The following is a 57,316-nucleotide window of genomic DNA, read 5'->3' on the forward strand; positions in this document are numbered from 1 at the left end:
CGCCGTCACCCCCGCCACCGTCCACGTCCGGGACTCCAAGGACCAGACCGGCCCACAACTCGCCTTCTCCCCCACCGCCTGGGCCGACTTCATCGACTTCACCGCCCAGCACCAGCAGTAACCTCCAGGCCCACACAAACTCACGCCCCCTCCGAGGAACTGGCACGGTTCATCAACACGTAGGTGGAGGATCAATGAGCACCGAACTGACCTGGTTCAAGTCCAGCCACAGCAGCACCGGCGGTGGCGAGTGCATCGAGGTCGCCGTCACCCCCGCCACCGTCCACGTCCGGGACTCCAAGGACCAGACCGGCCCACAACTCGCCTTCTCCCCCACCGCCTGGGCCGACTTCATCGCCTTCACCACGCGGAAAGGATGGTGACGACGGCGGCAGTGCTCTCGGCGGGCTCCTGGGGCACCGTGTTCGCGTCCGTGCTCGCCGACGCCGGCACCGACGTGACCCTCCACGCCCGGCGCGCCGAGATCGCCGACGCGATCAACGAACGCCACCAGAACCCCGTCTACCTGCCGGGCATCGACCTGCCCAAACAGTTGAGGGCCACCACCGACGTCGAGCACGCCCTGGCCGGCGCCGACTACGTGGTCGTGTCGGTGCCGGCGCAGGCCATGCGCGCCAACCTCGCCACCTGGGTGCCGCTGCTCGGCCCGGGCACCGTGCTGGTCAGCCTCATGAAGGGCATCGAGCTCGACTCCGGGATGCGGATGAGCGAGGTCATCGCCGAGGTCGCCGGCGTCGGCCCGGAGCGCGTCGCGGTGGTCAGCGGGCCCAACCTGGCCCGGGAGATCGCCAACCGGCAGCCCGCCGCGAGCGTGGTCGCCTGCGCCGACGAACCGGTTGCCAAGCGCCTCCAGGCGGCCTGCCGCACCCCGTACTTCCGCCCCTACACCAACCCCGACGTCATCGGCTGCGAGTTCGGCGGCGCGGCGAAGAACGTCATCGCCCTCGCGGTCGGCATCGCGGTCGGCATGGGGCTCGGTGACAACGCGCAGTCCCTGCTCATCACCCGGGGCCTGGCGGAGACCTCCCGGCTCGGCGCCACGCTCGGCGCCGACCCGCGCACCTTCTCCGGTCTGGCCGGCATGGGCGATCTGGTCGCCACCTGCTCCTCCCCGCTGTCGCGCAACCGCTCCTTCGGCGAACACCTCGGCCGCGGACAGTCCGTCACCGGGGCGGCTGCCGCGATCAGCCAGACCTCCGAGGGCGTCAAAACGTCCGAGGCGATCCTCCGCCTCGCCCGCCGCCACGGCGTGGAGATGCCCATCACCGAGGCCGTCGTCCAGTTCCTCCGGGGCGAGGTCAGCCTCACCGAGGCCACCGCCCTGCTGATGGAGCGGCCCACCAAGCCGGAACGGCACGCCCGCGCTGTGTTGCGTAACGTCACGGAGACTCCGGAGAGCTACTTGTCTTTGCCGTAGCTATGCGAGCGCGGGGCCGGCACCAGCAGTAGCCTCCGGGGCGGACTGGCTGGCGACCAGGTCCCGATACGGGGTGCAGCGGGCCAGGAGGGTGGCGTGGCCGCCGGCGTCGATCACGGTGCCGCGGCTCATCATGATCACGTGGTGGGCGTGCTGGACGGTGGAGAGGCGGTGGGCGACCACGATCACCGCGCGGGTCTTCGCCAGTTCCGCCACGATGGCGCGGAAGCGCTGCTCGTTGAGCCCGTCCAGCTGGCTGGTGGGCTCGTCCAGCAGGACGATGTCGGCCTCGGAGAGCAGCGCGCGGGCCAGCGCCATCCGCTGGCGCTGACCCCCCGACAGATCCGACCCGCGGCCCAGCAGGGTGTCGAGGCCCTGCGGGAGGCGGGCGATGTCCTCGGTGAGCCCGACGGCGTCCAGTGCGGCCACCAGGTCGCCCTCGTCGACGGGCCGGGCCCGGCCGAGTTGCAGGTTCTCCCGGACGGTGGCCTCCAGCAGGGTGAACGCCTGGTCGACGTAGGCGATGCGGGCGCGCAGCGCGTCCAGCGGCCAGTGCCGGGCGTCGTGGCCCAGGACGGTGATCGAGCCCGCGGAGGGCCGGATGAAACGGTCGATGAGTGAGAGCGTGGTGCTCTTGCCGGCTCCCGAGGGGCCCACGACGGCGGTCAGTCCGGTCCGGGCGGTGGTGAAGGAGATCCCGCGCAGCGCGGCGTCACCCGACCCGGTGTGGGTGTAGGAGACGGCACGGAAGACCACGGACGGCGCGTCCGGCAGCGGGGTGGGGGCGGCCGGTCCGGGGTCCCGGGGATCGGTCTCCGGGGCGAGGCACAGCAGTTCGTTGCAGCGGTCCCGGGCGGCCAGCCCGGCCTGGAGCCGGCCGAAGCCGGTGGCCAGGGTGCTCACCGAGGGGACGGTCTGGAGGAGGTAGAGCAGGAACGCGGCGAACGCCGCCACCTGGAGGTCCCCGGCCGCCAGCCGGGCGCCGCCGGTGAGGATCACGGCGATCATCGCCAGCTGGTTGCCGAGCGTCAGCACCGCCGGGATCAGGGCGCCGAGGCGGGCGCCCTCCAGGGAGACGGCCCGCAGCCGCTCGGCGTCCGCCGCCAGGGCCCTGGCTGCCACCGGTTCGGCCCGGTACGCCTTGATGGTGGTGAGCGCCTCCAGGTCGGCCGTGAAGCGCTGGGCGATCCGGCCGACCGCGTCCTGCTGACCGGTCACGTTGGCCTTCATCCGGCGCAGGATCAGCAGGACCAGGACGGTCAGCACGGCGAGGGCGACGACCGTGGCCAAGGTGAGGACCCAGTCGATCCAGACCATCACGAGCAGCGTCGAGGCGACGGTCAGTGCGGCCAGCGGAAGCTGGGTGGCCACCTCGACCACCTGGCGCAGCAGCAGCGCGTCCGAGGTGATCCGGGCGGCGAGCTCCCCGGTGCCCTGGGCCCGGACCACGGCCAGCGGCAGCCGCAGCGTGTGCTCCATGAGGCGGATCCGCAGGCGGTACGTCATCCGCTCGCCGATCCGGGCCAGCAGGAAGCCCGACAGCGCCTGGGTGAGGGCTCCGGCGACGGCGGCCACGCACATCATCAGCACGTCGGTGCCGAGCGGCCGGTGGTCGGAGAAGTCGGTGATGATCTTCCGGACCAGCAGCGGGAGGGCCAGGGCGGCGGCGGTGGCGGCCAGGGCGAGCAGGAGTGCGCAGACGAGTCGGCCGGGCTCGGCGGTGAGTTCGCGGCGCAGCCGTACCCGGCCCGGCGCGCGGCGGTCGGTGCGGGGGGTCCGGTCGGCCACGGGCAACCTCTCTGCTGGTTCGGCGGTGTCGCGCGGGCGGACGGGCGGCGGTACCGGCACCGGCTGTGCACGAACAGACAAGCGGCGGCACCGACGACCGCGCGGACCGGGCCGGAACGGCTGGGTGCCGCTCCGGCCCGGTGGCCGGCCGGGCCCGTGGTGACGGCCCGGCCGGCTCCGCCGTGCTGCCCGCCCTACCGGGCGGCGGTACGACTCAGAGACAGAGCAGGGTGCTGACGGTGCTGGCACCGCAGTTGAGCACGCTCAGCGAGCTGGTGTTCGCGAGGGCGTCGTCGATCGGGGCCGCCTCGGTCTCGGGCAGTTCCATGGTCTGGAGGTCGAGGATCGCCATGACTGGTCTCCTTCACTTCGGGGTTGATCGCCCGGCCGGCGGCCGGGAGTCGGTGGGGGCGCGGGGCCCGCGCCCGGGGCGGACAGGCCGCGAGGGGCCCGTCAGCCGGGGGTGGTGGTGGTCGGCGGGGTGGCGCCGGGCCCGCCGGTCCAGGGGAGGAAGGGCGTCCCGGCCAGCGCCGTGCCCAGGGCCAGCAGCACCCCGGCGGAGCCGGTGGCGAGGTCCGCCGAGAGCCGCAGCAGCTGGTCGCCGGGGAAGGCGAGCCGGCCCCGATAGGGGACCTGATGCAGGGTCAGCAGCGCCCGCTGGCGGTCCAGCAGGGCTGTCGCCTCCGCTTCGTCGGCGCGCTGCCGGGTGACGGCCAGGTAGCCGAGCAGCCCCGACCGCCCGTTGAACAGGCCCGGCTGGATGACGAATTCGGGTTCGGCGGCCCGGCGGATCGGCCGTTCCCGGTCGGCCGAGGGGCTGTCGGGGCGGTGGGCCAGCAGGGCGTCCAGCGCGAGGCCGATGCCGGCGCTGCCGGTCTCGAGGTACGGCAGCACCCGGCGGCCGTCGACGACCTGGAGGGTGCCGTCGGCGATGCTCGCGCACCGGTCGAGGTCGAGCTCCAGCAGGGTCTCGGCCTGGTCGAGCAGGGCGGTCTCACCGGTCCGCTCGTACAGGCGGACCAGGGCGAGCGCGGTGCCGGAGGCGCCGGCCAGCAGGCCCGCCCGGCGGCGGGGGTCGCCGCGGCCGGTCTTCTCCAGGGCGTCGGCCGAGGCCCTGGCGAGGGCCAGCGCCTCGTCCAGCAGCCGCGGTTCACCGGTGGCACCGGCGAAGTGCAGGAGCGTCAGGGCGATGCCGGGCGCCCCGCCGGCCAGGCCGGGGCCGGGTTCGTCCGCCGAGGCCTCGGCGAGGCGCCGCAGCAGCCCGAGGGCCGCTTCCCGCTCGCCGAGCAGGTCCAGGACGTAGGCCACACCGTGGGTGCCGGAGTACAGGCCGGCCGTGGCCGGGCGGGTCCGGGCGGCGCGGGCCAGCCACCGGACGTGCTCGGGGTCGGCCCCGGCACCGGTGGCGTGCAGGGCGTAGAGGACACCGGCCGCGCCGTGGGCGAGGCCCAGGCCGCCGTGGGTGAACTGGGCGACGTCGCCGGGGAACAGCCGGTCCGCGCGCTCGGGGGTGGCCATCGCCGCGATACCGGCGGCCAGCGAGTCCCTGATCCCCGGCCAGTCGGCCTCCGGCGCGGCGAGCAGCGCCCTGGCCTCGGCCCGGTGCCCGCCCAGCTCGGGCCGGCCGGTGCGGCCGTCGGACGGGGCGGAGCCGAGCAGCCGGCGGATCTCGTCGGTGTAGCCGGGGGGCACCGGGAAGCGGCGCTCGATGGCGTCGGCGAGTTCGCCGGCCTTGCCCGGGTCGAGGGCGAGCAGCTGCGCCAGCGGCAGGAAGAGCCAGAGCCGGATCGCGGCCAGCCCGTACCGGTCGATCTGCGTCCCGGTGTGTCCCGGCGGCGCGGTGAAGCCGGCCGCGCCCAGCGCCGGGCGGACGAAGTCCTCGACGGTGCTGGCGAGTTCGAAGTCGATGAAGCAGAGGTCGCCGTCCGGCCGGATGATCAGGTTGCGCGGGTGGAGGTCGCCGAAGACCACCCCGCGGGCGTGGATCGCCGCCAGGGCCTCTTCGATCCGGTCCACGATCCCGAGCGCCTCGCGGGTGTACTCGGCGACCGAGGCCTCGTCGGCGTCCGGGTGGATCAGCGGGTAGCGGGCGGTCAGCCACTCGCTGAGGGACCGGCCCTCGACGAACTCCTGGACCAGGAACTCGTGTTCCCAGGCCGTCAGCAGCCCGTGCTGCGCGGGGACACCGGGGACGCCCGCCAGCCGGAGCAGGATGTCGTGCTCGTTGCGCAGCCTGGTCACGGCGTCGACCCCGCGCTGGTCCAGGCCGGCGTACGGCCGGGCCTCCTTCAGCACCACCTGCGGCCCGTCGGCCCCGTCCCGGGCCAGGTAGACGCCCCCCGCGTTGGAGAAGTGCAGGACGCGCTCCACGGTGTACGGGAGCCCGGTGTCCTGCTGCGCCGCCCGTTCCGCCACGGCCGGTGCGATGCAGGCGGGCACCGGAGCCCAGGCGGGGACGGCGAACCCGGCGCCGCGGACGTCGGGCACCAGCCGTCCGTCCGGGCCGGCGAGGGCGAGCACCCGTTCCCCGGTGTCGTTGCGGCAGTAGCGCTCCGCGAACCCGCCGTACCTCAGGTAGAGCGGCCCCTCACCCCAGCGGAGGTCGCTGAGGATGTACGGCCCCCGGCGTCCGGCCAGCAGCCGGCCGAGGCCGTCGAGACATCGCTCCAGCTCGGCGTCGTCCACCGGGTAGAGCGTGCAGAACTTCCCGCTGGCGCCGCGCGCCGCGTATTTGGAGTTCTGCACCTGGAGGATGGGCAGGCCGCGCAGGAACTTGAACGTGATGCGCTCCCGCAGGCAGTACGCGTGGACCTCCTCCAGCACCTCCTCGGCGGTTTCGAGGCACGACGACACATGGATCTTCCAGCCCTGGAAGGGCAGTTGGACGTCCACCGGCCGCACCACGGTCCAGAGCTCCAGATCGCCGCGTTCCCACCCGGTGGGCAGCGGCCGTCCGACGGCGGCGAACTCCTCGTGCGCGCCCCAGCGCCGGGGCGAGTCGTAGAAGAGCGGGTCGGCAAAGGCGTAGGCCTCGTACCGGTTGTCCAACGGAAACCCTCCTCGGAGCGGGGTGCGCGAGTGGGTCGGCAGCGGAGCCGACATCCGTCACGGCCCGGGATGGCAGGGGTCGTCGGCGGATCAGTGACAGTGAGCCGGAGAAACCCGGCTGCAATGTGACTATCCGAATATGGGGGTGCTGGAGTTTACGCGCAACGGCGCGGACCCGGCCATTCCAACGGCCCGCACGCCCCCCGCTCAGCCGTGCGCCCATGAGTACGCCGGGGAGCGGACGTGTGCGCCGCCCCGGCCGCAAGGGCCCGCTCCGAGGGGGCGACGCGGGCGGGCGGCCGTCCGGCGAGGGTGCGGAGCGCCGGCCGGGAACCGTCATTGACCTGGACGGAAGCGGCGACCGGCGCGGTGCGCGAAGCCACCGTCGACAACAACCCTGACGCCGGGTCACACCGGCGCGCGCACGGTGGCGTTCACGCTTCCGTCAACGACCGCTCATGGGAGATCGCGGGGAAATTCAGCAGGAATGGACGGAACCATTCCCCCAGATCGATTTCCTGTTCCATTGAGGGCGCATTTCGGGGTGCCCGAAGGCCGCTCGAAAACCGTTCGGAGTGCTGACCTCTCCGCGCGACGACATCACGAAAGGGGCGGGTGGCGGCGGCCACCCGCCCCTCAGGGGCGTCCCCTCAGGCCGGTGTCACCGGCCATCCGTAGAAAACGGTCAGTACCAGAGGTCGGGGCTGAGCTGGTAGTCGTAGCCCGAGCCGCCCTGCCAGTAGAGGCGAACCTCGGCCTTGTAGTCGTGGCCCGGGGTCGGGTTGGAGAGGGTGTAGCTGTAGCTGTACTGGCCGGAGCGGCAGGGGAACGAGGTGGAGAGGGCCTGGCTCTGGGTGGTGTAGTCCCAGAGGATGATCTGCTCGGTGCAGCTGTTGCTGCCGAGGTTGGTGACCGCCGTCGCGGTGACCTGGCCGCCGCCCGCGCTGATGCACGCCTGCTCCCAGGCGGGGCCGCCGCAGCCGCCGCCCGATGACGCCGCGGCGGTGCCCGCGCCCGCGAGGGCGATGCCGCCGAACAGCGCCGTGCCGGCCAGCACCATGGCGGCCTTCCTGATTCCCTGAACGACCATGATCGGTCCCTTCCTGTGCCTGCCCCGTCCGGGTGACCGGGCAACCGCGAGAAGCCTCGACGACGGTGATGGACATTCGATGAGCACGCCGGCGGAGGCCCTTCACCCCAGGCCGCGCAGGATCTCCCGGACCTCGGCCGCGTCCGAGGCGAGGCCCAGCCGCTCGAAGTGGCCCAGGGCCTGGGTGAGGCAGGCCCTGGCCCGGTCGGTGTGGTGCAGCCCGGCCAGCGCCCGCCCGAGGACCCGCAGCAGGGTGCCCTCCAGCATGCCGCCGACCTGGCGGGCCTGCGGGAGCGCCTCCTCCGCGGCCCGGACGGTGGCCCGTTCCCGGCCGGCCGCGAGGTGGATGTGGGCGATCAGGCTGCCGGTGGCGGCCTGGAAGCCGATCATGCCGAAGGAGCGGAACCGCTCCAGCCCGTGCTCCGCCGCGTCGAGGGCGGGCGCCAGGTCGCCGCACAGGTGCAGCACCCGGGCGAGGTAGTACCGGCCGACCGCTTCGGAGATGGAGACCTGCGCGCCCGTCAGTTCGGCACAGCGTTCGGCGGCGGCCCTCGCCTCGGCCAGGTGCCCGCACTGGGCCCGGTTGAAGGCGAGTTCGCCGAGCGCGAGCCCCTCGGCGGTGCCGTCGTCCAGCCGCTGGAAGACCGCCGCGGCCTCCTCCAGCGGGCCGATGGCCGCGCCGAACTCCCGCAGGGCGCGGGCGTTCGCGCCGAGCAGCTGGAGGACGTTGGCCCGCAGCCGCAGCCGGTCCGGCCCGTCGCACAGCTCCAGGCAGCGGCGGAGTTCCGCGCCCGCCCGCGCATAGGAGTTGGCGTGCCAGAGCATGCTGCCCCGGACCGAGCGGGCCAGTGCCTCGGCCGCGCGGTCGCCGCGGGCCAGGGCGGCGGCGGCGACCTGGCCGGCGAGGTCGGCGACCGTCGCGATGTAGCCGCGGCCGAAGAGGACGGAGCCCATCTTGTCCAGCAGGTCGGCGGTCTCGGCCAGCGGCAGGCCGGGGTCCTGGCAGGCGCGGTCGATCACCGCGCGATGGAGGGCGGTCCTGGACCGCATCCAGGCGGTGGCGGACTCCACCGTGCCGAACTCCTGCCCCGGCACGGTGGTCGTGGCCTCGATGAGACTGCGCCGGGCGCGGTCGACCCGGTGCGCGGTCTCCTCGGCGTTGCGGGCGCTGGCCAGGGCGAAGTCCAGCAGCCGGGCGAACGCCGCCGTCACCGAGGCGGGAGTGTCCTCATGGCCGCTCCGCTGCCGGGCGAACACCCTCAGCAGGTCGTGGAAGCCGTACCGGTCGGCGGCGGGCGACTGCAGCAGGTTGAGGTCGACCAGCGTCTCCAGGAGGTCGCGGGTCTCCTCGGGGCCGCTGCCGAGCAGCGCCCCGGCGGCGGCGACGCAGAGCTCGGGGGCGTCCGGCAGCGCGAGCAGCCGCATGGCGCGCGCCTGCGGTGCGCTGAGCCGGGCGCAGGAGAGCGCGAGAACGGACTCCACGGCGGTTTGGTGGCAGGCGAGTCGGGCGAGCCGGGTCTGCTCGTCGGCGAGGCTCGCGGCCAGCACGCCCAGGGTCTGCGCGGGGTCGGCCGCCAGCCGGGAGCCGGCCACCCGGACGGCCAGGGGCAACAGGCCGCAGGCGGTGACGATCGCCAGTGCTGCCTCGGGCTCGGCCTCGGTCCTGGCCCGGCCGGCGATGCCGGCGAGCAGGTCGAGCGCCTCGGCCGGCTCCATCGCGTCGAGGTGGAGGTGGCGGGCGCCCGGCAGCGCGGTCAGCCAGGCGCGGCTGGTGACCAGCACCGCGCAGGTCCGCGAGCCCGGGAGCAGCGGCGCGATCTGCTCGGCGGTGGCCGCGTTGTCGAGCAGGAGCAGCAGCCGGCGGCCGGTGACCGTCGTGCGGTAGAGCGCGGCGCGCTCGACCGGGTCGGCGGGGATCTCGCGGTCCTCCACGCCCAGGGCGGTCAGGAAGGCGCCGAGCGCCTCGGCGGGGTCGAGCGGATCGGCCTGGGCGCCGCGCAGGTCGATGTGGAGCCGGCCGTCGGGGAAGCGGTCGCCCAGGGCCTGCGCGACGTGCACGGCCAGGCTGGTCTTGCCGACCCCACCTATCCCGTTGACCGCCGAGATGACGACGGCGCCCGGGTCCGGGCCGGCGAGCACCTCGGTCAGTTCCGCGACGGCGGCCTGTCGGCCGGTGAAGTCCGCTACGGCAGCGGGCAGTTGGTCGGGTACCGGCGGCCGCGCCGAACCGGTCGGCTGGCCAGGGGAGTCGGGCCTCGCGTGGACTCCGGGCCGGCCCGGGGTGCCGAGGGCGGGGTCGGCGCGGAGGACGCGGGCGTGCAGCGCGTCCAGTTCCGGACAGCCCAGCCCTTCGGCGCGGTAGAAGCGCCGGGCGTCGGCGTACACGGCGTGGGCCTCGGCCGGCCGGCCCGACAGGTGGTACTCCCGCATCAGCAGGGCCCGGAACCGTTCCCGGAAGGGGTGGGCGAAGACGGCCTGGTCGAGGTCGACGAGGCAGGACGGGCTGTCCCCGAGGTCGACGTCGAGGCCGAGCCTCGACTCCAGCGCGTCCACCCGGCGCTCGGCCAGATGGCGGCGCAGCTCGGCGGCGTGCCGGCCGGGCAGCCCGGCGAGCGGCTCCCCCTCGTGCAGGGCGAGCGCGCGGGTGAGCAGTTCGCGGGCGCGCGGCCGCTCACCGGCGGCGAGGGCGTCGTCGGCGCCGGCGACGAGGAGGTCGAACGTGCCGGTGTCGAGTGCCTCGGCTGGCACGTCGAGGCGGTAGCCGCCGTCGACCGTCACCAGCAGGTGCTCGGCGCCGTGGTTCCTGAGCTCCCTGCGCAACCGGTAGGCGTGGGTGGCCAGGACGGACCTGGGCCGGTTCGGCGGGCTGTCCTCGTCGAAGATGCCGTCGCCGAGCCGGGCGGACGTGAGCACCCGGCCCGGCTGGCCGAGCAGCATGGCCAGAAAGGCCTGTTGCTGCCGGCGTCCGAGCGCCAGGCGCCGGTCGCCGTGCCAGGCGGCCAGCGGGCCCAGGAGGCGGAAGCGAAGGCCGGCTCCGGCCGCTCGCTCGACTGCGGTGGTCTCCATGTCGGGTCTCCCTGTGGACTCGGAGGTCCCGGGCCGGCGCGGGGAGACGGCGGGCGCACGTCTTCGGCCCGGCCGGCCCGAGGACCGGTCAGGCCGCCGAGCAGCCGGTGGGCGGGGGCAGGACCACGTAGGGGCTCTCGGTGGAGGCGGGGCCGGCGAGCGGGCCCCGGGTCTGGCCCGGCACATAGGTGATCCCGGGCTGCCGTTCCCAGAGGGTGCGGTTGCAGGTGTCGGTGATCAGGAGGTCGCCGTTGCGCCAGAGGGTCAGCCGGGCGTGCGGGTGCCCGCCGGTGCCGCTCTCCCAGCAGAGGCCGCCGGACGCGTTGAGGACGACCAGGTTGCCGTCGGCGCGCATGACCGCCTTGGCGCCGCAGCCGACGGTGCCGGACGCCCAGGTCGCGGACTGGCGTGACCAGTCGTGGCCGGGCGCGTAGTAGGTGACGAGGTTCCCGTCGGACTGCATGATGAGGCGCGCGGTGCCGTACTGGCCCCGGTTGTCGATGTGCCGGCCGTCGTTCGGGAGCTGTTCGTCGTCCCAGATACTGGCGGTCGGCGCGTCGTAGGCGGCGTGGGCGGTGCCCTGGGCGGCCAGGACGCTCGCCGCGGCCAGGGCCGTGGCGGCGGCGACGCCGGCGAGCCTGCGGGTGATTCGTGCGACGGTGCTGCTCAACTGCTTGTCCCTCTTCCCTCGCCCGGTGCTGGTACGGCGGCCGGCCTGGTCGGGCGGGTGACGGCGGCCGCTGAGGGGATTGTGTGACCCGCCGATTGACGGATGATCAACGCGTTCGTTTACGTCCCGCCGGGCCCGCCGGTCCGCGGGACCAGCGCGGCGACCGGCCAGGCGGGGCGGCGCACCAGCCGGTCCGCCGCGGCCCGCAGCGGACCCGGCAGATGGTCGCAGGCGGCGGCCAGCGTCCGGGCGGCCGTCGGTTCGCGGGCCAGCCGGTCGGTGCCGAGCACCCGGCCGAGCAGCGCCTGTGCCTCACCGGGGGTCATCCGGCCGAGGCTGACGGCGTGACATGCGACGCGCCCGCCCGGGGCGCCGAGCGGCAGCGGGCCGGGGCCGTCGGCGGTGACGAGGGCGGCGCAGCCGGGCGCCACGGGCAGCAGCGGGCCCGCGCGGTCGGCGGTGGCGGCCCCGTCGAGGACGACCAGGACCCTCCGGTCGGCCAGCAGCCGGTGGTACAGCGTGCGGCGGTCGGCCGGGTCCGGCGGCACGGCCCGCTCCTCGACGCCCAGCGCGCGGACGAACGCCGCCAGGACGGCGGGCACCGTCGGGGCGTCCCGGCCGTGGAGATCCGCGTACAACTGGCCGTCCGGGTAGGCGGCGCCGGCCAGGTGGGCGGCGTGGACGGCGAACGCGCTCTTGCCGGCTCCCCGGGGGCCGGTCACCGTGACGAGCGGTGGGCCGGTCCGGTCCGGTGCGGTCAGGGTCTCCGCGACCGCGGCCAGTTCCTCCCCGCGCCCGGTGAAGTCACCCAGGTCGGGCGGCAGTTGGAAGGGGCGCAGCACCGGGCGGACGGGGGTGCGGGCCGGCGCGGGCGTCCAGGTGTCCGCCCGCAGTTCCAGGTCGAGTTCGAGGCGGGAGCGCCGCGCCTCGTCCCGCCGGGCGGCCAGCAGGCGGCGTTCGTGTGCGGCGAAGGGCCCCGGCACGTCGTCCAGGGCCCGGCCCGTCCAGAGGTCCAGGGCGTCGGACAGCAGGGTGCGGGCGCGTTCCGGCTGCCAGTTGCGGCGGGCGGTGGCGGCGTCGGCGAGCGCGGTCAGGAAGGCCGTGCGGTCGATGCCCGCCGGGTCGGCGTCCAGCCGGTAGCCCTTGGCCTCGTGCCGCAGGATGCTCGGGCCGCCCGCGTCCAGCGCGCTGCGGAGCCGGTACACGTTGCCGGGCAGGGCGCCGGCGCGGTCCGGGGCCTCGTCGCCCTCCTCGCCCCAGACCCCGTCGATGATCTCGCCGACCGGAACGGGGCGGCCGGCCTGGGCGAGCAGGACGGCGAGGACGGCCCGGTCCTGGGCCCGGTTGATCCGCAGCTCGCGGCCGGCCCGCCAGGCCTTCAGCGGTCCGAGGGTGGTGAAGTGGAGCTCCAGCGCGTTCCTCCTGCGCTTCGACGAACGGATCGACGGTTCGTCATGCTACAGACCAACGGGTACGGGGCTCTCGGGGCCGGGGTACGGGACTCCGCCGGCCCGGACTCCGTCTCAGATCCACCCCTCGCGGGCCGCGTGGAGGCCCAGCTGGATCCGGGTGCTCACCCCCGCCCGGTCCAGGAGCCGTCGCACCCGCCGCTCCACCGTCCGCTTGCTGACCCCGAGGTGGGTGGCCACCGCGCGGTCGGGGAGACCGGCCACCAGCAGCGACAGCAGCCGCAGATCACTCGGCGAAGGTCTGGCCGACACCGTCCCGGCGCCCACGCTCTCCGGGGTTCCGTCCGGCCGGGGGAGCACCGGTGTCGCGGACTCCCAGACGCTCTCGAACAGCGCCTCCACCACGGCGATCAGGCTGGGGTGTCGGATCAGGAGGCCGAAGCGCTCCTCCCCGCCGCCCGGGTCCAGGGGGATCAGGGCCCGGCCGGCGTCGGACAGCAAGAGCTTGACCGGCACGGCCGGCGCCGTCCGCATCAACTCGCCACTGCACAGGGACGACTCGATCAGGTTCTCGTCCGGTGCCTGGGACAGGGCCGACTGCTCGTACACCACCCGGTAGCTCAGCCCCTCGGCCATCCGGGCGAGCTGGGTGGGCAGGTTGTCCGCCGCGGACAGCGCGAAGACCGGCGGCTTGACCAGGGCGCGCACCTCCTTGCGGGCACTCTCCTGGACGTCCTGGACGGCGGCCGCCAGGGCCTGGTGTCCGGCGACCACCTGGACGATCTCCGTGGTGTCGCGGGCCGGCGCGGACCGGCGGTAGACGTCGGCCAGCCGCTGGACGCTGGTCCGGGCCTCCTCCAGTTCCCGCTGGCGCCTGGCCAGGAGATTGCGGAAGGCCAGCTCCGGCTCGCGCGCGCGGTAGCGGCCGCCCACCGGCTGGACGAGCCCCTGCTCCGCCAGGGCCGCCAGCCCCACCCGCACCTGGTGCTGCGGACGGCCGGTCGCGGCGGCCAGTTCCGCGAGCTGGGCGGCGGGGCGGGTGACCAGTGCCAGGTAGACGTGCTCCGCCTCGGCTCCCAGGCCGAAACCGTCGAGCAGCCGCCCTTGTTCTTCCAGCGCCTCCAGCAACCGACTTCGCCCCTTCGTGACGATCGGCTCGTACCCCATCGGCTCGCCGGCCGGTACGGGCCGGGTCGGATCGGCCTCCGAATGACGTGGCCATGATCACCGTAAAGAGAAGCCCTACGGCAGTCAATGGGCACTCATGAAGATTGCGTGGCGAAGTACCGTACGGGCGGCCCGAAGTGAGCATCCGTACCGCCCAGGGGGATCCGGGCTGTCGGGGGCACGCCGTTGACGGGCAACCGCCACCGCCGAGAGGGATGTCCGGGCACGGAGCGCACCAGAATCTCACCAGCCCTGCCACCCCCGGAAGTTCCCCAGAGGAGACCTGTGCGATCCCCCACTCCACGGCTCCGGCGCCTGATAGCCGTCGGCGCCGCTCTCGCCGCTCTCGCCGCGACGCCCGCCGGCCCCTTCAGCGCGGTCGCGGCCCCCGCACCCGCGAACGGCCCCGCCGTCGCCCCCGGCACGAGTTCACGCACCATCACCCTGCTCACGGGTGACAGGGTCACCCTGACCACCCTGGCGACCGGGCAGGTCATCACCTCGGTGACACCGGCCCGGGACAGCACCGGTGTGGTGCACACCCTGACCGTCGGCGACGACACCTACGTCTACCCGGACAGCGTCCTCCCCTATGTCGCCGCCGGAATCCTCGACAAGCGGCTGTTCGACGTCACCGCGCTGGTGGCGGACGGCTACGACGACGCGCAGGCGTCCGCACTCCCGCTGATCGTCCAGTACGACAGGAGTGCCCGCGGCGCCGCGGACGGCCCGGCCGCCGCGAAGCTGACCACCTCGCGGGATCTCCCGGCGATCAACGCCACGGCCTCGACCGTCAGGCGGGACGACTCCGCCGCCGCCTGGCGGCAGCTGACCGCCGTCACGGCCCGGGGCGCCGCGCCGGCCTTCGCCGGCGGTGTCAGCCACATCTGGCTGGACGGCAGGGCCACGGCGAATCTGGCCGACAGCACCGCGCAGATCGGCGCACCCGAGGTGTGGTCCGGGGGCAACACCGGCGCGGGCATCAAGGTGGCCGTCCTGGACACCGGCATCGACACCGGGCACCCCGACCTCGCCGACCGGGTGGCGGGCAGTCAGAACTTCGTCCCCGGCGAGTCCGTCGAGGACGTCCACGGGCACGGCACCCACGTCGCCTCCACCGTCGCCGGTACCGGCGCGGCCTCCGGCGGCAAGGAGAAGGGCGTCGCGCCGGACGCGCGGCTCGTCGTCGGCAAGGTCCTCGGCGGCCCGGGCGCCACCGGCCTGGACTCCTGGATCATCGCGGGCATGACCTGGGCGGCCGAGACCGAGCACGCCAGGATCGTCAGCATGAGCCTCGGCGACCCCTCCGTCGTCGGCGACGGCAGTGACCCGCTGAGCCAGGCCGTGGACGCCCTGAGCGCCCGGACCGGCGCACTGTTCGTGATCGCCGCGGGCAACTCCGGTGCGGGGGGCGTCTCCTCCCCCGGCTCCGCGACCTCGGCGCTGACCGTCGGCGCGGTCGACTCCGGCGACAACCTCGCCGACTTCTCCAGCACCGGCCCGCGCGCCCTCGACGGCAACCCCAAGCCCGAACTCACCGCTCCCGGTGTGGACATCGTGGCCGCCCGCTCGCAGCACACCGACGGAAGCGGCTACTACACCACCATGAGCGGCACCTCGATGGCGACGCCGCACGTCGCCGGCGCCGCCGCGCTGCTCGCCGCCGCGCACCCGGACTGGACCGGCCGGCAGATCAAGGACGACCTGGTCAGCACCACGCACCTGACGCCCGGCATCACCGTCGGCGACGGCGGCGCCGGCCGGCTGGACGCCAGGGCCGCGGTGCTCGGCAGCGTCCACGCCACCGCGACCGCGTGGTCCGGCTTCTACTCCTGGCCGCACGGCGCCGACCGGCCCCGCACCAGGACCGTGACCTACCGCAACACCGGCAGTGCGGACGTCACCCTCAGGCTGGCGCTGGACACCCCGGCCCCCGCGGGCGTGTTCAAGCTCTCCGCCGACTCGGTGACCGTACCCGCGGGCGGCACCGCCGACGTCACCCTGACCGGCGACCCGGCGAAGGCACCCGCCACCGGCAACCTCGACGGACAGCTGCTGGCCACCGACCCGGCCACCGGCGGCGTCGTGGCGCACACCCTCGTCGGCATCAACGTCGAGAGCGAGCGCTACAACCTGACCGTCAACGCGACCGGCCGCGACGGCGGCCCGCTCCAGGGTCTGGCCGAGGTCTACGACCTGCACACCGGTGACGTCCTCCTCGCCCAGCTGGACGGCACCACCACCCTGCGGCTGGCGCCCGGCACCTACGCGGTCCTGACGACCGCCGACCTCCCGGGTGCCGAGAAGCCGGACGGTCTCGGCCTCGCGGTGCTGTCCGACCCGCAGGTCGAGCTCACCGCCGACCGGACGGTCGCGCTCGACGCCCGCCGGGCGCACCAGGTGCAGGTCCGCACGCCCAGGGAGGCGACCGCCTCCCAGTACCGGATGGAGTGGTACCGGGGCCTGAGGGAGACCGGCGGCCTGGACGAGGTCCTGCTGATCCCGCTGAAGTACACCAGCATCTGGGCCCAGCAGACCACTCCCGTCACCACCGGCGCCTTCCACTTCCTCACCCGCTGGCGGCTCGGCCAGAGCACGCTGGAGGTGAACGGGGCGGGCACGGAGTTCACCGACCTCGTCCAGCAGGTCGGCTCCACGGCACTCGCCCCCGGCCGCAGCCGCCTGCGCGCCGTCCACGCCGGCCAGGGCGCCGCCGCCGACTACGCCCGCATCGACGCCAGGGGCAGGGCCGTCGTGGTGGACGCCAACTCCACCGTCACGCCCACCGCGCAGTCCGCGGCCGCGGTCGCGGCCGGTGCCAGGCTGCTGCTGGTCGTCAACGACACCGAGGGCCGCCTCAGCACCTGGTACGGCAACGCCGACTACACCGACGCACCCATCCAGGTGGCCTCGCTGACCAAGGTCGAGGGCAAGAAGCTGGAAGCCGCGATCGCCAAGGGCGACGACCGCCTGGACGTCACCGCCCGTGACCACCGCGACTACGTCTACGACCTGGTCGACCGCCACGACGGCGCCGTCCCGACCGACCTGCTGTACCAGCCGAAGGAGTCCGGCCTGGCCACCGTCCGGCAGAACTTCACCTCGCCCTCCCGCGTCCTCGGCGGCGAATTCCGTTACGACCTCCAGGACTTCAACAGCCGCGGCTTCGGCTTCGCCGAGTACCAGCCCATGCCGCAGGCCCGCGTCGACTACGTGGGCACCCAGCAGGGCTTCACCTGGTACGAGCAGTCCACCCTCGGCTCGATCGTGGAGGAGCGGGCGGTGCCGCGCACCTACGCGGCCGGCACGACCACCGACCACCGGTGGTTCTCCGCGCCACTGCACCCGCGGCTGAACACCGGCACCTGGCTGCCCAGCCGCACCGGCGACTGGATGGTCGTCAACATCCCCGGCTGGGGCGACGGTGAAGCGGGCCGCTCCGGCTTCGCGCTGAGCGACGACCTCAAGGAGAACCTGGCGCTCTACCGGGGCGGCACCCTGCTGGCCCGGCAGGACGGCCAGGCGCTCTACCTGACCGTCCCCGCCTCGGCGAAGCCCGAGCCGTACCGCCTGGTCGCCACGACCGGCCAGAGCGGGGTCTTCGCCTACGGCACCGGCACCACCACCGAGTGGACGTTCACCTCCGCGACCGCTCCGGACGGCTACGACTGCCTCCCGCTCGTCCAGCTCGACTACAACCTGGGCGCGGACTCCGACGGCGCGATCCACCGCAACGCGCGCATCGGCGTCACCGCCTCGCCGATGGACAACGCCGCCCGGGCCGGGAGGATCACCAGCACCTCCCTGGAGGCCTCCTACGACGGCGGCGCCACCTGGACCAGGCTGAACCCGGACCGCGACGGCACCGCCGAACTGTCCGCGCCGCCGCACAACTCCGGCTTCGTCTCCCTGCGGGCGAAGGCCACGGACAGCAACGGCAACTCCGTCACCCAGACCCTGCTGAACGCGGCGCGGCTGAGGTGAGGCCGGGGCCGTGACGGCGGTTCGCGGGACCGCCGGTCGGGACCGGCCGACGGACCGTGAACGGCGACAGGCATGGGCCCGCCCCGAATCCGGGGGCGAGCCCGCGCCATACGGTTCGGCGGGTCCGGGCCTGCCGCCGCGTGGTGCCGCTCAGTCCAGCGGCGGCGGGCCGGGGGCCTCCTTCGGGAGGCGGGCCGCGACCAGGGCGCCGAGGGCCACGGCCCCGGCGGTGGCCAGCAGCGCCGCCCGGTAGGGGCCGGGCTCGGTGCCGTGGGTGCCGTCGTCGGCGAGGGCGCCGATCAGGGCCGCGGTGACGGCGATGCCGAGGGCGCCGCCGAGGGTGCGGACGATGGTGAACAGGCCCATCGCCTGGCCCATGGCGGGCGGCGGCACCTCGGCGAAGCCGGCGATCTGGACGGTGAGCACCCCGGTGCCGAGAACCAGCCCGATGCCGAACATCAGCGCCCGCACCGCCCAGGCGTTCCCGCCGACGCCCGGGACGGCCAGCGCCGCCAGGACGAGGGCCGCGAGCAGCAGTGCGGGCACGGCGAGACGGCGCGGTCCGACCCGGGGCAGCAGCCGGTCCACCACCTGCGAGGCCGCCATCAGGCCGATCGCCTCCGGGAAGACGCTCAGCCCGGCGTCCAGCGCCGAGGCCCCGAGGGCGGCCTGGTAGAGCAGCGGGAAGACGAACAGCGCGCCCATCAGCCCGGCCGCCGTCAGCAGGGCGAGCCAGGAGGCGGCGCCGAACACCCGGTCGGCGAGCAGCCGAAGGTCCACCAGCGGCTCGTCGGCCCGCAGTTGGTGCCGGACGGCGAGGCCGAGGAGGAGCAGTCCGAGCACCCCGCTGACCGCCACCGCCGGCGAGGCCCAGCCGTGCGCCGGGCCGAAGCCGAGCGCGTAGGTGAGCAGGCCGAGGCCGGGGGTGGCGAGCAGGAAGCCGAGGGTGTCGAAGCGGCCGGCCGGGGGCTCGCCCTCCGAGGCGAGGCCGATGGCGCCGATCAGCACGGCCGCCGCCCCGATCGGCACGTTCACCAGGAACAGCCAGTGCCAGGAGAGGTGTTCGGTGAGGAAGCCGCCGAGCGGCGGACCGAGGGCGGGCATCAGGGCGGTCGGCACGATCAGCACCTTGCCGAGCCCGGCCCGTTCGTGCGGCTCGAAGGCCCGGAAGAGCAGCGTCATGCCGACCGGGGTGAGCAGCCCGCCGGCCACGCCCTGCACCGCCCGGGCGGCGGAGAGCGAGCCCAGATCGGGGGCGGCGGCGCAGACGGCCGAGGCCGCCGTGAACGCCGCCAGCGAGCCCAGGAAGACCCGCTTGACCCCGAACCTGTCGCCCAGCCAGCCCGCCACCGGGAGCCCGACCGCGAGGCCGACCAGGAAGGCGACCTCGACGGCGTTGGCCGCGGAGACGGGGCGGCCGAAGTCCTCGGCGATGGTGAACAGGGCCGGGTTGACGATCGTCGAGTCCAGGCCGTTCATGCACATCGCGGCCGTGTAGACGACGACCACGGCGACGCGCCCCGCGAGGAGGGGGCGCGCCGGGGTCTCGGTTACCGGACCGGGCACAGATCGGTCCAGTTCTCGGTGATCCAGTCCAGGGCGCGGGCGCGCTCGCACGGCCCGTGGGCGACGGTCCAGCCGGCCGGGACGGCGGCGAAGGCCGGCCAGAGCGAGTGCTGGCCCTGGTCGTTGACGAGGGCGAGGAACTCGCCGTCACCGTCGAAGGGGTTGGCGGGGGCGTCACTCATGGGGCTGGTTCTCCAGGTGTTCGGCGACCACGCGCGCGATGTGCGCGATGGGGGCGGGCAGGGTCATGTCCTTGTGCGAGCAGGCGACATCGGTGTTGTCGATCCGGCCGGAGACGTACGGGGTCCAGGTCTCGGGGGTGAGCGTCTCGTCGATGGTGTCGACGGTGGCGCGGAAGAACAGCACGTCGCCGTCGAAGACCCGGTGGTCGTAGCCGCGCACCAGGTGGTTGGTGTTGAGGTAGATGTGGTTGAGCGCTTCCAGCGTGGCCTCGTCGAGCCCGGCCAGCGGGCTGCCCTCGCGGCGCAGCAGCGCGGTCACGGTGGCGAGTCCGAGCGGCTGCCCGTCGAGGTCCTCGGGGCCGTGGCCGCCCATGGTGAGCAGCGCCTCCAGGGCTTCGGCCTGGTCGGGCACGGGCAGGTCGCGGAAGCCCTCGGCGGGGTAGGCGTCCAGGATGGCCAGCAGCTCGACGGCGCAGCCGAGTTCCTGGAGCCGGGTGGCCATGGCGTGCGCGATGATGCCTCCGGTGGACCAGCCGAGCAGCCGGTAGGGGCCGTCGGGCCGGACTTCGCGGAGCCGGTCGACGTAGTGCGCGGCCAGCTCCTCCAGGGTCCGCGGCAGCGGCAGCCCGGCGGTGGCGGCGCCGACGCCCTGGGCCTGGAGGCCGTAGATCGGCACGTCGGCGGGCAGGTGGCGGATCAGACCGGTGTAGCACCAGCTGAGGCCGCCGGCCGGGTGGACGGCGAACAGCGGGGCCTGCTTGCCGGGCCCGGCCGGGCGCAGCGGCAGCAGTACGTCCAGCGCGTCGGCGCCGTGGGCGTCGGAGGAGAGGGCGGACTCCAGGGCGGCCACGGTGGGGGCCTGGAACAGGGTGCCGATGCCGACCTCCAGGCCGAGGACGGCCCGGATCCGGGCGGCGAGGCGGACGACCAGCAGCGAGTGGCCGCCGAGGGCGAAGAAGTCGTCCTCCACGCCGACCGCCGGGACGCCCAGGACTTCGGCGAAGAGTTCGCGGAGCTGCTGCTCGCGCGGGGTGCGCGGTGGGCGGCCGGCACCCGCGGCCGGGGCCTCGGGGGCGGGCAGGGCGCGCCGGTCGAGCTTGCCGTTGGCGGTGAGCGGCAGCCGGTCCAGCAGGACGACGGCGGACGGCACCATGTGCGCGGGCAGGTCGCCGGAGGTGTGGGCGCGCAGGTCCTCGGCGGTGACGGGGCGGGCCGGGACGGCGTAGCCGACCAGGCGCTTGTCGCCGGGCACGTCCTCGCGGACGATCACGGCGGCGTCGGCGACGTCCGGGTGGGCGGCCAGCGCGGCCTCGATCTCGCCGAGTTCGATCCGGAAGCCGCGGATCTTGACCTGCTGGTCGGCCCGGCCGAAGTACTCCAGGACGCCGTCGGCGCGGCGGCGGGCGAGGTCGCCGGAGCGGTACATCCGGGTGCCGCGCTCGCCGAAGAGTTCGGCGTGCGGGTCGGCGACGAACCGTTCGGCGCTGAGCGCGGGGCGGCCGAGGTAGCCGCGGGCGAGGCCGGCGCCGGCCACGTACATCTCGCCGGTGACGCCGGGCGGGACGGGCTGGAGGTGCTGGTCCAGGACGTAGACCCGCAGGTCGGGGATGTTGACGCCGATGGTGCTGCTGGTGCCGGCGGCGGCGCTCGCCCGGTCCAGGGCGATGTACGAGACGTGCACGGTGGTCTCGGTGATGCCGTACATGTTGACCAGCGTCGGGGCGTTGTCGGTGTGCCGCTCGTACCAGTCGTCCAGTCGGCCGAGTTCCAGTGCCTCGCCGCCGAACACCACGTAGCGCAGGGCGAGTTCACTGCCCGGGCGGTCCCGGTCGGCGGCGCTGAGCTGGTAGAAGGCGGACGGGGTCTGGTTGAGGACGGTGACGCGCTCGCGGGCGAGCAGGTCGAGGAAGGCGGCCGGGTCGCGGCTGACCAGGTGCGGGACGACGACCAGCCGGCCGCCGTGCAGCAGGGCTCCCCACAGCTCCCAGACCGAGAAGTCGAAGGCGTAGGAGTGGAAGAGCGTCCAGACGTCCTCGGCGCCGAAGCCGAACCAGTGGTCGGTGGCGCTGAACAGCCGGACGACGTTGTGGTGGGTGACGGGCACGCCCTTGGGCCGGCCGGTGGAGCCCGAGGTGTAGATGACGTAGGCGACGTCGTCCGGGCACAGCGGCCGGGTGCGCTCGTGCTGGGCCAGCGGGGTGGCCGGGTGGGCCGCCGGCTCCGCTCCGTCGACGAGGAGTTGGGGCACCTGGTGGGCGGGCAGCCGGGCGGCCGTGGCGGCGTCGGTGAGCAGCGCGGCGGGTTCGGCGTCGGCCAGCATGTAGGCGAGCCGGTCGGCCGGGTAGTCGGGGTCGAGCGGCAGGTAGGCGGCGCCGGACTTGGCGACGGCCAGCAGGGCGGTGACGAGCTCCGACGAACGCGGCAGCGCGAGCGCGACGATGGTGCCGGGGCCGATCCCCCGGGCGGCCAGCAGCCGGGCCAACCGGTCGGCGCGGGCGCCGAGTTCGCGGTAGTCGAGGGAGTCGTCGCCGCAGCTGACGGCGGTGGCGTCCGGGTGGGCGAGCGCCGCCGCCTCGAACAGCTCGGGCAGGGTGGCGCCGGGGACGGAGGTGACCGGCCGGCCGTTCCACTCGACCAGGGCGCGCAGCCGCTCCTCCTCGCTGGTCAGCGGCAGCAGGCCGATCGTGGTGTCGGGCGTGGTGGCGGCGGCGGTGAGCAGCCGGGCGAGCCTGGCCGACAGGGCCTCGGCGGTGGCCGGGTCGAAGAGGTCGGTGCGGTACTCCAGGAAGCCGGCGATGCCGCCGTCGCGCAGTTCGCCCGCGTTGAGGGTGAGGTCGAACTTGGCCGTGCCGGACGGCACGGCGGCGATCCGGGCGGTGAGGCCGCCGCCGAGGGCGAACTCCTCGTCGGGGACGCTCTGCCAGGCCAGCATGGTCTGGAACAACGGGTGCCGGGCCAGTGAGCGCGGCGGGTTGAGCTCCTCGACCAGCCGGTCGAAGGGCAGGTCGGCGTGGTCGTGGGCGCCGAGGACGGCGGTGCGGGCGCGGTCGAGCAGCTCGCGGAAGGTGGGGTCGCCGGACGTGTCGGTGCGCAGGACCACCGAGTTGACGAAGTAGCCGACGAGGGAGGCGGTTTCGTCGCTGTCCCGGCCGGCGACGGGGGTGCCGATGGGGATGTCGGTGCCGGCGCCGTGCCGGGTGAGCAGGGCGGCGAGGCCGGCCTGGACGGCCATGAAGACGCTGGTGCCGGTGGTGCGGGCGAGCGCGGCCAGGGCGGCGTGGGCGTCGGCGCCGAGGGCGAACGGCACGGTGGCGCCGTGGTGGGCGGCGACGGGCGGCCGGGGGCGGTCGGTGGGCAGTTCGAGCTGGTCGGGCAGGCCGGCCAGGGTCTTGCGCCAGTGGTCGAGCTGGCGGACGGCGAGCGGACTGGGTGCTTCGGCGCTGCCGAGCAGCTGCCGCTGCCAGGCCACGTGGTCGGCGAACTGGACGGCCAGTGGCGGCAGTTCGGGTGCGCGGCCGGCCAGGCGGGCGGTGTAGGCGGCGGCCAGGTCGCGGGCCAGCGGGGTGGTGGAGGCGCCGTCCCCGGCGATGTGGTGGAGCAGCAGGAGCAGCGTGTGCCGGCCGTCGCCGTCCTCGAACAGGCTGACCCGCAGCGGCGGTTCGGCGGCCAGGTCGAAGGCGTACCGGACGGCCTCGGCGAGCGTCGGCCCGGTGTGCAGGGGGACGGTCGCGGGCGGCAGCACCCGCTGGTACGGCTCGTCGGCCCCGGGGTCGCCGGGCCGACGCTCGCCGCTCCCGGGCTCGACGTACACCGTGCGCAGGATCTCGTGCCGGGCCGCGAGGTCGGTGACGGCGAGCGCGAGGGCGTCGCGGTCGAGCGGGCCGGTGAGGGTGAGGACGAGCGGGATGTTGTAGGTGGGGCTGGGGCCTTCGAGCCGGTGCAGGAACCAGAGTCCGCGCTGGGCCGGCGAGAGCGGGGTGTGCTCCGCCCGCTCCACGGCGGTCAGGGCCGGGCGCGGCTCGGGTGCCGAGCGCTCACGCAGCAGGGCGGCGAGCGCGGCCGGGGTGGGGTGGCGGAAGACGTCGGCGAAGCCGACGGCGGCGCCGAGGGTGTCGCGCAGACGGGCGGCGAGGCGGCCGGCGAGCAGCGAGTGACCGCCGAGGTCGAAGAACCCGGCGTCCCGGCCGGGCACTTCGGGCAGGTCGAGCACGGCCGCGAACAGGCCGCAGATGACCTCCTCCTGCGGGGTCGCGGGGGCGGCCCCGGGCGCCGGGCCGTCGGCGGCCGGCTCGGGCAGGGCGCGGTGGTCGAGCTTGTCGTTGGCGGTGCGCGGCAGTTCGTCGAGGACGAGGACGGCGGCGGGCACCATGTGGCCGGGCAGCCGCTCGGCGAGCGCGGAGCGCAGGTGGCCGGCGTCGAGGGCGGCACCGGCGGCGGGGACGGCGTAGCCGAGCAGCCGCTTGCCGTGCGGGCCCGGGCGGGCGATCACCACGGCCTGGGCGACGCCCGGTTCGGCGGCCAGCACGGCGGCGATCTCGCCGGGTTCGATCCGGAAGCCGCGGATCTTCACCTGGTCGTCGGCGCGGCCGAGGAACTCCAGGGTGCCGTCGGGGCGGCGGCGGGCGAGGTCGCCGGTGCGGTACATCCGGCCGCCGGGCGGCCCGAACGGGTCGGCGAGGAAGCGCTCGGCGGTGAGGTCGGGGCGGCCGAGGTAGCCGCGGGCCAGGCAGGCGCCGGCCACGTACAGTTCGCCGGTGGCGCCGTCGGGCGCGGGCCGCAGCGAGCCGTCGAGGACGTAGGCGCGCGAGCCGCGGACCACCCGGCCGACCGGGGTGCCGTCGGGGCCCGGGGTCCAGGAGTAGGCGTCGACGGTGGTCTCGGTGGGGCCGTAGAGGTTGAGCGGGCGCAGGCCCGGCACGGCGGTGAGCCGCTGCCAGAGGGCGTCCGGGGTGGCCTCGCCGCCGACCGCGACGAGCGCGGGGCGGTGCCGGTCGTCGTCCAGCAGGCCCTCGGCGAGCAGGACTTCGAGGTAGGAGGGGGTGACGTCGAGATAGTCGATCCGTTCCCGGTCGACGTATCCGGCGAGGGCGGCCGGGTCGCGGTAGGTCTCGTCGTCGAGCAGGTGCAGCTCGTGGCCGTGGACCATCCAGAGCACCGGGTCCCAGGAGGCGTCGAAGGCGAACGAGGCGCTGTGGGCGACGCGCAGCCGCTCGCGACCGGTGCGCCGGACGGCGGGGGCGATGTGGTCCTCGCCGTGGCCGGCGTGCAGGTTGGCGAGCGAGGCGTGGGTGACGACGACGCCCTTGGGGCGGCCGGTGGAGCCGGAGGTGTGCAGCAGGTAGGCGGTGTGGTCCGGGTCCGGTGCGGGCAGCGGCCCGGCGGGCAGTGCGGCGAGCGCCGCGCGCTCCGCCGGGTCGTCCAGGACGACGGCGGGCAGCGTGCCGTCGCCGGGCAGTGCGGCGAGCGCCGCCGCGGTGCCGACGGCGCAGACCGGGCGGGTGTCGTCGAGGATGCCGGCGATCCGCTGCCGGGGGTGGGCGAGGTCGAGGGAGAGGCAGGCGCCGCCGGCCTTGAGCACGGCGAGCATGGCGACCAGGGTGTCGGCACTGCGGGGCAGGGCGAGCGCGACGGGCGTCCCGGCGCGGACGCCGAGGGCGGCCAGCCGGTGCGCGAGTCGGTTGGCGGCGGCGTCCAGCTCGGCGAAGGTGAGGGCGGTTTCGCCGCTGCGCAGGGCGGTCCCGGCCGGGGTGCGGGCGGCCTGCGCGGCGAAGAGCGCGGGCAGGGTCAGCTCGGCCGGGGGCTCCTCGCGGCCGGCGGTGGCGCGGCGCAGCGTGTCGGCGTCCAGCAGGTCGATCCGGGCGATCGGCGTCTGCGGGTCGGTGAGCAGCAGGTCGGCGAGGCCGTCGAGGTAGCGGAGCAGGCCGTCCTGGTGGGCGGCGAGGGAGTCGGCGTCGTACCGGCCGGGGTGGGCGTCCAGGCCGAGGCGCAGCGCGCCGTCGGGGCCGGGCGAGACGGCGAGCGCGAGGTCGTCGACGGGCCCGGCGGCGAGGTTGCGGACGGCACCGGGCAGGCCGGCCAGGTCGAGGTCGCGTTCGAAGGCCTTGATGTTGACCATCGGGCCGAACAGGGCGCGCCGGTCGCCGGTCCGGGCGAGGTCGCGGCGCAGGTCCTCCAGCGGGTAGCGCTGGTGGCGGCGGACGGCGCGGAGCTCCAGCACGACGCGGCGCAGCAGTTCGGCGGCGGTGTCCCGGGGGCGGACGGCGAGGCGCAGCGGCAGGATGTTGGCGGTGGCGGTGGGGGTGCGCAGGGCGGCGGGGCCGCGGCGGTTGGCGAGCGGCAGGCCGAGGACGACGTCCTCGGTGCCGGCGAGGCGGTGCAGGTATCCGGCGGTGGCGGCGATGACCAGTTCGGCCCAGGTGGCGCGGGCGGCGGTGGCGGCGCGCTCCAGCCGGGCGACGGTGCCGGCGGGCAGTTCGGCGGTGCGGCGCAGCGGCTCGGCGCCGGCGGTGGCTGCTTGGGTGGCGGCTTCGGCGGCTTGGGTGGCGGCTTGGGCGGAGGTGCCGTCCGGTGTGCCGGGCAGGGTGGCCGGGGCCTCGGCGCCGGCCAGTCGCTCGCGCCAGAACTCCCGGTCGGCGGCGTACTCCTGGCCCGACCGGTAGGCGGTCTCCTCGGCGGCGGTGTCGGCGGGGGTGCCGAAGGCGCGGTCGCCGGGCGGGGTGCCGGTGGCGTACGCGGTGTACAGCTCGGCGACCCGGCCGCCGAGGAGGGTGAGCGCGTAGGCGTCCACGACGAGGTGGTGGACGCGCTGGTACCACCAGTGGCGGTCGTCGGCGAGGCGGATGAGGGCCTGGGTGAACAGCGGCCCCTCGGTGAGGTCCACGGGCCTGGCGAGGTCGGCGCGCATCCAGGCCTCGGCCTCGGCGGCCGGGTCGGCGGCGGCGCGCAGGTCGAGGCGGTGCAGCGGCCAGGTGTGGCCGGGGCGCGGGCGCAGGGCCGGGGTGCCGTCCCGGTCGGTGACGACGAGGGCGGTCAGGGCGTCGGCCTCGTCCAGGGTCCGCCGCAGGGCGTCTTCGAAGAGGTCGGCGTCGAGCGGGCCGGTGATCTCGACGGCGTCGCCGGTGTTGTAGACCGGGCTGTCGGGGTCGAGCGCCTGCGCGTACCAGATGGCCGCCTGGGTGGCGAGCAGCGGTACGTCGGCGGCGGGGGCGGCGACGGGGTCGGACGCGGCCTGGTGGCGACGCATGGTTCTGAGAGCTCCTCGGGTCCGGCGAACGAAACGCCTACTTAGGTTAGCCTAAGCTATCTACATACTGTCTGGTCAACAGCCCGGTGAAGCACGGGCCCTGACGCCTCCGGAGGCACCCTTGTCCACCCCGACCGACGTCAGAACGGCCCTGCGCGCACGCGTCGAGGCCCACCGGGGCGAGCTGCTGACGCTCAGCCGGCGCATCCACGCCCACCCGGAGACGGCCTTCGAGGAACACCGCGCGGCGGCCTGGTGCGCCGACCTGCTGCGCACCCACGGCTACACCGTCACCGCGCCCGCGCACGGCCTGGAGACCGCGTTCACCGCGAGCACCGGCTCCGGGCCGGTCACCGTCGCCGTGGTCTGCGAGTACGACGCCCTGCCCGGCCTCGGGCACGCCTGCGGCCACAACCTGATCGCCGCCGCCGGGCTCGGCGCCGCCCTCGCCCTCGGACCGGACGCCGACCGGCTCGGACTGACCGTCCGGGTGATCGGCGCCCCCGCCGAGGAACGCGGCGCGGGCAAGGCCCTGCTCCTGGACGCGGGCGCCTTCGCGGGCGTGGACGCCGCGATGATGGTCCACCCCTGCCCGGTCGAGGTCGCCGACTTCCGCTCCTTCGCGCTCGGCACCCTCTCCGTGCGGTACACCGGCCGCGCCGCCCACCCCAGCCTCAACCCGCACGAGGGGCGCAACGCCGCCGACGCGCTCACCGTCGCGCAGGTCGCGCTCGGCCTGCTGCGCCAGCAACTCCCGCCGCAGTGGCGGGTGCACGGCATCACCACCGCCGCCGGGACGGCCCCCAACCTGATCCCGGACACCGCCACCGCCGAGTACGAGATCCGCGCCTCGGCGGCCGAGGACCTGACGGCGCTGCGCGAGCGGGTCGAGGCCTGCTTCCGGGCCGGCGCGCTCGCCACCGGTTGCGAGGTCTCGCTCACCCGGCCCGAGCCCGACTACCTGGACTTCCGCGGCGACCCGGGGCTGCTCGCCCTCTGGCGGGCGAACGCGGCCGCGCTGGGCCGCCCGGAGCCGGTCGAGAGCGGACCGTTCGCCTGCACCGACATGGGCAACGTCTCGCACGCCGTGCCCGCGATCCACCCGGTGCTCGACATCACCGGCGGCGCCTGCGCCCCGCACGAGCCGGCCTTCGCCGAGGCCGCCGTCTCCCCCGAGGCCGACCGCGCCGTCCTGGACGGCGCGGTCGCGATGGCCTGGACGGCGGCCGACTTCGCGGCGGCCCGGCTCGGCGGGTAGCGGCCGGGCAGGCGGCTGCCCGGGCAGCCGCTCGGCGGGCGGCTCGGCGGGCGGCCGCTCAGCCGGTGGCCGCGACGGCCAGGTGAACGGGCGCCGGTGCCGGCCGCAGCTCACCGAGCACCGCCGGAGCCGCCCGCAGCGCGGTGACACCCAACTCCCGTACCAACTCGCCGATCTCGGCCGGACTCTCCGGGTCGGCGAGCACCACGGCCGCCCCCGCACGCAGCGGCCAGAAGAACTCCCAGAGCGGCAGCCCGAGTTGCAGGACCCGGTCGCCGACGCCCAGCCCGTAGGCGGCCTGGAGGTCCCGCACCCGGCGGTCCACCTCCGCGTGCGCGACCGGGACGCCGGCCGGCCGGCCGCCGGGGCCGTAGCCCAGGCAGACGGGGTGCTGCGGGGTCAGCGCCCGTGGCGGGTCGGTGGCCAGCAGCCCGGCCAGCTCGCCCTCCTGCGGCCGGACGGCACCGGGCACGCCCTCCCCCAGCACACAGACCGGGGCCGCGTCCGCGAGCACCCAGGAGAGCCGGCCGGGGGCGTCGTCCCGGTCCAACGGCAGGTACGCGGCACCGGACTTGGCCACCGCCAGCAGCGCGGGCAGCAGCTCGGCCGGGCGGGTGAGCGCCAGGCCGACGACCGTGCCGGGGCGGGCGCCGAGGCCGGTCAGGTGCCGGGCCATCCGGTTGGCGGCCGCGTTCAGCTCGCCGTAGCGGACCACCGAGCCGTCGGCCAGCACCAGCGCGGCGGCACCGGGCGTCCGGGCGGCCTGCGCCTCGATCGGGCCGACCGCGGTGGTCGGCGGCCGCTTCAGCCCTGCGGTGGCAGGCCCTGCGGTGGCAGGCCCGGCGACGGGCGCGGCGGCCGTCCCGGCCACGAGCGCGGTGTCCATCAGGCCGCGCCGAGCAGCTCGGCCCAGGCCCCGACGGCCGGACGCTCGGCCAGCTGGAGGTAGGCCACCTCCGCGCCCTCGGCCCGCCAGCGCTCGGCGAGCGCCATCAGCCGCACCGAGTCCAGGCCCCAGTCCGCCAGGTTCTCGTCCAGCGGGATGTCCGCCGGGTCCTCTCCGAGCAGGTCCGCGACCTCGGCCCGGATGCGCTCCACGGTGAAGGCCATACCCGTCACTTCCCTTCCAGCACTGCGTCGGTGGTGGTGACCAGGCCGCAGCGGCCGGCCACCCAGGAGAGCGCGGCACGGTGCTCGGCCTCGCTGAAGTCGGCGACCGCGTCGGCCACCACAAAGGCCTGGATGTCACGCATCCAGGCGTCGCAGGCGGTGGCCTGGACCCCGATGTGCGCGTACACGCCGGTGATCACCAGTTGGTCGCGGCCCTGCTCGCGCAGCAGTTCGTCCAGCCCGGTGCGGACGAAGGCGCTGTACTTCCACTTGGTGAGCACCGTGTCGTGGCCGGCCGGGGCGACGGCGTCGGCGATGGCCGCCGCGCGCGGGTCGTCCGGGATGCCCGGGCCCCAGAAGTCCTGCTGGAGGCCGCGCTCGGCCGGGCTCTGGCCGCCGGGCTGCGCCGAGTAGACGACGGGGATGCCCAGGCGGTCGGCCTGCCGGCGCAACCGGCCGACGTTCCCGAAGAGTTCGGTGACGGGAGCGGCGCCGGTGTCGAAGGCGTTCATGAAGTGGTTCTGCAGGTCGTGCACCAGCAGCACCGCACGGGACGGGTCGACCGTCCAGGCGACCCGGTTGGCCGGCAGGCCGTCGGCGGAGGGCATGGGATAGGAGGGGATGCGGGGCAGACCCACGGCGGTGCTTCCTTCAGCTGGTAGGGGCGGGGCGGAGGGTGGCGGCGATGGCCGCGCGCAGGTCCTTCTTGCTGACCTTGCCGATCCCGGTGGCGGGGAAGGCCTCGACGAACTCGACCCGGTCCGGGACCTTGAAGTCGGCCAGGCCGCGCCCGCGGACGAAGCGCTTCAGCTCGATCGCCTTCGGCGGCGTCGGGCGGGCCTCCGCGCGCAGCACGACATAGGCGCAGGTGCGCTCGCCGAGGTACGGGTCGGGCATCGACACCACGGCGGCGTCGTGCACGGCCGGGTGGGCGAGCAGGTGGTTCTCGATCTCCTCGGCGGCGACCTTCTCGCCGCCCCGGTTGATCTGGTCCTTCGCCCGCCCCTCGACCACCAGGTGGCCGGTGGCGGTCCGCCGGACGAGGTCCCCGGTGCGGTAGAAGCCGTCCCCGGTGAAGGAGTTGGCGTTGTGCTCCGGCGCGTTCCAGTAGCCGCGGATGGTGTACGGGCCGCGGGTGAGCAGATGGCCGGTGGCGCCGGCGGGCAGGTCCGCGCCCTGGTCGTCGACCACCCGGATCTCGTCGTCCGGGGAGATCGGCAGGCCCTGGGTGGAGACGATCACCTCCTCCGGGTCGTCCAGCCGGGTGTAGTTGACCAGGCCCTCGGCCATCCCGAACACCTGCTGGAGCGTGCAGCCCAGCACCGGGCGGACCCGGCGGGCCGCCTCCTCGCTGAACTTGGCGCCGCCGACCAGCAGCACCTCCAGGCTGTCCAGTCGGGGCGCGCCGGCCAGGCCGCGCCCGCGCTCGGCCGCGTCCAGCCAGAGCAGCGCCAGCGGCGGCACCAGGCCGGTGATGGTCACGCCCTCCCGCTCGATCAGCGGGAACGCCGTCTCGGGGCCCGGCTGCGGGCAGAGCACCACCCGGCCGCCCGCGTACAGCGTGCCGAGCGTGCCCGGCGAGCTGAGCGGGAAGTTGTGCGCGGCGGGCAGCACGCAGAGGTAGACGCTGTCCTCGTCCACCGCGCACAGCTCCACCGAGCCGCGCAGCGAGTAGATGTAGTCGTCGTGGGTGCGCGGGATCAGCTTGGGCACGCCGGTGCTGCCGCCGGAGAGCTGGAGGAAGGCGACGTCCTCCGGGCGCGGCTCGGCGTCGGGCCCCGGCCCGTCGGACGGCACGTCCGCCAGCCGGACGTGCTCCCCCGGGTCCTCGCCGGCCACCAGGACCAGCCGCAGCGACGGGTTCTCCGACCGGACGCGGGAGGCCAGTTCACGGTAGTCGAAGCCGTTCTCGACGGCCGGGACGACATAGGCCGCGGCACCGGTGAACCCGCAGAAGTAGCCGATCTCGGTGTACCGGTGGGCGGGCAGCGCGAAGACCGGCAGCGCGCCGATCCGGAACAGCGCGAAGACCACCTCGAAGAACTCGGCGGTGTTGGGCAGCTGGACCACCACCCGGTCACCCCTGCCGATCCCCCGGGCGAGCAGGCCGGCGGCCATCCGGTCGGCCCGGCGGTCGAGTTCGGCGTACGACCAGCGGCGCCCGCCCTCCGGAGCGGAAGGGCCGGACAGGCCGGACGGATCGACGATCGCGATCCGCTCGCCGTGGGCGGCGGCCCGCTCGCGCAGCATCCGGCCGAAGGTCTCGCCGCGCCAGTACCCGGCGGCACGGTAGCGCTCGGCGAACTCGGCGGGGTACGGGGTGAATCCGGGGAACTCCACCGGCTGGGCGCTACTCATCGCGGCACCCCTGCGGCGTCCAGGAAGGTACGGAACTTGGCGCTGGTCTCGGCGAGTTCGGCCTCCGGCCGGGACTCGGCGACCACCCCCGCCCCCGCGTACACGCGCAGCGTGCGCTCCTCCGCCTCCGCGCAGCGGATGGTGACCACCCACTCGCCGTCACCGTCCGCGTCGCCCCAGCCGACCATGCCGGTGTACAGGCCGCGGTCGAAGGGCTCCACCTCGCCGATCACGGTGCGGGCGAGCGGAGTCGGGGTGCCGCAGACGGCCGGGGTCGGGTGCAGCGCGGTGGCCAGCTCCAGCGCCGAGACGGCCGGGTCGGCCAGCTCGCCGGTGATCGTGGTGGCCAGGTGCCACATCGCGGCCGTACGGACCAGGGTCGGCCGCTCCGGCACGTCCAGCGTGCGGCAGTACGGCGCCAGCGCCGCGCGGATGGCGTCCACCACGACGGCGTGCTCGTGCAGGTCCTTGGGGGACTCCAGCAGCCCGGCCGCCCGGCGGACGTCCTCGCCGAGGTCGGCGCTGCGCGGCACCGAGCCGGCCAGCGGGTTGGCCAGCACGGCCGTTCCCCGGCGGGAGAGCAGCAGTTCGGGGCTGGCGCCGATCAGCGTCCGGCCGCCGCCGGCGGGCACCGCGAAGGTGTAGCCGCCCGGGTCGCGGCGGCCCAGCCGCTGCAGGATCGCGGGCAGGTCGAGCGGGCGGTCGGCGCTCAGCTCCAGCGTCCGGGCGAGCACCACCTTGCTCAACTCGCCGCCGCGCAGCCGCTCGACGGCCGCCGCGACGCCGGCGCCGTACGCGGCCGGCTCGGGCACCGGGCGGACCAGCCACTCCACCCGATCGGCCGCCGGGGCGGGCAGCGCGATCAGCGGGTCGTCGCGCAGCGCGCCGCACCGGCGGACCAGCGCGGGGACGGCCAGCTCGGCCCGGCTGTCCTGGTCGAACGCCACCGCGCCGACCACCAGCGGGTGCTCGACCCCGTCGCGGCGGGCCCGGGCGAGCGTCTCGGCGACCCGCACCGGCAGCGGGCGCCCGTCCTGCGGGACCCTGGCGTGCACGCCCTCGGTGAGCAGCGTGCGGGTCGGTGAGGCGAAGAACGCCTCGTCGGGCGCGGCCCGGTACTGGCCCAGCAGCCCGCTGGCCGCGCCGATGACGGTGTGGTCCGTCCCGGCGGGGGCGTGATGCACCGTGGTCACCTGGATTCTCCAGTCTGCGAGTGGCCGCCGGGCGCCGTTGTCGGCCGGCCGGCGGGTGGTGTGGTTCGGGCTCTGCGGTGGCGGGGGTGCGCGTCGCGGTGTCCCGGGGTTCCGGGGTGTCGGGGTGTCGGGGTTCCGGGTGTCCCGGGGCCCTGGTGTGCCGTGGGGTCAGGCGCGCAGGGTGGCGCCGCCGTCCACGTACAGGTCGTGCATGGTGATGTGCCGCGCCCGGTCGGAGACCAGGAAGGCCACCGCCTCGGCGATGTCGGCGGGCGCGGCGATCCGGCCGAGCGGGATGCCCACCCGGTAGCCGGCCGGATCGCCGTCGATGACCCGCTGCTCGGCGGCCCCCGCGTCGCCCTGCCAGAGCGCCCGCTGCATGTCGGTGTCGGTGGATCCCGGCGAGACGATGTTGCAGCGCACGCCGGAGCGAGCGAGCTCCAGCCCCAGACAGCGGGTGAACATGGTGGCCGCCGCCTTGGAGGCCGCGTAGGCGGCCATGCCGGTACGCGGCACCCCGGCGGCGTTGGACCCGACGGTGACGATGGCGCCGGTACCGCGTTCCGCCATCCGGCGGCCGACCGCCCGGCAGGTGTGGAACACCCCGTTGGTGTTGACGGCGAAGGTGTCCACCCAGTCCTCGTCGGAGAGTTCGACGGCGGGCGCGGCGCGCAGGATGCCGGCGACGTTCACCAGGATTCCCAGGGGGCCGAGTTGACTTTCCATCAGGGAGACGGCCGCCTCGACGGCGGCGGCGTCGGTGACGTCCAGGACGTAGGGCCGGACGGGCCGCCCGACGCCGTCGGACCCGTGCACGGATGCGCCCGCCAGCTCGTCCGCGAGGGCGGCGAGCGGGCCCGGGTTGCGGTCCACGGCGGCGACGACGGCCCCCGCGGCGACGAGCGCACGCGTCACGGCCGCGCCGATACCCTGCCCGGCGCCGGTGACCATCGCAACGGTACCGGCCAGTTCGGACTGCTGCACAGGAAATCCCCTCCGACCAGCGACATTAGGCAAGGCTAACCTAACACAGCTGTTCGACCAGGCCGAGAGGGCCGCGGGTCCGTCAACTTGCGGACCGCCACCTCCACTCCAGAGGCGAGGCCGCGTACGGAGTTCGCGCCGGGCGGTCCACGCCGAGCCTTCGCGACCGGGCCTTGAACCTGGACGCAACGTTGCGGCTGGTGTGGCGGAAGGGGCATGAGAGGATGGCCCCGATCAGACCCCCCGGCCGGCAACCCCACCGGCCCGCCCGTGAGGACGTCAGCACCATCGCCGCCCAGCCCCGCCCCGCCACCGGCAGCAGCTCCACCAGCAGCCGCCGCAGCGAGGCCGCGCGCCTGGCCGTGCTGAACGCCGCCGACGACCTCCTGATGGAGCACGGCTTCGAGGCCCTCACCATCGAGGGCATCGCCGCCGCCGCCGGGGTCGCCAAGCAGACGATCTACCGCTGGTGGAAGTCCAAGGTCGACATCCTCTTCGACAACCTGGTCCTGGACGCCACCCCCGCCCTCGCCTGGCCCGAGGCCCCCTCCACCCCCGCCGACCTGCGCGCGTACGTCCACCGCTTCGCCGTCTTCCTCGGCGAGGAACCGGCCGGCCGCGTCCTCCAGGCCCTCCTCGGCCACGCCCAACTCGACGCCCGAACGGCGGAGTTGCTGCACACCGGCTTCCTCGACGAACTGCGCACCCGGGACGTCGCGCACACCCGGGCCTGTCTGGCCGTCTCCGCCGACGAAGCCGCCGTCGTCCTCGACGCCCTGCTCGCCCCGCTCTACCACCGCGCCCTGGTGCTGCGCCGCCCGCTCGACCGGGCCTTCGTCGACGCGCTGCTCGACCAGCACCTCAAGGGCTGAGCCCGCCCCTCCCCGCCTCCCTCCACCGGCCCGTGTCCGCCTCCGGGCCCGATCAGGAGTACGCCGTGTTCGGCCGTTCCCGCCCGACCCGCCCGACCCACGACGCCGAGGTCATCGCCGTCACCCCGCTGACCTCCACCCTCGTCCGGCTCACCTCCACCGGCCCCACCCTGCCCGGCCTCGGCATCGAACACCCCACCCAGTGGGTCAAGTTGGCGATCCCCGAAGGCCACTCCCGCGCCTACACCATCCGCCACCACCGCCCCGAGCAGCACGAGGTGGACATCGACATCGTCCTCCACGGCAACGGCCCGCTCGCCCGCTGGGCGTCCATCGCCGGCCTCGGCGACCGCGCCCGCCTCGCCGGCCCCAGCGGCCGCTACTCGCCCCTCGACGGCGCCACCCACCTGCTCCTCGCCGCCGACGAAAGCGCCCTGCCCGCCGCCCTCACCATCCTCGAACAACTCCCGCCGACCGTAAGGGTGTCCGCCTACGTCGAGATCGCCGCCCCGGCCGACACCCTCCCCATCGCCACCCGCGCCGACCTCACCACCATCCGGCTCCCCCGCAACGGCTCCCCCAAGGGCCGCCTCCTCACCGACGCCGTCCTCACGGCGTCGCCCGACCCTCAAGCCGCCTGGCTCGCCGGCGAGTCCACCGCCGTCACCACCATCCGCCGACACCTCCTCGACACCTGCGGCTACCCCCGCGAACTCGTCCAGGCCAAGGGCTACTGGAAGCAGGGCGAAGCCGACCACAAGGGCTGACGCCCGGCCTCGCAGCCGTCAGTAGCACACCTCGTGCCGCTGTTCGGCCAGCACGGTCGCCGCCAGCGAAGCCAGTGCGCGGGTGTGCGCCGCCTGCTCCGCAGGGGACTCCGGCCAGGTAGCGGGGTCCGACATGACCGTGACGAACGCGGCCAGGTCGCGCGTACCGGGGCAGTAGTCCACCTGAGAGGCGCCGCCCAGACTGGCCACCACCCCCTTGGCGATCATCTTCCTGGTGTCCATACCGGTCGTATCGGTCGAGGTCGGCCGATTCGGATCCTGGCCGAACATCAGGACGGTGACGGCCCCTTCCCCGTCCACCGAGATCACGCACAAGACCTTCCCGTGCCCCGACATCTCGGACACCTCACGCGTCTCCACCCCCCGCCGCCCCTTGGGCAGCACGACGCCGAGCGGGCTCTTGTCCGCCCTCGGCAACCCGCAGAGCGACTGCTTCAACTCGGGCTCGTCCCACACCCCGGCCACAAAGGCGACCCCGGTCACTACGGCCGCGACGACCACAGCCGCCACCCCGCCGACCACCCAGCGCCGCCGCCCACCACCACGTCTCACCCCGGAGGACGCCACCTCAACACCCGTCATACGACCAGCCCCCCCGCCGAGCCTCAACGCCCAGTTTTCGTGATCACCAGAGCGTAGCGCCCCCACCTGGCACCAAGCTCCCGATTTCAGCCCTGGGGAGCGGCCCCGCACATGCGGGGAGCAGGCCCACGCCCGGTCGGCGGTGTCCACCCACTGGGGACCAACCCCGCGTGTGCGGGGAGCAGTCGTCTTCTCCTCAGATCTCTTCTTGCAGGGCGGGACCAACCCCGCTGCCGTCCGGTCGATCACGCCAACGAGCCGGCCACCCCCGGACGCTCGAACCGGCCGCCGGTGGTGCAGGGGCCGGGCAGTATCGTCGGGAGTGCCGAGTGCGGCCACTCGGCCCGCGAGCCCTGGGCGGGGCGGCCCGCTTCGTGCCACGGTCTCCCGCCATCCGCAGCTCGGACAACGGAGGTACCGCACATGAACGCTGACACCGACCGGCCGACCTTCCTGCTGGTCCACGGGGCCTGGCACGGAGCCTGGTGCTGGGACTCCGTACGCGCCGCGCTCGACGCCGACGGCTGGCGGTCCCACACCGTCGACCTGCCCAGCGCCAATCCCCCGGCCGGCCGGCACGACGGCGCCCGCCCGGCGGGCATGCTGGACGACGCGGACGCCATCCGGGACAGCCTCCGGCGCATCGACGGCCCGGTGGTGGTGGTCGCCCACTCCTACGGCGGCGTCCCCACCACGGAGGTCATCGCGGATGCCGCGAACGTGGTGGGGGCGGTGTACCTCGCCGCTTTCCAACTGGACGTGGGCGAGAGCATGTTCACGTTCCTCGGAACGCCCGCGCCGGGCGACGGCACGGGCCACACCCCGCCGTACGAGGACGCCCGGCGAATACTCTTCGCCGACGTGCCCGAGGCCGATGCCGACCGCGCCGTGGCCCGGCTGCGCCCGCAGAGCATCCGGTCCTTCACCGAGCGGGTGACCACGGCAGGGTGGCGTACCGTGCCCTCCAGCTACATCGTCTGCGACCGCGACCAGGCGCTCGAACCGTCCCGGCAGCGCGAACTCGCCACGCGCGCCGATTCCGTCCACCGACTGCCGAGCAGCCACTCGCCGTTCCTCTCCATGCCCCGGCGACTTGCCACTCTCCTGGGCCGGATCGCCACCTCCGACTTCCCCACCCCGTGACGATGACTCGCCCCGTCCCAGCTGTCGATCCGACGGGGCAAGCGGCACCTCGAAGCGCTGAACAGACGTGGCGGGCATGGAAGATATGGCGCTTTCCGGGACCAGCCCCGCGTATGCGGGGAACAGGCGACCAGGATGCCGGGCAGCGCGCCGAGGGTGGGACCAACCCCGCGCGTGCGGGGAGCAGCTTACTGAGCTGCAACTTTAGCCGGGGGTCGTGCTCCGGGAAGCAACTTTCATCGGGTCGGACATTGCGGACGAGAGGGCCCGCGATCCGGAAAGCAGCGCGACGGCCACCGATGCCGTGAGCGTACTCAGCGTGCCGCAGCGGGGGCCGGGGTGAGGCCGGTGCAGCCGCGCAGGGCGTCGCGGCGTTTGAGGGCGGCTTCGGCGGCGGGGCCGGTCTGCGGGACGGGGACGCCCTGGCCGTCGATGGTGGCCGGGGTGAACGTTTCTCCGGTCACCTTGCCCGCCGCAGTCAGGGTCAGGGTGGTGACACCGGTCTCGTTGGAGAAGGCGTAGTTGGAGGTGCCGTACCAGAGGAAGTTGCCGAAGCCGTACCCGATGTAGGTGTTGCCGAGCATGCCCGAGCCCAGCATGGTGTGGGCGTGCGTGCCGACGACGGCGGTGGCGCCCGCCGCCGCGAGCTTCTTGGCGATGGCGGTCTGGGCACCGGTCGGACAGGCCTTGCCCTCGTCGCCCCAGTGCAGGTAGACGAGGACGACGGGGGCCTGCTGCTTGGCCGTCTCGACCGCCTTGGTCAGCGCCGCCGTGTCCAGGGCCGACGCGATGCCCGGCTTGTTGGCGCCGGCCCGCCACTTCTGGTTGGTGAGGTCCTCGACCTGGCTGGCCGCGACCACGGCGACCTTCACCCCGCGCACGGTGGTGACGTACGGGGCGTACGCCTCCTTGGCGTTGCGCCCGACGCCGATGACCGGGACCGGGGAGGAGGCCTTGGCGGCGAGGGTGTCGGTGAGGCCGTCCGCGCCGAAGTCCACCGCGTGGTTGTTGGCCATCGAGACGACGTCGACGCCGGAGTCCTTGAGCGCGGTGAGCGCCTTGGGCGAGGTGCGGAAGGTGTAGGTCTTCGGTTCGGGGGCGCCGCGGTCGGTGATCGCGGTCTCCAGGTTGAGGACGGCGAGGTCCGCGTCGGAGAGGGTCTGGGAGATCGGGCCGAGTGCCTGGTCCGGCGCCTTCACGGCGAGCCGGGCCTCGGTGCGGCCCTCGAAGTGGACGTCACCGGCGAACGCCACGGTGATGCTGCCGTCGGGGCGGGGGGCGCCGGGTTTGCCGGAGGGCGTCGCGCCGTCGGCCCCGCCGGTGCCGGTGGCCGGGGGTTTGGCCGCGTCGGCGGCAGGGGCCGGGGCGGGGTCGTCGGGTCCACAGGCGGCCAGGGGTATCAGCCCGAGCAGCAGTGCGACAGCGGCCGCGACACGGCGCATGGAACGTCCCCCCGGGGTCGATTCGAGAGCGGTCAGCCTACGCCACTCCCCCGCGCCCCCTCCGCCCCACGGCCGCGTCGAGGAAACGACGCGAACGCCCGAACGGGCCCGCCGGGCCCAACCGGCCCGCCCGAACAGGCCACCCCGTCCCTGGCGCGCGGGCCGCACCCGCGCGCAGCGTGGAGGGGGGACGGCACGGCAGGTCGAGGTGGTGGGTCATGGGCGGCGGGGAAGCCGGCGGCGGCCGGCGGATCGTGGTCGGGATCGACGGCTCGGCGCCCTCGAAGGCGGCCCTGCGCTGGGCGGTCGGGCAGGCGACGCTGACGGGCGCGGTGGTGCACGTGGTGGCGGCGTGGGAGTACCCGGCGCTGTACGGGTGGTTCGCGCCCATGACGGACAACGGGTTCGAGGAGTCGGCGCGCCGCACCCTGACCGCCGAGGTGGACGAGGTGGTCGGCGCGGACCGGCCGGTGGAGATCCGGGAGAGCCTGGTGCTCGGGCACGCGGCCGAGGTGCTGCTGGAGGCCGCCGAGAACGCCGACCTGCTGGTCCTCGGCAGCCGCGGGCGCGGCACGTTCGCCCGGACGCTGCTGGGTTCGGTGAGCGTCCGCTGCGCCGTGCACGGCGCCTGCCCGGTCGTGATCGTCCGCGCGGACGGCACCGCCTCGGCGGCGCCGAGGGCGGTCGCCGCGACGGACACGACGGCCGGCCCCGGGCCGACCGGCGGCAGCACCGTCCGCACCAAGGACTGGCAGTTGAACCTGCACGTGGTCGAGGACCGCGACACCACCCGGGTGCACGCCGTCCTCGACGCCGACGGCACCCTGCTGCACAGCGACGCGCAGGCCCGGCGCAATCCGCGCGACGAACCGGCCCCGGCGGTCGGGGACGAGTTCGCCGTCGGCCGGGCGCTGGTCGACCTCGGCCACCAGCTGCTCCGCGCGGGCACCCACGGGGCCACCGAGCCCGCGGAGGGGTGAGGACCGGGCGCGGTGCGTCATGCTGAACCCCGGAAGGCGCCGGACGGCGCGGGAGCACGGCGACGGACACCGGGAGCGGCAGGCACCCCCATGGAGAGCAGCACCGAGAGCGGTACGGAGAACAGCGGTACGAAGAGCAGCAGCACCGAGAGCACCGGCCACCTGGCGCCCCCCGCCGCCGACTTCACCCCCGCCCAGCGCGCCCGGGGCCGCGCGCTGCGCCGCGCCCAGCTGCCCTGGGCGCTGGGCGGCCGGCTGACCGGCCTGGCGCTGACGCTGGCCCTCGGGCTGACCCCGGCCGGGGCCGGCCTGGTGACGGCGGCGGGCGGCCGGTTCGGCGGTTCCCGGACGGCGGAGGTGCTGGCGGGGGCGGCGGTCCTGGTCGTCCTCGGCCAGGCGGCACAGCTGCCCTTCGGGGCGGGCGCCCGGTCGGTCCGGGCCCGGTTCGGGCTGGTGACGCAGGGCTGGGGCGGCTGGGCGGTGGACGCCCTGCGCGGGCTGGCGCTGGCCCTGGTGCTGGCGCTGCCGGTGGTGTTCGGGCTGTTCGCGCTCACCGCCTGGTCGCCGGAGCGCTGGTGGCTCCCGGCGGCGGGCGCGGCGGCGCTGCTGACGGCGGCCCTGTCCTTCCTCCATCCGCTGCTCGTCGAGCCGGTGTTCAACCGCTTCACGCCGATGCCGCCGGGCCCCCAGCGCGAGGCGCTGCTCGCGCTCGCCGAGCGGGACGGCGTCCGGGTGCGGGACGTGCTGGTGGCGGACGCGTCCCGCCGGACGACGGCGCTCAACGCGTACGTCTCGGGGCTGGGCGCGACCCGCCGGATCGTCGCGTACGACACGCTGCTGTCGACCGCCGAGCCGCGTGAGGTGGAGCTGGTGGTGGCGCACGAACTCGGGCACGTCAGGCACCGGGACGTGCTGACCGGGACGCTGCTGGGCGCGGCCGGGGCCGTCGTGGTGGTCTGCCTGCTGGGGCTGCTCACCGGCTGGGGCCCGTTGCTGTCGGCGGCGGGGGCGGCGGACGCGGCCGATCCGCGCTCGCTGCCGCTGCTGGCGGCGTGCGCCGCGCTGCTGGGCGCCCTGTCGGGGCCGGTACAGTGCGCGGTGAGCCGTCGGATCGAGGCCAGGGCGGACCGGCATGCACTCGAACTCACCTCGGACACCGAGCAGTTCATCGCGATGCAGCGCAGACTGGCACTGGCCAACGTGTCCGATGTCGACCCGCCCCGGATGCTTGAGCTACTGTTCGCCACTCATCCGAGTGCGACCCGCCGGATCGCGGCCGCCCGCGCCTGGCAGGTGGCGGTCGATCGGGCGGGACATCGGGCGGGACAGACCGGCTGAGCCCCGGCAGGCGGCAGTGGGCCGGAGAATCGTTGTATAGTGCAACAAATTCCCGAGGAGGTAGGACCACCGTGCCCGGCCGCGAGACGTCGATCGACACCATCCAGCGCGAGCTGACCGCCTTCGCCCGGCGCGCCCGGCACAAGGCCTCCCAGCTGCACCCGGACCTCTCCCTGGTCACCTACAGCATCCTCGACCTGATCAACGAGCGCGGCGGCTGCCGGGCCGCCGACGTGGCCTCGCACTTCATGCTCGACAAGTCGACCGTCAGCCGTCAGGTCGGCGCCCTGGAGAAGCTCGGCCTGCTGCTCCGCGAGACCGACCCGGACGACCAGCGGGGCCAGATCCTGCGCGCCACCGAGGCCGGGCTGACCCTGCTGCGCGAGGCGAACGAACAGCGCCGGATCTCCTTCACCGCCCGCTTCACCGACTGGTCGGACGAGGACGTCGCCCGCTTCGCCCAGTACCTGGCGCGGTACGGCGCCGAGGGCTGACCCGACCGGTCCGGAGGCGCCGCAGCAGCACGCCCGCCGGAGCCCGCGTGCCGGGAAACGTCCCCCCGAAGTGCGGTGGGCCGCCCCCACGGTGTACAGAGGAAAGGTGCCACTTCGGCAGCGTCCCCGTGACCGCCACCGGACGTGGCGGCCCGACCGCCGCGCGATGACGGCGCTCCCGCTCGCGCTGATCGCGGTGATCACCGTCGTCGAAGTCCTGTCGCCGCCGCAGATCCACCTCGGCCCGCTGCTGGTCGTCGCCCCCGCCATCACGGCCTCCTTCGCCGGCGTGTGGGCCACCACCGGTGTCGCCGCCCTCGCGATCGCCGCGCTGACCCTCATCGGCGTTCTGCGCGAAGGCCTGGCGACCTCCAACATCGAGGCTCAGCTCAGCTCGCTGATCGTGGTCTCGGCGCTGGTGATCGGCCTGCGGGCGCTGCGCGAGCGACACGAACGACAGCTGGCCCAGGTCCGCTCGGTCTCCGAGGCCGCCCAGCGGGTGCTGCTGCGCCCACTGCCCGACCGGATCGGGCCGCTCCACCTCGCCGCCGTCTACCTGGCCGCCGAGGCCGAGGCGCAGGTCGGTGGCGACCTCTACGCGGCGGCCCGGACCGCCACCGGCACCCGGCTGCTGGTCGGCGACGTACGCGGCAAGGGCCTCTCCTCGCTCGGCGACGCCGCCCTGCTGCTCGGCGCGTTCCGCGCGGCCGCCCACCTCCACGCCGACCTGCCCGACCTCGCCGCCTATCTGGACGGCAGCGTCTGCTGGGACCTCGCCCAGCCGAGCGAGCGGACCGACCGCGCCGGGGCGGGCGACCCCGCGCCCGACCGGGCCGAGGACTGTGCCGAGGACTGTGTCGACAACCGCAGCGAGTCCTTCATCACCGCCGTCATCCTGGACATCCCGGACAACGACTCGGTGCTCCGCCTGATCGACTGCGGCCACCCGCCCCCGCTCCTGCTGCACGCCGACGGCATCACCGCACTGGCCGCCCGCCGGCCCGCCCCGCCGCTCGGCCTCGGCGAGCTGGCCCCGGCCGCGTACGAGGTGGAGGTGTTCCCGTTCCTGCCCGGCGACCGTCTGCTGATCTACACCGACGGCGTGATCGAGGCCCGCGACACGCGGCGCCGCTTCTACCCGCTCACCGAACGCGTCGCCGCCTGGCACACCGAGCCCCCGACCGTCCTGCTGCACCGGCTCCGCCAGGACCTGCTCGCCCACGTCGGCGGCCGGCTGGACGACGACGCGGCGATCGTCGCGGTCGAGCGACTGCCGGAGTAGCCGGCGAGGCGAGCGTGCGGGGAGCGGGCACGGAAGGTTCACGGCGGTAAGAAGCCGGTGGGACCAACCCCGCGCGCGGGGAGCAGCGCCCTTACAACCCGACGCCCGCGCCTGGGCCCCCTACTGCGCCAGATACCCGCCGTCCACCGGCAGCACGACCCCGGTGACGAACGAGGCGTCGTCCGAGGCCAGGAACAGCACCGCCGAGGCCACCTCGGACGGTATGCCCAGCCGCCCCATCGGGTGCCGCTTCTCGATCGCCGCCAGGTACTCCGGCCCGCCCGGCTCGTCGTACAGCCGGGCCACCCGCTCGGTGGTGATCGTCCCGGGGGCGACGGCGTTGACCCGGATGCCCCGGTCCGCCCATTCCACCGCGAGGTGCTTGGTCAGCCCGGACGCGACGAACTTCGCCGGCCCGTAGATCGCCTGGCCGCGCTGCCCGGCCTCGCCGGAGATGGACGAGACGCAGACGATCGCGCCGCCCGTACCGCTCCCGCCGGCTCCGCCGTCCGTGCCACTCATCGCCTCCACGGCGTACTTGCAGGTGAGGAACATCCCGCGGCCGTCGACGGCCATCACCTGGTCCCAGTCGTCGGCCCCGGCCTCGGTGATCTCCATCAGCGGGATCACGCCCGCGTTGGCCACCAGGACGTCGAGGCGGCCGTGCCGCTCGACGGCGGCGCGGATCATCCGGCGGGCGTCGTCGTCCCGGGAGACGTCGCCGACCACCGTGGTGACGGCCGGCGGCAGCCGCTCCGCCAGCCGCCGCAGGCCGTCGCCGTCGACGTCCGTCGCGACCACCAACGCGCCCTCCCGGGCGAAGCGTTCGGCGACCGCGCGGCCGATGCCGTTCGCCGCGCCCGTCACCACACAGGACTTGCCCGCCAGCCGCCCGGGCCCCGAGGCCCCACTCAGATCCGCCATAGCGCCCGACTCTACCGACCGGACGTCAGAAAGCCCGGTACAACGCCGAGTTCAGCGTCGCACCGGGCTTCGTCCGGCTGGGTTCACCGCCCGGCGGCGGCCACCCGTGCGTCCGTGGCCGCGGCCTCGGCCACGGCCAGGTTCGGCTGCGGATGGGTCAGCAGGTGCACCCCGGCCGCCAGTGCGCCGCCGATCAGCGGTGCCAGGATGAACAGCCACAGCTGCGACAGCGCCGCACCGCCCGCGAACAGCGCCGGGCCCAGGCTGCGCGCCGGGTTGACGGAGGTGCCGGTGAGCGGGATGCCGACCAGGTGCACGACCACCAGCGCCATGCCGATCGGCAGCCCGTCGAAGCCGGTGGCCGCCAGCCGGTGAGTGACCGACAGGACCACGTACACGAGGAGGAAGGTCAGGATGATCTCGGTCAGGAACGCGCCGCCGGCGTTGATGTGCACCTGCGAGCGGTCACCCCAGCCGTTGGTCCCGAGCTTCTCGTGGGTCTCCAGGCCCGGTATCTGCTTGGCCACCAGCAGGACCAGCGCCGCGCCGGCGATACCGCCGAGGAACTGCGCGACCCAGTACGACACCGCCGTCCGTCCGTCGATCCGGCGGGCCAGCAGGAAACCGAGCGTCACCGCCGGGTTCACGTGGCAGCCGGAGATCGGCCCGAGCGCGTACGCGAGCGCCAGCAGCACCAGGCCGAACGCGAGCGCGATCCCGACGGAACCGATCGCCTCCCCCGCCACTACCGCGGCGCCCACCGCCAGCAGCACCAACAGCAGAGTTCCGAGAAACTCGCTGATCACCGCGCGCCTGTCCATCTGACCTCCTGTCCGGATCGGGCGGGCGGCACCGCACCGCCCGCTCCCGGTCAACCCTCCGTAACCGAACGGAGGACCGCACATCGGCCGAACGGCCCAACGCCGCGTTCCCGGGAAATCCGCCCGCCAAATTACCCTAAGCGGGTGAATAGGACAATTTCGGACAGATTGCCAGTCAGATCGCGGGGCGCCACGCCGCGGCCCGGACGGCGACTCAGGCCGTGACCCGAATCGCGGCCCGGATCGCGGCCCGGCCGGCCACCCGCAGGCCCGGCCGACGGATCGACGGCGCCGAGCGGGCTCACCCGACGGTCAGAACGATCTTTCCCCGCAGGTGCCCGTGCTCGCTCAGCCGGTGCGCCTCAACCGCCTCCACCAGCGGAAACACCCGGTGCAGCGACAGCAGCAGCGTGCCCGCGTCGTGCAGTGCGAGCGCACCCGCCAGCGCCGGCCCGTGGTACTCGACGGCCTCCGTCGTCCCCCCGGTGAACCGGACCCCGTGATCGGCGGCACCCGCCCAGTCGACGATCGTCACCACCTTCTCCGCGGCACCGGTCAGCTCGATCGACAACGGCAGCACCCCGCCCTGCCCGGCCGCGTCCAGCGCCCGGTCCACCCCGTCCGGCGCGGCGGCCCGCACCCGCCCGGCCAGCCCGTCACCGTACGTGACCGGGATGGCGCCCAGCTCGCGCAGATACGCGTGGTTGGCCTCGCTCGCCGTACCGATCACCCGGATCCCGCGCGAGCGGGCGAACTGCAGCAGGAACGTGCCGACCCCACCGGCCGCGCCGTGCACCAGCAGCGTCTGGCCGCTCTCCGCGCCCAGCACGGCCAGCGCCCGCCAGGCCGTCTCCGCCGCCACCGGGATCGCCGCGGCCTCCTCCCAGCTCAGCGAGGCCGGCTTGCGGGCCAGCCTGTCGGCCTCCACCAGTGCGTGCTCGGCGTACGCGCCGCCGTGGGTCAGGCCGAACACCTCGTCGCCCGGCCGCCACCGCGTCACGGCCCCGCCGACGGCCTCCACCACACCCGCCGCCTCGTACCCCGTGACGTGCGGGAGCTCGACCGGGAACACCTCGGTCATCGCGCCGCTGCGCAGCTTGTGGTCCAGCGGGTTGACGCCCGCGGCGCGGACGGCGATCCGCACCTGGCCGGGACCGGGGGCGGGCAGTTCGACATCGACCGGGCGCAGCACGTCCACGCCGCCGTACTCGGAGAAGCTGATGGCCTTCGTCATGGAATCGCACAGTCCTTTACGTGTCAGGGAGTTCACGTGTCAGGGAGTTCGTGAACTCGACGGCTCCAGCCTGACGCCCCACCGACCGGTGCCCGGCCCGCCGTTCGGCCGGTTCCGCCCGGCCGAACGGCCAGGGCCAGCCCGACCGGGCACTACTAGGCTGAACGGCATGACGGACAACGGGGCGGGCAGTACGGCGGGCGCTGCGCACGAGCGGTGGCGGGATGGCTGGGGGCGGCCCGAGGAGGCGCTGGCGCGGGCCGTGGAGGTGCTGCGGACACCCCGGCCGAACCTGCTGCGGCGGCTCTCCGAGGTGCTCGCCGGCCTCGTCCCGCACACGGCGATCGCCCACCTCAGCGGCATCTGCACCTACACGCCCGTGAAGGCGTTCGGCGCCACCGAGCTGGCCGGGGGGATCACCAGCCTGGAACTCGCCCGGCTGACGGACGCCGTGGCCGTCGGCCGGCCGTGGCAGGGCACGGCCGTCCTGGCGGGCCGGTCCCGGCCCGTCGTCGCCGCCTCGACCATCACCGCGTCGGCGAACGGTACCGGCGCACTGCTCGTCCTGGTCCTGGAGAGCGCCGGGCCGCTGCCCGGGCAGGCGCTCGCCGTCCTCCAGCAGGTGTGGGAGCTGGTCACCATCCACTCCGACCACCGCGCCACCGACGCCGCCCCCGTGCACGCCGCCGCCTCCCGTGCCTCGGCGGGCGCCCGGGCCCGCGCGATCGCCGACCTGACCGGCACCCACGCCTCGGCGCTGTCCGCGGTCCTGGCGCCCCTGCGGTCCACCGCCCTGGACGACGCCACCGCCCGTCGCAGCGCCACCGAACTCGCGGTGAACGCCCTGCTGGACCTGCGGGCCGGCGCGGACCTCGACCGGGAGCTCAGCGAGGAGCCCGCCGACACCGCGTTCGCCCGCCTCGCCGACGAGTTGCGCCCACTGCTGCGGCACAGCCCCGTCCGCCTCGACCTGGCACCGCCCACCCCGGCCACCCCGTCCATCCCGGCCGACACCGCGCACACCGCCCGGGCCGCGGTCCGCTCCACCGTGCTCATCATGCTGGAACAGGACGATCTGACGCGCCTGCACGTGAGTTGGCGCATCAGCGACGACACCCTGCGCGCGGTGGTACGCGACGACGGCCCCGGCCTGCTCGTCACGGACGGGCTCGCCGCACACCGGACGGCGGACCGCGTCACCGCCCTCGCGGGCCGCCTCGCCGTGGACGCCGTGCCCGGCTGGGGCACCACGGTGACCGTCGACCTGCCGCTCACCGCACCGGCCGCGCCCTCCGGCCCGGATCCCCTGGAAGGTTTGCAGCCAAGGGAGTTGGAGGTCCTGGACCAGCTCGCCCAGGGCCGCCGCAACCGGGACATCGCGCGGGCGCTGCACATCAGCGAGTCCACGGTGAAGTTCCATGTCGCCAACATCCTCGCCAAGTTGGGCGTGGCATCACGCGGAGAGGCCGCCGCGCTGGCCCACCGGGCCGGGCTGCCGACGACCGCCGCGCTCTACGCCGCGTCCTGACCGGGGAGTCCGCCGAAGTGCAGCGCGGGGCCGTTGCCGGTGGCGCCCGCACCGGCCCGGTGGTTCACCACGGGGCGGAGAACGAGGACGGCATCGTCAACGCGGTGACCGGGTCGCCGGGACGAAAGCGCACGCGGCACCGTGGACAGTAGAGGACCTGCGTCCGCCACCCCGACCCCGCCCGGGTGAGCGCCCTGGCGATGAGGGCCCCCGCCGCGAGGGCGCCTGCGAGCAACGACGCACCGAACCCCGTGTGCCCCTGCAGCAGCAGTCCCCAGCCGTACGCCCCGAGGGCTGCCGCGGCCAGGAGCCGGACCCGGCCCGCCGAGCGTACGACCGGCCGGCGGTGCTCCTCGAAGACGGCCAGCCGGGAGGACTCCTCGCACCGCGGGCAGACGGCCCCGTGGGGCGGCGTCGCTTCCGGAGCCAGGTGGTCGGCCTTCTCTTCCGTCAGCCCCATGCACGCACACTAGCCGAGCGGCGGCCGGAGCACCCAGACCGGGACCGGACAGGGAAACCTCCTCGATGGTCCCGTTGATCCGCAGTCGGCAGCAGGTGGTCGTCGCGCCGGTCGACGCGTCGAAGCTGGAGGTCGGGGACATCGTCCTGGCCCGCGTCGCCGGGGCGGTGTACCTGCATCTGGTCTCGGCCGTGGATCCGGCCCGGAGGCGGGTCCAGATCAGCAACAACCGCGGCCGGGTCAATGGCTGGACCGGCCAGGCCCGCGTCTTCGGCATCTGCGTGGCGGTCGACGGCGTCCCCCGGCCGGGAGTCGACGGCAAGACCCTCGGGGCCGACCCCGAGAGCCCGTCCTGACCGGCCCCGGGGTGGCCCGGCCGCCGGTCAGTTCTCACATTCACCTTGTCAACCATGCGCTGCTGAATGACAGTTGGCCGCGACTGATGGGGAGATCACGACTTCGTTCCACGGGCGGCGTGCCGCCCTGCGGGACCGCGTCGACGCGGTCGACGCATTCGGCGCGAAGCACGGGAGTTTCGCCATCGCGGGTGTGAACGACACCGAACCGCCCTGTAACCCGCCGCGGTTCACGCCACCCGCCGCCACCCGATCCGTCGCTTCGCCGGGCGGCCCGGCAGGGCGAGCAGGTCGTGCAGCGGCGTGCCCCGGTCGGCCCAGGTCTCCAGGCGGGGGCGGTCGATCCAGTGGATGCGGTGCCGGTCGCCCCAGGCCATGGCATCGCGGGTGAGGGTGCCGTTGGTGACCACGACGGCGATGTCGGCACCGTGCACCGGTCCTGCGGTCCCCTTCACCTCGTACATCACGTGGACGCCGACCTTGGCGCCGACCCTGGTGTGTTTGGCCTGGAGCACGATGCGGCCGTGGCTCGGGTGCTGGCCTGTCACATCGGCGGCCTGGTCGCCCTGTTGGCCGACCTTGCGGGCGCTCCAGCCGTCGCGGATCAGCAGGTCCCGCAGGGCGTACTCGAAGGCCTGGTCGTCCAGGGCGTCCACCTGGGCGAGGGTGAGCCGCAGGGCGGCCAGGCGTTCGGTGCGGGCCCGGTCGAGGGCCGGCTGGCGGGCGGCGGCCGCGAGGGCGAGGACGGCGACGGCGGCGAGGAAGGGCCAGGACCGGAGGAGGCTCTGCGCGGCGCCGAGCAGCAGTACGGCGAGCGCGACGCCGACGGCGGCCGCGGCGACGTGCTCGACCGGGCCGCGTGGCTTGCGCAGCAGGGGCCGGCGCCGGGCCATCAGGGGGTGCCGACCGCGGACGGCGTGGCGGCGGTCGGCGGCGGGGCTCCGGCGTCGTCGGTGAAGCCGACGTAGTGGCCCCAGAGCCAGAACACGGCCACGGCTCCGGCGATCACCCACCCGCTCGCCTTCGTGGTCCCGCCACCTCCCGACGCGGGCTTGCGCCGGAAGTGGCCCCGCACCCACACCCGGCCGTCGTCGTTCGCCACTGTGCCTCCCGAGAGGGCGGGCGCCCGGTGCGCCTCGGCCCGCCCCCTGGTGTAGCAGTGGCGGCCGACACGGGAGGGCCGGTCCTCGGCATACGGACAACTCGACCGTCCCGAACCGGACATGTGCGCCCGCCCGGTGCGCCCCGGCGCCGTCGGCGCGCGCCCGCCGTGCGGCCTCGGCGGTTCCGCCCGGCCACCGTTCCGGGTCTGCCGGACGCCCCGGCCGGTCAGCCACTCCGAGCTGCGCGGATACCGAAGAAGGGCGCCCCGGAGGCAACTTGGCGGAAACCGGGGGTTCGGTCGGCGGCGGCCGGGGCGGTCACCCACCAGAATTCTGGGATGGCGTGCGGACGGGGCGGACGGCAGGATGCTCGCGTCCGGCAGCGACGCGGGCCCTCCCGGCTACGGGCGGCAGCCGGGAGGGCCCGCGCGGAACGGAACGAACCGGGGCCGGGCCCGCTCAGGCGTGCACCTCCGACGGTGTCCCGCCGGTGAGGCGCAGCAGTTCGTCGTACGTCATCGGCACGACCGTGTGCGGGTGGCCGGCGGCCGCCCAGAGGACGTCGTGCCCGGCGAGGGCGGTGTCCACGACGGTGCGCAGTCTGGCCGGGTGGCCGGTCGGGGCGACGCCGCCGATGGCCTGGCCGGTGGCGTCGCGGACCTGTTGGGCGGTGGCGCGTTCGATCGGGCCGGTGCCGAGCCGGTCGGCCAGGTAGGCGGTGTCGACGCGGTGGGCGCCGCTGGTCATGACCAGCAGGGGCGCCCCGTCGCACTGGAAGACCAGGCTGCCGGCGATGGCGCCGACCTCGCAGCCGAGGGCGGCGGCGGCCTCGGCGGCGGTGCGGGCGGAGTCGGGCAGGACGCGGATCTCGCCGGTCAGGCCGGCCGCCGCGAGGGCGGCGGCGACGGTCAGGCTGCGGGCGGGGAGACCGGTTGTCATCGGGCCGTCATCTCCCGGGCCCCCGCACGGCCGACGGCGCTCAGCACCGCCCGTACGCCCGCCGTGAGGACGGAGGTGTCGCGCCCGGCGCCCCACACCGCCTCCCCGGCGACCCGCGCCTCGACGTAGGCGACGGCGTCGCTGTCGGGGCCGGTGCGGACGGCGTGCTCGCTGAACTGCAGGATGTCCACGGCCGTCCCGGCCTCCCGCAGGGCCGCCGTGACGGCGTCCAGCGGGCCGTTGCCCTCGCCGCGCCAGGCCCGGCCGTCGAGGGTGACCTCCGCCCAGTGGCCGCCACCGCCTCCCTGCCCGGCACGCTCCCCCGTGCGCCACGAGGCCGCCGGCGCCGCGTCCAGGTACGTCGCCCGGAACAGCGCGTACAGCTCGTCGGCGCCGATCTCGCGGCCGCTGTCGTCCGTCGACTCCTGGACCACCCGGGAGAACTCGATCTGGAGCCGGCGGGGCAGGTCCAGTCCGTGTCCGGTCTGCAGCAGGTAGGCGATGCCGCCTTTGCCGGACTGGCTGTTGACCCGGATCACCGCCTCGTAGTCCCGCCCGAGGTCGGCCGGGTCGATCGGCAGGTAGGGCACGGCCCACGGCGCCTCGCCGGCCGGGACGCCCAGGTCGGCGGCCGTCTTGGCGTGGTGGGCCAGGCCCTTCCTGATGGCGTCCTGGTGGGTGCCGGAGAAGGCGGTGTGCACGAGGTCGCCGACGTAGGGGTGGCGTTCGTGGACGGGCAGGCGGTTGCAGTGTTCGACGGTGCGCCGGATCTCGTCGATGTCGGAGAAGTCGATCATCGGATCGACGCCCTGGGTGTGGAGGTTGAGCGCCAGGGTCACCAGGTCGACGTTGCCGGTCCGCTCGCCGTTGCCGAACAGGCAGCCCTCGACCCGCTGGGCGCCGGCCAGGACGGCGAGTTCGGCGCAGGCCACGCCGGTGCCGCGGTCGTTGTGCGGGTGGACGGAGAGGATCACCGCGTCGCGCCGGTCCAGGTGGCGGTGCATGTACTCGATCTGGTCGGCGTAGATGTTGGGCGTGGCGATCTCGACGGTGGCGGGCAGGTTGTGGATCACCGGCCGGTCGGGGTCGGCGTCCCACAGGGCGGTGAGGCCGTTGCAGATCTCCAGGACGTAGTCCGGTTCGGTCAGGTTGAACACCTCGGGCGAGAACTCGAAGCGCACGCCCGGGCGGCCTTCCGCCCGCCGGGCCAGGTGTTCGGCGGCCCCGGTGATCAGGGTGCGCAGCTCCTCGCGGCCGCGGCCGAGGACGACGTCCCGCCAGACCGGCGCGGTGGCGGTGTAGAGGTGGACGACGACCCGGGGCAGGCCCTCGACGGCCTCGAAGGTGCGGTCGATCAGGTCGGCGCGGGCGGCGGTGAAGACGACGACGGTGACGTCCGGCGGGACGGCGCCGGGCACGGTGGCCAGCTGCCGGACGAAGTCGAAGTCGGCGCGGCTGGCGGAGGGGTAGCCGACCTCGATCTCCTTGAAGCCCATGGCCAGGAAGAGGTCGAACATCCGCTGCTTGCGTGCCGGGTCCATCGGCTCGGCGAGCGCCTGGTTGCCGTCGCGCAGGTCGACGGGCACCCAGAGCGGGGCGTGCTCGATCCGCCGGCCCGGCCACTCCCGGGGCCGGTCGGCGGGCCGGCCGCCGGGCAGCTGGACGCGCTCGTGTGCCGGGCGGTAGCGGTGGTGCGGCATGGCGCTGCCGCGCTGCGGGTTCCAGGCGGGGGCGGTGGCCGGGACGGGGCCGGCGGGGGTGCGGAGGGTGGGGAATCGCATGGGTCTCGTGAGTCCTTCACGACGGGGTGCGGCACCCGGGCGGCGACGGTGCGGTCGCGTCGGCCGGGTGCGGCACCGGAGGACGACCGGCAGCACGGCGCCCCGCAGCGGGGTGCCGGTCCGGTCAGACCCCGCTGCGGCCACCAAGAAGGAGACTCCACGGCTTCATGCGGGGTACAGTAACCACGAACCAAGTCCTCAGACAACCTGGCAGGTGAACGCGATGTCCCCGCTCGGCCCCCTCCGCCCCTCCCCTCTGGTCGATCAGGCGACCCGGCGGATCGAGGAGCAGATCGCGGCCGGGCACTGGCCCGTCGGCGGCAAGCTGCCCGGCGAGGTGACGCTGGCGAAGGAGCTGGGTGTCGGCCGCTCGACCGTCCGGGAGGCCCTGCGCGCACTGGCGGGGGCCGGCATGGTGCAGAGCCGCCAGGGCGCCGGGGTGTTCGTGACGGCGGACCGGCCGAGCGAGGACTGGTCGGCGCGGCTGCGCAGGGCGGAGCTGGCGCACGTCTACGAGGTCCGCACGGTGGTCGAGGTGCAGGCGGCCCGGCTGGCCGCCGTGCGCCGCACCGAGGCGGACCTGGCCGCGATGGACGAGGCGCTGACGGCCCGCCTGGCGGCGGGCGAGGGGGGCGACGCCGCCTTCGTGACGGCGGACATCGCGCTGCACACAGCGGTGGTCGCGGCCGCGCACAACCCGGTCCTTTCCGACCTTTTCGCGGAGTTCGTCCCGGTTCTGAAGGAGCGTCTGGTCGAGCTGGTCGGGCTGCTGGAGCTACGCAAGGGCGATCCGAACCACGGCCACCCGGCGCACGCCGAACTGGTCGAGGCCGTACGCCGGGGCGACGCGGAGGGCGCCGGGCAGGGGCTGGCGGCCGAGCTGGAGGCCACCCGCGCCCGCCTGCTCGCGGCCTGACCGGGCGGACACTCCGGTCCTGCGCGCGCGGGCACCTTCACCCCTCCCGCTCGGGCACAGCAGGCCCGCCCTCCGCGGGCACGGTGGGCCGCCGCCCTCGGGCGCGGCAGGCCCGCCCCATCCCCGCACGGAGGGCCCACCGCCCACGGATTCGGCGGGCGCGACGACCCGCCGCCCACAGGCTCGGCAGGCCCGCTCCTTACGGCTGCGGACGGCCCGCTCCCCGCGGGCACACACTCTCCGCATCTGCCGCCCCCACCGCCCCCACCTGCACTGACGTCGGGTCATCAGCCATCACAAGGATGCTTCGACCACCAACCGTCAACCGACCGGTGACGTTGTGTTCAGTCGGTGTGCGGCCACCGTCCAGGCGGCGAACGAGTTTTCACTCCCATCACACCGTATGACTAGTATCGCTTCGTCAAAGCCCGTGCCCCCCGGACGGTTCGGCCCGGAAGGGTCGGCCGCCAGTCCCAAGGAGTCAGCTCTGCGCGCGCGTGCGAATCGGCGGCCCCCGACGCCGAAGGCCCCCCGCAGGCGTCCGCGCCTGTCACTGCGGACGGCTCTGCTCGTCCTGGCCATCGTCCCCAGCCTCTCCCTCGTCGCCCTCTGGGCCGGGACCAGCGGCGAGACCTTCCTCGACTTCCAGCGCCAGGCGGCCCAGGGCCTGCTGGCACAGAAGGCCGGGAAGCCCTCCAACATCGTCTACTACAACCTCCAGGAGGAGCGCCGGCTCAGCGCCGAGGCGCTCGCCCGGCCCGGCAGCGTCACCGACGCGCTGCGCCGCCAGCGCGCGCTGACCGACGACGCCGTGCGCCAGTTCCAGGCGCTCTCCGGCGAGACCGCCGACAGCGCGCCCGCCGAGGTGCTCAGCGCCGTCACCGAGGCGCGCCAGGCGATGGGCAAGCTGGCCGAGCAGCGCGCCGCGGTCGACCGCGCCGCCACCGACCAGCAGACGGTCTTCACGTACTACACCGACCTGATCGCCGTGGACCTGCGGCTGTTCACCGCGCTCAGCCACGTCGACAACGGCGAGGTCACCTGGATCTCCAAGACCCTGGTGAACGCCTTCTGGGCCAAGGAGATGCTGGCCCGCGAGGATGCCATCCTGGCCCGCGGCTGGCCGTCCGGGCGGCTGAGCGTCGCCGACTACCAGCAGGTCCAGCAGTCCATCGGCGCGCAGCAGCACCTGTTCGGCGTGCAGGTCGTGCCGTACATCCCCGCCGGTGAGGACCAGGCCTGGCAGGAGCTGATGAACAGCCCCGCCTGGCAGGCCAAGGACACCGTCGAGCAGGCCCTGACCAAGCCGACCACGCCGGAGTCCGGCGGGACGGTCAGACTCCCCGCGTCGCAGGACCAGTGGCGCCAGGCCCTGGACCAGCTCAACCCGCAGCTGGTGAAGGCGATCGAGGCCCGCACCGACGGCATCGTCGAGGTCGGCAAGGACTCCTTCCTCTCGCTGCTCACCAAGGTCGTGCTGACCAGCCTCATCGGCCTGGTCGCGGTCATCGCGGTGATCCTGACCACCTGGCGCCTGACCCGGTCGCTGCGCCGCCGCATCCAGGAGCTGCACACCCAGGCGCAGGAGCTGGAGCGCACCCTCCCCGAGGTGGTGGAGCGTCTGTCGCGCGGCGAGCAGGTGGACGTCGAGGCCGAGACCCACGCCATCACCGCCGGCCCGCACGGCAACGGCACCGACGAGCTGGCCCGCCTCGGCCATGCGCTCAACCTGGCCCGGACCTCCGCGCTGGAGACCTCCGTGCGGCAGGCCGAGCAGCACCGCGGCTTCGAACGGCTGCTGCAGCGCATCGCCCGCCGCACCCAGCTGCTGATCGGTCAGCAGCTCCGCAAGCTGGACGAGCTGGAGCGCAAGCACGAGGACCCGGAGGTCCTGGAGGGCCTCTTCGACCTCGACCACCTCACCGCCCGTCTGCGGCGCTACGAGGAGAACCTGGTCATCCTCGCCGGCGGCCAGCCGCAGCGGCGCTGGCGCAAGCCCGTCCCGCTGCTGGACGTGCTGCGCGCCGCGCAGAGCGAGGTGCAGGACTACCGGCGGATCATGCTGGACGTGGAGGGCCACCCGTGGCTCTCCGAGCGGGCCGTCGGCTCGGTCGCGCACGTGATCGCCGAGCTGATGGAGAACGCGGCGACCTTCTCCAAGCCGCCCACGCCGGTGGAGGTCCGGGCCGCCATGGTCGGCCGCGGCCTCGCGGTGGAGATCGAGGACCGCGGGCTCGGCATGGACCCCGAGCAGTACGACGCGGCCAACGAGCTGATGAGCAGTCCGCCCCGGATGGACGTGCTGGCCCGGGCGGACGACATCCGCCTCGGCTTCTACGTGGTCGCGCGGCTGGCCGCCAACACCGGGCTGCGGATCGAGTTCCGGCCGTCGGCCTTCGGCGGCACCCGGGTGGTCGTGCTCGTCCCGGAGGAACTGGTGATCGACGGCGACGCCGGGCTGCCGGACGCGACGCCCGTCGAGCCGATCCCGCTCGCCCGGCGCTCGCGCAAGGCGGCGCTCACCGCGCTGACCGCGGCGAGCGAGCCCGCGGACGGCCCGGACCACGCGGCCGGCATCGCCGACCTGAACGACCTGAACGGCTCGGACGGCCTGGACGATCTGAACAACCAGGACAGCCTGAACGGCCTGGACGACGAGACCGTGCAGGCCCTGCTGCCCGGCTCGGCGCCGACCCCCGTCGAGGCGTTCGCGCACGTCGAGTACATCCAGCCGCTGGAGACCGACCAGCCGGTCGAGCACAGCTCCCCGGCGGACGGCACGGCCGCGCACGGTTTCCCGGGCTTCCAGCCGTCCGGCGCCTCCGCCCACGGCGGCCCCGGGTACGGGATGGAGCAGCACGGCGCGCAGTCGTACGGCTCGGCCCAGACCGGGTACGGCGACCACACCACCCCGGGGTACGGCACCCCCCGGTACAGCGCGACGGGGTACGACTCCCCGACGTACGACAACCCGGCGTACGACAACCCCGCCCACGGCTCCGCGGCGTACGACAAGCAGGGGTACGACACCCCCGCCTACCCGGACATCGCCTACGCCACGGTGACGCCGGCCGAGGCCCCGTACGCCGACGAGCAGTACCGCCCGGCCGACCACTACCGGCTCGCCGAGCGCCGCGAGTACGCCTCCTCGGTGCCGGTCAGCGAGCCCACCGGCGAGCAGCCGCCGCTGCCGCAGCGTGTCCGCCAGGCCAGCCTGGCCGCCGAGCTGCGGGTGCCGCCGCGGCCCGACGCCCCCGGCGCGCCGGGCGGCTTCGGTGCGGCCGCCGAGCAGCCGCACCGGCAGGACGGGCCCCCGAGGACGGGCCCGCGCCCGGTGCGCCGCTCGGGCGCCGCGATCGGCGCCTTCCAGCGCCAGTCCCGCGCCGCCCGCGGCCAGGACGGTGACCAGGACTCCGGGCAGCACCGGCTGCCCGCCGCCACCGCACACCCGGCGTCCCCCACCGCAGCCGCCGGTCCCCCGACTCCCGCGTCGGGCCCGTCCCCCTGGGCCCTCCCCGCCGCGGATTCCCGAACCACTAGGACGGATGACCAGTGATGAACCGTACGATCGCCACCCACCAGGACCTGGACTGGCTGCTGGACGGACTCGTCGACTCGGTGCCCGGAACCAGGAACGCCGTCCTGCTCTCCGACGACGGCCTGGTCGTCAGCCACTCCCGGAGCATCGACCGGGCCGACGCCGAGCGCCTGGCGGCCGTCGCCACCGGCCAGCAGAGCCTCGCCCGGGGTGTCGGCGCCCTGTTCGACGGCGGTCCGGTGCACCAGGTGATCGTCGAGCTGGCCGAGGTCTGGCTGTTCATCATCGCCGCCGCCCAGGGCACCCACCTGGCCGTGATCGCCTCCCAGGAGGTGGACGCCGAGGTGATGTCGGTGGCCATGCACACCCTGGTGCAGCAGGTCGGCCAGAAGATGAGCACCCCCGCGCGCAGCGAGTTCGACGCGTTCGCCGCCCGCAGCACACACGCCGGCCGCGGGTGATCGCGCGGTGAGGCCCCACTGGAGCGAGGTGTCCGACGAGGACGAGGACGACGGCTCGGGATCGATGGTGCGCCCGTACACCATCACCCGCGGCCGCACCGCACCCGAGCGCGACAACCTCACACTGATCACGGTGCTGACCACGGTCGAGGAGGAGGCCCGCGTGGCCCTGGCCCGGGGTTCCCGGTCCGGGCCGCGCAACCTCCAGCCCGAGCACCGGATGATCCTGAACCAGTGCCGCCGTCCGGCCGCCGTCGCCGAGGTGGCGGCCGGGCTGGACCTGCCGGTCTCGGTCACCAAGATCCTCTTGGACGACCTGATCTCCCAGGGCCTGCTGCTGGCCCGGGCGCCGCTCTCGGTGGCCCGGGCGAGCGGGGGCGTTGACCTCGGTCTGCTGACGGCCGTACGCGAAGGACTCCGGAGACTCTGAACCATGGCACCAACCGCACCAACCCCGCCCGCTCCCCCCGCCGCGCCCGCCGCCGTGAAGATCCTGATCGCGGGCGGCTTCGGCGTCGGCAAGACCACCCTGGTCGGCTCGGTCAGCGAGGTCGCGCCGCTGCGCACCGAGGAGTTGCTCACCCGCGCGAGCGTGGGGGTGGACGACCTGTCCGGCGTGGACAGCAAGAACACCACCACCGTCGCCCTGGACTTCGGCCGGATCACCGTCAACGCGGACCTCGTCGTCTACCTGTTCGGCACGCCCGGGCAGGAGCGCTTCTGGTTCATGTGGAACGACCTGGTGAACGGCGCGCTCGGCGGGATCGTCATCGCCGACAC

General features: G+C 74.8%; 46 protein-coding genes (1 of these 46 cut by a window edge). 19 read left to right on the top strand and 27 right to left on the bottom strand.

The window, feature by feature from the left end:
- From ACIQIB_RS20675 to ACIQIB_RS20685, 3 genes are all read left to right on the top strand, one after another.
- On the top strand, positions 1-121 hold a 121-nt coding region (locus ACIQIB_RS20675; protein ID WP_400759658.1), incomplete at its 5' end, for a DUF397 domain-containing protein.
- 73 nt (positions 122-194) lie between these two features.
- Positions 195-383, top strand: a complete 189-nt coding sequence (locus tag ACIQIB_RS20680; RefSeq protein WP_400759559.1) for a DUF397 domain-containing protein — start codon at positions 195-197, stop codon at positions 381-383.
- A complete protein-coding gene (locus tag ACIQIB_RS20685; protein WP_400759562.1) occupies positions 377-1,438 on the top strand; it encodes an NAD(P)H-dependent glycerol-3-phosphate dehydrogenase in 1,062 nt (353 codons plus the stop codon). The genes ACIQIB_RS20680 and ACIQIB_RS20685 overlap by 7 nt, the downstream gene beginning before the upstream one ends.
- Here the strand turns inward: ACIQIB_RS20685 and ACIQIB_RS20690 are convergent, their stop codons facing one another.
- The 8 genes from ACIQIB_RS20690 to ACIQIB_RS20725 form a co-directional block, all read right to left on the bottom strand.
- Positions 1,439-3,226 (bottom strand): ABC transporter ATP-binding protein, encoded by a 1,788-nt coding sequence (locus ACIQIB_RS20690; protein WP_400759565.1) that lies wholly within the window; start codon positions 3,224-3,226, stop codon positions 1,439-1,441.
- 214 nt (positions 3,227-3,440) lie between these two features.
- Positions 3,441-3,578 (bottom strand): SapB/AmfS family lanthipeptide, encoded by a 138-nt coding sequence (locus tag ACIQIB_RS20695; protein ID WP_363604491.1) that lies wholly within the window; start codon positions 3,576-3,578, stop codon positions 3,441-3,443.
- Between the two features lie 101 nt (positions 3,579-3,679).
- On the bottom strand, positions 3,680-6,274 hold the full coding sequence (lanKC, locus tag ACIQIB_RS20700) for a class III lanthionine synthetase LanKC (protein WP_400759567.1): 2,595 nt from the start codon (positions 6,272-6,274) through the stop codon (positions 3,680-3,682).
- 685 nt (positions 6,275-6,959) lie between these two features.
- Positions 6,960-7,364 carry a hypothetical protein gene (locus ACIQIB_RS20705; RefSeq protein WP_363604489.1) on the bottom strand — a complete coding sequence of 135 codons (405 nt, stop codon included), beginning with the start codon at positions 7,362-7,364 and terminating at the stop codon, positions 6,960-6,962.
- A gap of 102 nt (positions 7,365-7,466) precedes the next feature.
- On the bottom strand, positions 7,467-10,430 hold the full coding sequence (locus ACIQIB_RS20710) for an AfsR/SARP family transcriptional regulator (protein WP_400759570.1): 2,964 nt from the start codon (positions 10,428-10,430) through the stop codon (positions 7,467-7,469).
- An 88-nt stretch (positions 10,431-10,518) separates the two neighbouring features.
- A complete protein-coding gene (locus tag ACIQIB_RS20715; RefSeq protein ID WP_400649912.1) occupies positions 10,519-11,100 on the bottom strand; it encodes a hypothetical protein in 582 nt (193 codons plus the stop codon).
- A gap of 119 nt (positions 11,101-11,219) precedes the next feature.
- Complete coding sequence (locus tag ACIQIB_RS20720; RefSeq protein ID WP_400759660.1) at positions 11,220-12,542, bottom strand: BTAD domain-containing putative transcriptional regulator; 1,323 nt, start codon at positions 12,540-12,542, stop codon at positions 11,220-11,222.
- Positions 12,543-12,623: 81 nt separating this feature from the next.
- Complete coding sequence (locus ACIQIB_RS20725; RefSeq protein ID WP_363604484.1) at positions 12,624-13,637, bottom strand: helix-turn-helix domain-containing protein; 1,014 nt, start codon at positions 13,635-13,637, stop codon at positions 12,624-12,626.
- 324 nt (positions 13,638-13,961) lie between these two features.
- On the opposite strand from ACIQIB_RS20725, the gene ACIQIB_RS20730 reads away from it, so the two are divergent.
- Positions 13,962-17,660 carry a S8 family serine peptidase gene (locus tag ACIQIB_RS20730; RefSeq protein ID WP_400759573.1) on the top strand — a complete coding sequence of 1,233 codons (3,699 nt, stop codon included), beginning with the start codon at positions 13,962-13,964 and terminating at the stop codon, positions 17,658-17,660.
- 150 nt (positions 17,661-17,810) lie between these two features.
- Here the strand turns inward: ACIQIB_RS20730 and ACIQIB_RS20735 are convergent, their stop codons facing one another.
- From ACIQIB_RS20735 to ACIQIB_RS20745, 3 genes are read right to left on the bottom strand one after another with little or no spacing between them, the layout of a single operon-like run.
- The gene (locus ACIQIB_RS20735) at positions 17,811-19,226 is read right to left on the bottom strand and encodes a DHA2 family efflux MFS transporter permease subunit (protein ID WP_400759574.1); all 1,416 of its coding nucleotides are present in this window, start codon (positions 19,224-19,226) and stop codon (positions 17,811-17,813) included.
- Positions 19,211-19,408, bottom strand: coding sequence for an MbtH family protein (locus tag ACIQIB_RS20740; RefSeq protein ID WP_363604479.1), 198 nt, complete (start codon positions 19,406-19,408; stop codon positions 19,211-19,213). The genes ACIQIB_RS20735 and ACIQIB_RS20740 overlap by 16 nt, the downstream gene beginning before the upstream one ends.
- Entirely contained in the window at positions 19,401-26,651 is a 7,251-nt protein-coding gene (locus ACIQIB_RS20745; RefSeq protein WP_400759576.1) for an amino acid adenylation domain-containing protein, read from the bottom strand. Before ACIQIB_RS20745 ends, ACIQIB_RS20740 begins: the two co-directional genes overlap by 8 nt.
- A gap of 121 nt (positions 26,652-26,772) precedes the next feature.
- On the opposite strand from ACIQIB_RS20745, the gene ACIQIB_RS20750 reads away from it, so the two are divergent.
- Positions 26,773-27,909, top strand: coding sequence for a M20 family metallopeptidase (locus ACIQIB_RS20750; RefSeq protein ID WP_400759578.1), 1,137 nt, complete (start codon positions 26,773-26,775; stop codon positions 27,907-27,909).
- A 58-nt stretch (positions 27,910-27,967) separates the two neighbouring features.
- Here the strand turns inward: ACIQIB_RS20750 and ACIQIB_RS20755 are convergent, their stop codons facing one another.
- From ACIQIB_RS20755 to ACIQIB_RS20780, 6 genes are all read right to left on the bottom strand, one after another.
- Complete coding sequence (locus ACIQIB_RS20755; protein ID WP_400759580.1) at positions 27,968-28,795, bottom strand: AMP-binding protein; 828 nt, start codon at positions 28,793-28,795, stop codon at positions 27,968-27,970.
- Complete coding sequence (locus ACIQIB_RS20760; protein ID WP_363604473.1) at positions 28,795-29,019, bottom strand: phosphopantetheine-binding protein; 225 nt, start codon at positions 29,017-29,019, stop codon at positions 28,795-28,797. The genes ACIQIB_RS20755 and ACIQIB_RS20760 overlap by 1 nt, the downstream gene beginning before the upstream one ends.
- A gap of 5 nt (positions 29,020-29,024) precedes the next feature.
- Positions 29,025-29,657: an isochorismatase family protein gene (locus ACIQIB_RS20765; protein WP_363604471.1), complete on the bottom strand. Its 633-nt coding sequence runs from the start codon at positions 29,655-29,657 to the stop codon at positions 29,025-29,027.
- A gap of 13 nt (positions 29,658-29,670) precedes the next feature.
- Positions 29,671-31,377: a (2,3-dihydroxybenzoyl)adenylate synthase gene (locus ACIQIB_RS20770; protein WP_400759582.1), complete on the bottom strand. Its 1,707-nt coding sequence runs from the start codon at positions 31,375-31,377 to the stop codon at positions 29,671-29,673.
- The gene (gene dhbC / locus ACIQIB_RS20775; protein ID WP_400759662.1) at positions 31,374-32,576 is read right to left on the bottom strand and encodes an isochorismate synthase DhbC; all 1,203 of its coding nucleotides are present in this window, start codon (positions 32,574-32,576) and stop codon (positions 31,374-31,376) included. The genes ACIQIB_RS20770 and dhbC overlap by 4 nt, the downstream gene beginning before the upstream one ends.
- Positions 32,577-32,738: 162 nt before the next feature.
- Complete coding sequence (locus ACIQIB_RS20780; RefSeq protein ID WP_400650336.1) at positions 32,739-33,521, bottom strand: 2,3-dihydro-2,3-dihydroxybenzoate dehydrogenase; 783 nt, start codon at positions 33,519-33,521, stop codon at positions 32,739-32,741.
- A gap of 257 nt (positions 33,522-33,778) precedes the next feature.
- On the opposite strand from ACIQIB_RS20780, the gene ACIQIB_RS20785 reads away from it, so the two are divergent.
- Entirely contained in the window at positions 33,779-34,426 is a 648-nt protein-coding gene (locus ACIQIB_RS20785) for a TetR/AcrR family transcriptional regulator (protein WP_400759585.1), read from the top strand.
- Between the two features lie 65 nt (positions 34,427-34,491).
- Complete coding sequence (locus tag ACIQIB_RS20790) at positions 34,492-35,193, top strand: siderophore-interacting protein (protein WP_363604464.1); 702 nt, start codon at positions 34,492-34,494, stop codon at positions 35,191-35,193.
- Positions 35,194-35,211: 18 nt separating this feature from the next.
- Here ACIQIB_RS20790 and ACIQIB_RS20795 read toward each other — a convergent pair whose 3' ends face one another.
- A complete protein-coding gene (locus ACIQIB_RS20795) occupies positions 35,212-35,715 on the bottom strand; it encodes a hypothetical protein (protein ID WP_400759587.1) in 504 nt (167 codons plus the stop codon).
- Between the two features lie 504 nt (positions 35,716-36,219).
- On the opposite strand from ACIQIB_RS20795, the gene ACIQIB_RS20800 reads away from it, so the two are divergent.
- Positions 36,220-36,939 carry an alpha/beta fold hydrolase gene (locus ACIQIB_RS20800; protein WP_400759590.1) on the top strand — a complete coding sequence of 240 codons (720 nt, stop codon included), beginning with the start codon at positions 36,220-36,222 and terminating at the stop codon, positions 36,937-36,939.
- A 314-nt stretch (positions 36,940-37,253) separates the two neighbouring features.
- Here ACIQIB_RS20800 and ACIQIB_RS20805 read toward each other — a convergent pair whose 3' ends face one another.
- Positions 37,254-38,381, bottom strand: coding sequence for a CapA family protein (locus ACIQIB_RS20805; protein WP_400759592.1), 1,128 nt, complete (start codon positions 38,379-38,381; stop codon positions 37,254-37,256).
- 218 nt (positions 38,382-38,599) lie between these two features.
- On the opposite strand from ACIQIB_RS20805, the gene ACIQIB_RS20810 reads away from it, so the two are divergent.
- The 4 genes from ACIQIB_RS20810 to ACIQIB_RS20825 all read left to right on the top strand — a co-directional run bounded on the left by ACIQIB_RS20810 (position 38,600) and on the right by ACIQIB_RS20825 (position 42,475).
- Positions 38,600-39,361: a universal stress protein gene (locus tag ACIQIB_RS20810; RefSeq protein WP_400759594.1), complete on the top strand. Its 762-nt coding sequence runs from the start codon at positions 38,600-38,602 to the stop codon at positions 39,359-39,361.
- Positions 39,362-39,451: 90 nt separating this feature from the next.
- Positions 39,452-40,699, top strand: coding sequence for a M48 family metalloprotease (locus ACIQIB_RS20815; protein ID WP_400759597.1), 1,248 nt, complete (start codon positions 39,452-39,454; stop codon positions 40,697-40,699).
- A 71-nt stretch (positions 40,700-40,770) separates the two neighbouring features.
- Positions 40,771-41,193 (top strand): MarR family winged helix-turn-helix transcriptional regulator, encoded by a 423-nt coding sequence (locus tag ACIQIB_RS20820; RefSeq protein ID WP_400759598.1) that lies wholly within the window; start codon positions 40,771-40,773, stop codon positions 41,191-41,193.
- Positions 41,194-41,359: 166 nt separating this feature from the next.
- Positions 41,360-42,475 carry a PP2C family protein-serine/threonine phosphatase gene (locus ACIQIB_RS20825; protein ID WP_400759600.1) on the top strand — a complete coding sequence of 372 codons (1,116 nt, stop codon included), beginning with the start codon at positions 41,360-41,362 and terminating at the stop codon, positions 42,473-42,475.
- A 120-nt stretch (positions 42,476-42,595) separates the two neighbouring features.
- Here the strand turns inward: ACIQIB_RS20825 and ACIQIB_RS20830 are convergent, their stop codons facing one another.
- The 3 genes from ACIQIB_RS20830 to ACIQIB_RS20840 form a co-directional block, all read right to left on the bottom strand.
- Positions 42,596-43,399, bottom strand: coding sequence for an SDR family NAD(P)-dependent oxidoreductase (locus ACIQIB_RS20830; RefSeq protein WP_400759602.1), 804 nt, complete (start codon positions 43,397-43,399; stop codon positions 42,596-42,598).
- A gap of 83 nt (positions 43,400-43,482) precedes the next feature.
- Complete coding sequence (locus ACIQIB_RS20835) at positions 43,483-44,220, bottom strand: MIP family channel protein (protein WP_363604453.1); 738 nt, start codon at positions 44,218-44,220, stop codon at positions 43,483-43,485.
- A 301-nt stretch (positions 44,221-44,521) separates the two neighbouring features.
- On the bottom strand, positions 44,522-45,454 hold the full coding sequence (locus ACIQIB_RS20840) for an NADP-dependent oxidoreductase (RefSeq protein ID WP_400759604.1): 933 nt from the start codon (positions 45,452-45,454) through the stop codon (positions 44,522-44,524).
- 169 nt (positions 45,455-45,623) lie between these two features.
- Between ACIQIB_RS20840 and ACIQIB_RS20845 the strand changes: the two genes are divergently transcribed.
- Complete coding sequence (locus ACIQIB_RS20845; protein ID WP_400759606.1) at positions 45,624-46,982, top strand: LuxR C-terminal-related transcriptional regulator; 1,359 nt, start codon at positions 45,624-45,626, stop codon at positions 46,980-46,982.
- A gap of 64 nt (positions 46,983-47,046) precedes the next feature.
- Here ACIQIB_RS20845 and ACIQIB_RS20850 read toward each other — a convergent pair whose 3' ends face one another.
- Positions 47,047-47,442, bottom strand: coding sequence for a hypothetical protein (locus ACIQIB_RS20850; RefSeq protein WP_363604448.1), 396 nt, complete (start codon positions 47,440-47,442; stop codon positions 47,047-47,049).
- A 65-nt stretch (positions 47,443-47,507) separates the two neighbouring features.
- Between ACIQIB_RS20850 and ACIQIB_RS20855 the strand changes: the two genes are divergently transcribed.
- On the top strand, positions 47,508-47,798 hold the full coding sequence (locus ACIQIB_RS20855) for a S26 family signal peptidase (protein WP_400759609.1): 291 nt from the start codon (positions 47,508-47,510) through the stop codon (positions 47,796-47,798).
- Between the two features lie 230 nt (positions 47,799-48,028).
- Here ACIQIB_RS20855 and ACIQIB_RS20860 read toward each other — a convergent pair whose 3' ends face one another.
- The 4 genes from ACIQIB_RS20860 to ACIQIB_RS20875 form a co-directional block, all read right to left on the bottom strand.
- Complete coding sequence (locus ACIQIB_RS20860; protein ID WP_400649964.1) at positions 48,029-48,691, bottom strand: restriction endonuclease; 663 nt, start codon at positions 48,689-48,691, stop codon at positions 48,029-48,031.
- Positions 48,691-48,900 (bottom strand): hypothetical protein, encoded by a 210-nt coding sequence (locus ACIQIB_RS20865; RefSeq protein ID WP_400649967.1) that lies wholly within the window; start codon positions 48,898-48,900, stop codon positions 48,691-48,693. Before ACIQIB_RS20865 ends, ACIQIB_RS20860 begins: the two co-directional genes overlap by 1 nt.
- A 460-nt stretch (positions 48,901-49,360) precedes the next feature.
- Positions 49,361-49,840, bottom strand: a complete 480-nt coding sequence (locus ACIQIB_RS20870; RefSeq protein ID WP_400759610.1) for a YbaK/EbsC family protein — start codon at positions 49,838-49,840, stop codon at positions 49,361-49,363.
- Positions 49,837-51,621, bottom strand: a complete 1,785-nt coding sequence (locus ACIQIB_RS20875; RefSeq protein ID WP_363604437.1) for a 2-isopropylmalate synthase — start codon at positions 51,619-51,621, stop codon at positions 49,837-49,839. Before ACIQIB_RS20875 ends, ACIQIB_RS20870 begins: the two co-directional genes overlap by 4 nt.
- A 223-nt stretch (positions 51,622-51,844) precedes the next feature.
- Between ACIQIB_RS20875 and ACIQIB_RS20880 the strand changes: the two genes are divergently transcribed.
- From ACIQIB_RS20880 to ACIQIB_RS20900, 5 genes are all read left to right on the top strand, one after another.
- Positions 51,845-52,537 carry a FadR/GntR family transcriptional regulator gene (locus tag ACIQIB_RS20880; RefSeq protein ID WP_400759664.1) on the top strand — a complete coding sequence of 231 codons (693 nt, stop codon included), beginning with the start codon at positions 51,845-51,847 and terminating at the stop codon, positions 52,535-52,537.
- A 403-nt stretch (positions 52,538-52,940) separates the two neighbouring features.
- Complete coding sequence (locus tag ACIQIB_RS20885) at positions 52,941-56,093, top strand: nitrate- and nitrite sensing domain-containing protein (protein WP_400759612.1); 3,153 nt, start codon at positions 52,941-52,943, stop codon at positions 56,091-56,093.
- Positions 56,093-56,536, top strand: coding sequence for a roadblock/LC7 domain-containing protein (locus ACIQIB_RS20890; protein ID WP_363604433.1), 444 nt, complete (start codon positions 56,093-56,095; stop codon positions 56,534-56,536). Before ACIQIB_RS20885 ends, ACIQIB_RS20890 begins: the two co-directional genes overlap by 1 nt.
- 7 nt (positions 56,537-56,543) lie before the next feature.
- Positions 56,544-56,966 carry a DUF742 domain-containing protein gene (locus tag ACIQIB_RS20895; RefSeq protein ID WP_400649977.1) on the top strand — a complete coding sequence of 141 codons (423 nt, stop codon included), beginning with the start codon at positions 56,544-56,546 and terminating at the stop codon, positions 56,964-56,966.
- A 3-nt stretch (positions 56,967-56,969) separates the two neighbouring features.
- On the top strand, positions 56,970-57,316 hold the 5' portion of the coding sequence (locus ACIQIB_RS20900) for an ATP/GTP-binding protein (protein WP_363604431.1). Its footprint extends 256 nt past the window's final position; only the first 347 of its 603 coding nucleotides appear in the window; it begins with the start codon at positions 56,970-56,972; its stop codon lies beyond the right edge, outside the window.

Source organism: Kitasatospora sp. NPDC092286 (assembly GCF_044755565.1).
In the GTDB taxonomy this organism is placed as follows: Bacteria; Actinomycetota; Actinomycetes; order Streptomycetales; family Streptomycetaceae; genus Kitasatospora.

Coding starts and splice junctions, on each gene's coding strand:
- ACIQIB_RS20885 (WP_400759612.1), top strand. CDS start 52,941: ATGACTAGTATCGCTTCGTCAAAGCCCGTGCCCCCCGGACGGTTCGGC.
- ACIQIB_RS20840 (WP_400759604.1), bottom strand. CDS start 45,454: ATGACGAAGGCCATCAGCTTCTCCGAGTACGGCGGCGTGGACGTGCTG.
- ACIQIB_RS20705 (WP_363604489.1), bottom strand. CDS start 7,364: ATGGTCGTTCAGGGAATCAGGAAGGCCGCCATGGTGCTGGCCGGCACG.
- ACIQIB_RS20845 (WP_400759606.1), top strand. CDS start 45,624: ATGACGGACAACGGGGCGGGCAGTACGGCGGGCGCTGCGCACGAGCGG.
- ACIQIB_RS20890 (WP_363604433.1), top strand. CDS start 56,093: ATGAACCGTACGATCGCCACCCACCAGGACCTGGACTGGCTGCTGGAC.
- ACIQIB_RS20810 (WP_400759594.1), top strand. CDS start 38,600: ATGGGCGGCGGGGAAGCCGGCGGCGGCCGGCGGATCGTGGTCGGGATC.
- ACIQIB_RS20710 (WP_400759570.1), bottom strand. CDS start 10,430: ATGGAGACCACCGCAGTCGAGCGAGCGGCCGGAGCCGGCCTTCGCTTC.
- ACIQIB_RS20745 (WP_400759576.1), bottom strand. CDS start 26,651: ATGCGTCGCCACCAGGCCGCGTCCGACCCCGTCGCCGCCCCCGCCGCC.
- ACIQIB_RS20680 (WP_400759559.1), top strand. CDS start 195: ATGAGCACCGAACTGACCTGGTTCAAGTCCAGCCACAGCAGCACCGGC.
- ACIQIB_RS20755 (WP_400759580.1), bottom strand. CDS start 28,795: ATGGACACCGCGCTCGTGGCCGGGACGGCCGCCGCGCCCGTCGCCGGG.
- ACIQIB_RS20740 (WP_363604479.1), bottom strand. CDS start 19,408: ATGAGTGACGCCCCCGCCAACCCCTTCGACGGTGACGGCGAGTTCCTC.
- ACIQIB_RS20815 (WP_400759597.1), top strand. CDS start 39,452: ATGGAGAGCAGCACCGAGAGCGGTACGGAGAACAGCGGTACGAAGAGC.
- ACIQIB_RS20685 (WP_400759562.1), top strand. CDS start 377: ATGGTGACGACGGCGGCAGTGCTCTCGGCGGGCTCCTGGGGCACCGTG.
- ACIQIB_RS20880 (WP_400759664.1), top strand. CDS start 51,845: ATGTCCCCGCTCGGCCCCCTCCGCCCCTCCCCTCTGGTCGATCAGGCG.
- ACIQIB_RS20800 (WP_400759590.1), top strand. CDS start 36,220: ATGAACGCTGACACCGACCGGCCGACCTTCCTGCTGGTCCACGGGGCC.
- ACIQIB_RS20835 (WP_363604453.1), bottom strand. CDS start 44,220: ATGGACAGGCGCGCGGTGATCAGCGAGTTTCTCGGAACTCTGCTGTTG.
- ACIQIB_RS20855 (WP_400759609.1), top strand. CDS start 47,508: ATGGTCCCGTTGATCCGCAGTCGGCAGCAGGTGGTCGTCGCGCCGGTC.
- ACIQIB_RS20875 (WP_363604437.1), bottom strand. CDS start 51,621: ATGCGATTCCCCACCCTCCGCACCCCCGCCGGCCCCGTCCCGGCCACC.
- ACIQIB_RS20870 (WP_400759610.1), bottom strand. CDS start 49,840: ATGACAACCGGTCTCCCCGCCCGCAGCCTGACCGTCGCCGCCGCCCTC.
- ACIQIB_RS20825 (WP_400759600.1), top strand. CDS start 41,360: ATGACGGCGCTCCCGCTCGCGCTGATCGCGGTGATCACCGTCGTCGAA.
- ACIQIB_RS20695 (WP_363604491.1), bottom strand. CDS start 3,578: ATGGCGATCCTCGACCTCCAGACCATGGAACTGCCCGAGACCGAGGCG.
- ACIQIB_RS20805 (WP_400759592.1), bottom strand. CDS start 38,381: ATGCGCCGTGTCGCGGCCGCTGTCGCACTGCTGCTCGGGCTGATACCC.
- ACIQIB_RS20770 (WP_400759582.1), bottom strand. CDS start 31,377: ATGAGTAGCGCCCAGCCGGTGGAGTTCCCCGGATTCACCCCGTACCCC.
- ACIQIB_RS20830 (WP_400759602.1), bottom strand. CDS start 43,399: ATGGCGGATCTGAGTGGGGCCTCGGGGCCCGGGCGGCTGGCGGGCAAG.
- ACIQIB_RS20850 (WP_363604448.1), bottom strand. CDS start 47,442: ATGGGGCTGACGGAAGAGAAGGCCGACCACCTGGCTCCGGAAGCGACG.
- ACIQIB_RS20780 (WP_400650336.1), bottom strand. CDS start 33,521: ATGGTCACCGGCGCCGGGCAGGGTATCGGCGCGGCCGTGACGCGTGCG.
- ACIQIB_RS20860 (WP_400649964.1), bottom strand. CDS start 48,691: ATGGCCCGGCGCCGGCCCCTGCTGCGCAAGCCACGCGGCCCGGTCGAG.
- ACIQIB_RS20785 (WP_400759585.1), top strand. CDS start 33,779: ATGGCCCCGATCAGACCCCCCGGCCGGCAACCCCACCGGCCCGCCCGT.
- ACIQIB_RS20760 (WP_363604473.1), bottom strand. CDS start 29,019: ATGGCCTTCACCGTGGAGCGCATCCGGGCCGAGGTCGCGGACCTGCTC.